Below are 57,671 nucleotides of genomic sequence, written 5' to 3'. Positions count from 1 at the left end.
CGGAACTTTTACTAGACGCTGCTGATGGTTGATGCCTTCTGGGAGAGGACACTGCACACCACATCTAGGGCTTGATCTAAATCTTCTTGCGGTATGGTCAAAGCAGGTACAAGACGAATAACGTTCGGCCCTGCCGGAATTACGAGTACACCTTGCTTATGAATTTCACTAATGATTTCACCTGCTGGTTGTGTACATTCGATCCCGATGAGGAGACCAATGCCGCGAATATTGCTGATAAGCGGATTGCCTGCAAGCTTGCTCTCCAGCTTCTTCACTGTGTATTCGCCTAATTGCGCAGCGCGCTCTGGCAGTTTATTCGTGACAATCGTGTCCACAGCCGCATATCCTGCAGCCGTAGCTATCGGCGTTCCACCAAAGGTTGACCCGTGGCTTCCAGCGCTGAATGCTTCAGCCAAGAACGCCTTGCCTAACATAGCACCGATCGGAAACCCTCCACCAAGGCCTTTGGCCAACGTGAAGATATCCGGCTCCACCCCATAATGCTCATAGGCAAAAAGCTTACCTGTACGTCCCACGCCCGTCTGGATTTCATCCACGATCAAAAGCAGATTCTCTTGCTTGCACAGCTCTGCAATTTGTTTCACGAACTCCGGATCAGCCGGCAGTACGCCGCCTTCTCCTTGCACCATCTCCAGCATGATGGCACATGTATGCTCATTGACAAGACTGCGAACAGCCTCGAAATCGTTATAAGGCGCATAGACGAAGCCGCCAGGAAGCGGATGGAAGCCTTCCTTCACTTTATCCTGCCCTGTAGCGGTCAATGTCGCCAGCGTGCGTCCGTGGAACGACATGTTGAACGTGATAATCTCGTACCGACCATTGTTCAAAACCTTTTGGTTATAGCGACGTGCCAGCTTAATCGCAGCCTCATTCGCTTCCGCACCAGTGGAACAGAAGAATACCGCGTCTGCACAGCTATTATCTGTGAGTAGAGTAGCCAGCTTCTCCTGATTCGGAATATGGAAAAGATTGCTCACATGCCATAATTGATCGAGCTGTTCAATCAACTTCTCCTTCACCGCTTGAGGCGCGTGCCCGAGGTTCGTTACCGCGATCCCGCTCATCAAATCGATGTATTCCTTACCTGTATCATCCCATAGACGGCTGCCTTCCCCCTTCACTAGCGTGATTGGATATCTTGCGTAGGTTGGAAATAGCGAGCTTTTACCTGTTTCAGTCATGTACATTCCCTCCTTAAAGTTTGTGGTTCAACCCATGAGTTCGAACTTATGCCAAGCTAGATAAAGACATATTGCGGCAGCTGCAAATAAAATGATAGCCGTTGTTCGATTCCTTCTCATTTTCATCCCGTATGCGACGAAAAAAATGGCTGCCGCTAATTTGGAGAAGCCTTGGTAAGCCGGATCATTCGAGAAGTAAGAATTGCTAAAAATGAGTGCAATTAGCAAGGTTATCGAAATAAGTATTTTAAACCATAGAGGCTCTCTTAGGAATTGTTTAAACATAAACGTAATCCGCTGCATGACCGATACCTCCGTTCAAGAACCTGTAACCTACATTAGAGCCCTATTTAAAGATGAAAAACACCGTTAAACTCGCCCCGGAGTCCTGTATTAGGATGAAAAACATCGTTATGGCGGTATTTTCAAGCTCGTATCGGTCTAAAAAACATTGGTATCTGTAACTCAAATTGGTGGATGTATTCCTAAAAGATCATTCCATTCGGTTACTCAGTGTGCTTGTTAGCGCACAATCCTCGTGCCAATACCCGTGCCTTTCAGCACTTTGCTCAGTACATTCGGCTCAGAACCGTTCACGATGACAACTTCTTGGACCCTGCCTTGTATGCAAGCAATCGCTGCGCGAACCTTCGGAATCATACCCCCGTAGATGTCACCGCTCGCGATCATCTCTTCAATCTCTGCTACGCTGACAACAGGAAGCACCCGCTTCTCGCCATCCACTGTTTTCATAATGCCGGGAACGTCCGTCACTACAACCATCTGCTCCACACCAAGGTGAGAAGCAACAGCTCCTGCCGCCGTATCCGCATTAATGTTGTAACGTTGGCCGCCATCAGCGCCAAGTCCAACGGGTGCGATCACCGGGATGTAACCCATGCTTACGATACCTTGAATCAGTTCAGAATTCACTTTCGTGACATCACCAACAAGACCAACCTCATGGCTATTCGCCACCGGCTTCGCTTCAATCAAATGTCCATCCACACCGGACAATCCAAGTGCCATTGCGCCTGTTAACTGAATTCGGCGTACGATCTCTTTGTTGATCTGGCCGGAAAGCACCATCTCCACAACGTCGAGCACATCTTCATTCGTTACCCGCAGACCATTCACGAAACCAGACTCTATCCCCAGCTTCCCGAGCGTCTCCGAAATGGCAGGACCGCCGCCATGAACGATGACAGTTACAATACCCTCATCCTGAAGCTGACGCATATCTTCAAAGAAACTAATCGGCAAAGCCGCCAGCGTGCTGCCGCCGCATTTCATCACAAAGCAATTGTTCTTCACAAGCTTTTGGTCCCCTTTGCTTCCTTATGTGCGATCCTAGTGTAAAAACTTAACCAACCCTAAGTCCGATAAGCCGCATTGATCCGCACATAATCATATGTTAAATCGCAGCCCCAGCCCGTTGCCTTGCCAGCGCCCATATGTAAATTCACATGAATTTGAATCGTATCTGTTTTCAAATAAGCAAGCGCCGCTTCCTCGTCGAACTTCACCGGCCGCGACTGCTCTAACACTGCGATATCGCCTAGGCGAATATCGACAGTGTTCACGTTCACCGGCTGTCCCGAGTAACCGACAGCCGCAATGATCCGACCCCAGTTCGCGTCCGCTCCATAAACAGCGGATTTGACCAAGCTAGAGCCAATGATCGACTTCACGATCTTGCGTGCCGCATCGTCGCTCTCTGCGCCGACCACTGTCGTCTCGATCAGCTTCGTTGCGCCCTCGCCGTCGCGCGCAATCGCCTTGGCGAGGTACTCGCCAACGTACTGGAACCCTGCCGCGAACGCTTCCCAATCCGGATGCTCCGGATTCAAAGCTTCGCCGCCGGCCAACCCACTTGCCATCGCCACGACCATGTCGTTGGTGCTAGTATCCCCGTCAACAGTGATCATGTTGAATGTAGTATCCGTGATCCTGCTCAGCAGCAGCTGCAGGTATTCGCTCTCAATCGGCGCGTCGGTTGTCATGAAACCGAGCATCGTCGCCATGTTCGGGTGAATCATCCCCGAACCCTTCGCTGCCCCGGCAATATGAACCTCCTTGCCGCCAACGACAACACGGACACACGTCATCTTCTGCGTGAGGTCCGTGGTCAGGATCGATTGGCAGAAGTCGTTTCCACCTTCTGCCTTCACTTTAAGCGGCAGCTGCTCGATGCCGCTCAGTACTTTACCCATCGGCAGTAACTCGCCGATGACGCCCGTGCTCGTCACACCGACGTGGTGCTCCGCCACGCCTAGCGCCTTCGCACTAGCAGCGCGCATCGCGTATGCGTCGTCCTCGCCTTGCTGGCCGGTACACGCATTCGCGTTGCCGCTGTTGACGATCATCGCCTGCAGCTTGCCGCCTTGGGCGATGCTCTCCTGCGTCACGCGCAGCGGTGCCGCTTGGAACGCGTTCAGCGTGTACACGCCCGCCGCTGCCGCCGGAACATCACAGACGATTGCGCCTAGATCATAGCGCTCCGTCTTCTTCAATCCACAGTGCAGACCACCTGCACGAAAGCCTTTCGGCGTCGTTACTGTGCCCTCTGGCACGACAGTAAAGCTCACTAGATCTAGCATGTTCGTCCTTCACCTGTCCTCATCTTCTCGTTATGGATACACCGGTGCGAACAACAGCCCTGTCGTTTCGTCCCAGCCTTGCATCATATTCAAATTCTGAATGGCCTGACCTGCAGCGCCTTTAACCACGTTGTCGATGACTGAAACGATGGTCACACGCCCCGTGCGCTCATCCACCGCAAAGCCGATGTCGCAGTAGTTCGAGCCGAACACTTCCTTCGTAGAAGGGAGCTTACCATTTTGGCGAATCCGTACAAATCTCCGACCTTCATAATACTGGCGGTACAATTCGATGAATTCCTCGGCAGTATGTTCACCTTGTATAGTTGCATACATGGTAGACATAATTCCGCGAGTCATAGGCACAAGATGTGTCGTGAACGTCGTAACAACTGGTTTACCTGCAACACGACTGAGCGCCTGCTCGATTTCCGGAATATGCTGATGCTTATTCACTTTATAGGCTGTTAAATTCTCATTCACTTCCGCGTAGTGCACGCCCAGATTAACGCCGCGCCCCGCGCCGGACACGCCGGATTTGGCATCAATAATAATCGTAGATGGATCGATCCAACCCGCTTTGACTGCAGGAATCAGACCAAGCAGCGTCGCTGTCGGATAGCAGCCTGGGTTAGCGATTAAATCACTGCCCTTCACTTCATCCCCGAACACCTCAGACAAACCATAAATCGATTGAGCCAATGTTTCCTCGGAAGCTGCCGGCTTTTTATACCATTTTTCATAGTCAGCACCAGATTTCAATCTTAAATCCCCAGAAATATCAATGACCTTCAGGCCAGCTGCCAGAAGCTTTGGCGAAAGTTCTGCACTCACACCAGCAGGTGTCGCCAAGAACACAACGTCTGCTTTGCCTGCAATCAAGTCAACATCAAGCACATCTAGAATATCCACAACCACTTCCTGCAAGTGTGGAAAATGCTCCGCAAGCGGCGCTCCTGCATTAGAGGTCGAGATGACCGAAGTGATCTGTACCAAAGGATGCGCCTGCAATAGACGAATCAACTCCGCACCACCATAACCCGTGGCTCCAATAATAGCCGCCCTAACTCCATGACTCATTCGAAATTCCCTCCCGATGTTCCGAAAATATATGTATTATTATACAGTCGTATACATAATAATTCAATGAATTTTTTTATGCGGATTTTGACAATTGAATTGTGCCTACGCAAGGCATTTCAAGGCTTTTTTACATTAAAATCGACAAACCTTTTAATCTTTGGCCTCCTGCCTTCCGACAAGAAGTATACATAATATGCATCAATTAAACGTAACATGTGTATAAAAACAATTCTTTCTCCTCGATACCCATCTGAGTGTCAAATCAATTATCCCAAATTATACGCCAAACAGGCAAATCCTGTATGTGATTATTTCTTATTATTTAAGAAGTGTGGGTAAGTAGTATAGTTATCCACAGATTATGCACACTTTATCCACAGCTGGCTGTTTCCACAACAAAGTTATGCACAAAAAGACGCACCTAAGTGCGCCAATCTATCTCAAAGCCATTCGCTATGCATGTCGTTTGAAACCTTCCCCTAGTACCTCATTCGTTTCACTCAAAATGACAAAAGCTTGCGGGTCCACAGACTGGACTAGCGTTTTCAATCGACTTACTTCATTTTGTTTTACAACGACCATCAAGACCGTTCGCGATTCACCTGTAAATCCTCCAGATCCATTAAGCTCCGTAAGTCCACGGTCCAAATCATATAAAATCGCCTTGCGTATCGCTTCTGTATGATCGGAAATAATGAAGGCCACTTTGGCATAGTTGAAGCCGAGTTGAACGATATCGATCGTTTTCGTGGTGACAAATAACCCAATTAAACCGTACAGCGCATTCTCTGGCGTGAAAACAAGTGCGGAGCTTAGAATGACCAGACCATCAAAAATCGCTACCGAGAAGCCTAAACTTAAGCCTGTGTATTTATGCAGCATTTGTGCGGCCAGCCCAAGTCCCCCTGTGGAACCACGTCCTCGGAAGACGATACCGAGTCCAAGTCCAACACCAATGCCTCCATAGACTGACGCGAGCAAGGGATTTTGCGTTGGCACCCCTAAATGGCTTGTTACGAGTACGCAAAGTGGAAATATAACCGACCCGACTGCCGCCTTAACCCCGAATTGTCCGCCTAGCAGCCATAGGGCTAACAAGAAAATCGGGATATTCAGGGCCCACTGCGTAATCGCCGGGTTCAGACCCGTCAAATGTTGAACAATCGTAGAAATACCTGAAACCCCACCCGTTGCAATTTGATTCGGGTTCAAAAAACAGTTAAAACTAGCCGCCATAATCAGCGAGCCGATCAGCATCAATATATACTCAAATACGGTATGCGCTGGACTTCCTATCCGTATTCGCGGTTCTTTTCTGGGCACGAACGGCCCTCCTCTCGGTACCATTCCTACAACAGAGGTGCACTCATATTTTTACCGTAAAATATTTCGTCCATTTCCCACTTTACACTTTCTGTAATGTCCTTCTGCTCCGCTTCGCTCAGCTTGTCTTTCGTATAACCGAACAAATAATTGTTTAAATCAAATTTCTTCAGCTTACATTTTGTATGAAAAATATTTTCCTGATAAACGTTCACATCGATCATGTCATACAAGCTTTTGATTTCCTCAGGAATGTAGTTCTGAATCGAACTAATATCATGATCAATAAACAGCTTATGCCCGTTTATATCCCGTGTGAAGCCTCGAACCCGATAGTCCATCGTCATAATATCCGTATCAAAGGAATGGATTAAGTAATTCAGTGCCTTTAGCGGCGAAATTTCCCCGCATGTGGATACATCAATGTCCGCCCTAAACGTGCTGATCCCTTCATCAGGGTGATATTCTGGATAGGTATGAACAGTGATATGGCTGGTGTTCAGGTGCATAAGCACCGTCTCCGGCAGGGGCCCAGGGGATTCCTCAAATGAAGCTTCAGGAGCGCCCTCCACAGGACCTTCAGAAACCAACATCGTTACACTTGCCCCTTGCGGATCATAATCCTGCTTGGCCACATTGAGTACATGAGCACCGATGATATCAGCTACCGCTTTGAGAATTTTGGTTAGCCGGGCTGCATTGTACTGTTCGTCAATATATTCTATGTAGGCTTCGCGCTCTTCTTTGGTTCTGGTGTAGCAGATATCATACATATTGAAGCTCAATGATTTCGTAAGGTTGTTAAAGCCGTGCAGCGTAATGCGCTGCTCCGTTGTAAGTGTCATGTTTCTTCTTCCTCCTTGTTGTTCATCCCTACTATTTCCTTACCCAAACCCTGAATGACATTAAACTTGAAAAAATCCTACACCTTTCAGATGTAGGATAAACGTCTATTGCTCCATATATGCGTTTGGTATTGGTTCGGTTCATCTATATCTTCCCGCACACAACTTCCTGTGCACAAGTTCTATTCCGGCTTCCGAATCTGATGACGCAAATACGCATCAATGAACGGATCGAGATCTCCGTCCATGACCGCGCCTACATTACCTGTCTCCGTCGAAGTCCTATGATCTTTGACCATGCTATAAGGATGAAAGACATAAGAGCGAATCTGACTGCCCCAGGCAATGTCAGACTGCTCGCCGCGAATCTCTGCGAGATGCTTCAGCTGCTCTTCGATCTTCCGCTCGTAGAGCTTGGAGCGCAGCATTTTCATCGCTTTCTCGCGGTTCTTAATCTGCGAGCGTTCTTGCTGACAGCTCACCACGACACCCGTTGGTATGTGCGTAATCCGCACAGCCGAATCCGTGGTGTTGATGTGTTGACCGCCAGCGCCGCTCGCGCGGTACGTATCGATTTTGAGATCCTCGGAGCGGATCTCTCCCACGTCCGTGTCGTCCTCGATCTCCGGCATGACGTCACACGACGCAAACGAGGTGTGACGACGACCGGAGGCGTCGAACGGCGAGATCCGGACGAGCCGATGCACGCCCTTCTCTGCCTTCAAATAGCCGTAGGCATTGAAGCCTGTGATCTGCAGCGTGACACTCTTCACGCCGGCTTCGTCGCCCGGCAAATAGTCGAGCACCTCGACTTTGTAGCCCCGCTTCTCCGCCCAGCGGCGATACATGCGCAGCAGCATCTCCGCCCAGTCCTGCGACTCGGTGCCGCCCGCACCGGGATGCAGCTCCAGGATCGCATTCAGCCGGTCATACGGCTGATTGAGAAGCAAGCCAAGTTCGAAGGATTCGAGCTTCTTCATTAACGCTGCGATGCCTGTTTCAATGTCCTTCGCTAGACCGGCATCGCTCTCCTCTTCCTCGAGCTCGACCATGACCTGCAGGTCGTCGAACTCGTTCGAGAAGCCTTGGAACTGATCGACGACACTTTTGATGGCGTTGAGATCCGCGATGGTCTTCTGGGCACGATCATTATCGTCCCAGAAGTCCGGCGCCCCCATTTTTTCCTCAAAATCCCCGATCGCTTCAAGCTTATGATCTAAGTCAAAGAGACCCCCGTAATTCGGTTAGTCGCTTTGCTGTCTCTCTTAAATCCTGTTTTACTTCTGGTTCCAGCATGTTGTACACCTCTTTTATTCTCTTGTGCCTAGTTTTATACGGATATAAGTAGCAAACTAAATAGCTTTAGCTGCCTTGTCCGTGGCACTGTTTGAACTTCTTCCCGCTGCCGCATGGGCATGGGTCATTGCGTCCAATACGCTGCTCATCGCCGCGCACGAGCGGTTTCTTCCCGCCAGCTTCGTTCTTCATATCCACCGCTTGACCTTCGGCTACCGCTTGACGCTCCAGGTTGCTTTGTACGTGAGCCTTCATGATGTACATCGCGACTTCTTCGCGGATATTGTCAATCATCTCTTGGAACATTTCAAAGCCTTCGAATTGATACTCACGAAGCGGATCCGTTCCGCCGTAAGCACGAAGATGAATACCTTGGCGCAGCTGATCCATCGCATCGATGTGATCCATCCATTTACTATCTACCGCACGAAGAGCAACGACCTTTTCGAATTCACGCATGAATTCTTCACCGATCTCCGCCTCACGCTCATCATAACGCTTGCTAACGAGATCTTTGATGTAGTCAATAATCTCTTCTTGTTCTTTGCCCCAAATATTTTGATCCGTAATCTGGCCTTCTTCAGTTAAGAAGTTGTTGTTCACGAAGTTAGCCACTTCCTGAAGCTCCCACTCCTCCGGAATTTGTTCCTCCGGACAGTGTGCTTTCACGATGCGTTCGATAACAGCGTTGATCATACCCTCGACAACTTCACGAATATTTTCGGATTCCAGCAGCTCACGGCGCTGTTTATATATAATTTCCCGTTGTTGATTCATTACATCGTCATACTGAAGAACGACTTTACGAACGTCGAAGTTGTTACCCTCAACGCGTTTTTGGGCCGATTCCACTGCACGCGAGATCAATTTGCTTTCGATTGGTTGATCTTCTTCCATTCCGAGACGGTCCATCATCGCCATGATATTGTCAGCGCCGAAACGTTTCATCAATTCGTCCTCAAGGGAGAGGTAGAACTGTGAAGAACCAGGGTCACCTTGACGGCCTGCGCGTCCACGCAGCTGATTATCGATCCGTCTGCTTTCATGACGTTCTGTACCTATGATATGCAGTCCGCCTGCATCATGTACGCCCTCACCGAGCACAATGTCCGTACCGCGGCCTGCCATGTTCGTTGCAATCGTTACAGAGCCTGGTTGACCTGCGCGTGCTACGATTTCAGCTTCTTCTGCATGATACTTCGCATTGAGTACTTTGTGCTGAACGCCTTTTTTCTTAAGCATTTCCGAAAGTTTCTCGGAGTTCTCAATAGATACCGTTCCTACAAGTACCGGTTGGTTCAGCTTATGACGCTCTACGATTTGCTCAACAACCGCTCTGAATTTACCCATCTCTGACTTGTAAACAACATCCGGCATATCCTTACGGATCATCGGACGGTTTGTCGGAACAATGATAACTTCAAGACCATAAATTTTCTTGAGCTCTTCCTCTTCCGTCTTCGCAGTACCTGTCATACCTGCTAGTTTGCGGTACATCCGGAAATAGTTCTGGAATGTAATGGTCGCCAGCGTCATGCTCTCATTCTGAACTTGCAGCTGCTCTTTGGCCTCAATGGCTTGGTGCAGCCCATCACTATAACGACGGCCTGTCATAATACGGCCCGTGAATTCATCGACAATCATGACTTCGTCTTCTTGTACCACATAATCCACATCGCGTTTCATAATAAAACGAGCCTTGAGCCCTTGAGTCACGTGATGGTTGATATTCACATTCTGATGATCGAATAAGTTCTCAATGCCGAATGCCCGCTCCGCTTTAGCTACCCCTTCTTCAGTAAGAGCCACGGAACGCACCTTAATATCAATCGTGTAATCCTCTTCTTCTTTCAACTTAGCCACAAAACGGTCAGCCGCATAGTACAAGTCTGTCGATTTAGCAGCTTGTCCCGAAATAATTAACGGCGTTCTCGCCTCATCGACCAAAATGGAGTCAACTTCATCGATAACCGCAAAATAAAGCGGGCGCTGAACCATCTGCTCTTTGTAAAGAACCATGTTATCACGCAAGTAGTCAAAACCGTATTCGTTATTCGTACCATACGTAATATCACAAGCGTAAGCCGCTTGCTTTTCCTCATGTGACAGGTCATGGAGATTAACCCCAACCGTCAAACCGAGGAATTCATAGATCTGACCCATTTCGGCGCTGTCACGTTGAGCCAAATAGTCATTGACCGTAACCACGTGTACGCCTCTGCCAAGCAAAGCATTCAAATAGACAGGGAGTGTTCCAACGAGCGTTTTCCCTTCCCCTGTTCTCATCTCCGCGATACGGCCTTCGTGAAGCACCATACCTCCGATAAGCTGAACGTCGTAATGACGTTTACCTAGTACACGTAAACCTGCTTCTCTAACAACAGCAAAAGCTTCCGGTAAAAGATCATCAAGTTCTTCGCCTTTTGCCAGGCGGTTTCGAAACTCAATTGTCTTGCCTTTCAATTCCTCATCGGACAGCGGCTTAATGCTAGCTTCAAGGTCGTTGATATAATCCACGGCCTTGAACATCCGTTTAATTTCCCGTTCATTGGAATCACCAAAAATTTTCTTCACTAGTCCTAGCATCGGTGAACCCCTTTCCCTTGCATTCGTATCCTTAAATTGTACCACTTTTGACGGTCTTGCCGCAACAAATGACCATTCTTATATCTGTATAAACCATCCACAACATGTGAAAAGAGCACGTTTTTACTTATTTCTATAGTATTGAATCGATGTCTCGATAGCATGCATGAGAAAAAGCTTAATTCGACAGAATCGAATCAAGCTCATTTTTTTGTTATAGGGATGTCTCGAGTTGCTCCGCTTTCTTAATTAAACAGCCGGCTCGATCAGACCATACTTGCCGTCATCACGTTTGTAAACTACATTGACTTGATCCGTATCCATGTTCGAAAAAACGAAGAAATTATGGCCTACCATGTTCATTTGTAGAATCGCTTCTTCCACATCCATCGGCTTCAAATCGAAGCGTTTGTTGCGTACCAGTTCAAAGTCATCTTCCTCGTCCAAATAAGTGACAGGCGATGTTTCAACCTTAAATAAATCTCGTTTGCCGCCCTCTTGGCGAATTTTTCGGTTTGTTCTCGTCTTATGCTTGCGGATCTGGCGTTCCAATTTGTCTACGACCAAATCGATCGAAGCGTACATATCATTGTTGCGTTCTTCAGCTCTCAGCAGCACGCCTGTTAGGGGAATACCTACCTCAATCGCTTGTAAACCTTTAACCACACTTAGTTTTACTTGTACATCAGATGTAAGGGGAGCTTCAAAATACCTCTCTAGTCTGTTCAATTTCTTGTCGACATAGTCCCTGAGGGCTTCAGTTACTTCAAGGTGTTCTCCGCGAATGCTAATCATCATAGTTAAACATCTCCCTTCCTTCTTACATTATACTACATTCAACCCCCATCTTCATAATTCCTTTAAATTCCGATCATACTATTTACGCAAAAAAACACCCCAGAGTCATGCCCCAGGGTGCTAGTTAGTTCATAGATGTATTCAAGCGGCACAAATGTGCCGGAAGCTTATATTCTGCTTACATTAGCGGCTTGCGGTCCACGTGCACCTTCTACGATGTCAAACTCTACAGCCTGACCTTCATCTAACGTTTTGAAGCCTTCTGATTGAATCGCTGAGAAATGCACGAATACATCCCCACCATCTTCACGCTCAATGAAGCCATAACCTTTTTCTGCATTAAACCATTTTACTTTACCTTGCATAACGTACACATTCCTTTCGTTATAAAAAATATTAAAATGTAAGCCCTTACTTTTCGACTATATCACCAGCCCGCTTGACCTGTCAATTTCTAACTTACCATTTGATGAAATATTTTGAAAATTCGGGTATATACAAGCCGTGGATAAGTGCAGAATTTGTAAAAACTTGTCGTATCGGGCTTCTTTACATTTTATCAACAAAGTTATGCACAGAGTTGTGCACATTATCCACAGGTTCAAGCTACAATTATGTTTTGTAATGACCTCAAGCAACTCTATAAGTAGGAAACAACTGGTATTAGACTTCAGCTATTATGTTGACTAATTTGATTGCCGATAATAAATAAATACCTGTATATTTGAACTATCAATAATACGTAAGAGAGAACAACATACTTAAGGAGAATACTATGACAGATTGGGTTTCCTTTTTTAAAGAGGCTGAAAGTTTACTAAGAACTAGGGATGAGCAAGCATTGACATTATATCTTGAAATTATCGATAACAATCAGCAACTCTCTGCCATATCTTGCTATCGGATAGGAGAGATATATAACCGACTTCGGGACCCTATCTCTTCCTTTCAATACTTCCGAACAGCTTTTGAAAAAAATCCTCGGCTAAGTCAAATACTTGTAAAAGAAGATCATCCTGCATACACATACAATTACACGGAACCACAGGAAATTCATAATGAAAATTGTCCTCTGTGTGGAGAAAAAGGCCATCCATACGCCTCTTACAATAATATGACTTCAATTGATTTCATTCCAGGTTTTCACCCTATCCGCCTCTGGATGTGCTGTGATTCATGTCATCACCTTTTCGCATTTAACTATCCAGTAAACCTAGGCGAACTTTTAACCAATAGTGCTTTTGAATTCAACTTAAGTCCAAAAACAACTTTCTTCCCAACCATTAGTCGAATGATGGGGCAGCTCACCTTTATAGCTCCAGGAGACCGTTTACTTGAGGTTGGTGTAGGTGCAGGTGAATTGTCAGCGGTCGCAAAAGAATTCTTGTTTAACGTTACAGGAATAGATATACGCCCTCCCTATGCAGAAGCTGTTTCCAATATGCTTGATATTCCCGTCTACACGGTAGATTTTCTTGAATTCGAAACCTCGGAAAGATTCGACGTGTTGATTATGGGCGATGTTATAGAGCACATGTTTGATCCTATTCAAGCTTTACGTAAAGCACATTCGCTTCTTAATGACAAAGGTGTCCTTTGGATTTCCACACCCAATTTCGAAAGTGCGTTTTCCATGGTAAAAAAAGATACTGACCCTATGTGGAGAATTGTTGAACATTTAAATTACTTTTCCTTCCGTTCTCTCAAAAAATGGTTGGATATTTTGGGCTTTGAGGTAGTGGATTACAATGTTTCAGGCCACTATAACGGGTCTATGGAGGTAACCGCTATTAAAAAATAAAAGCAATCAGTTCAGTATTCATAATTACACTGATTTAGAACTGATATTTACTTTGAAATACCTGACTATTTTTCAACACCTTGGAGGAAATCAATGAAACCCCTTCTTTCTCTCTGCATGATCGTTAAAAATGAAGAAAAAGTACTTGAACGATGCCTTCTTAGCGTCAAAACCCTTGTCGATGAGATTATTGTTGTCGATACGGGGTCAACAGATCAAACTAAAGCTATTGCAGTCCGCCATACGGACAAAGTTTATGATTTTTCATGGACGAACGATTTCTCGGCTGCACGTAACGAATCGATTCGCCATGCCGCGGGACGTTGGATATTAATTCTCGATGCAGATGAGTATGTTCAGCCCACTGATCATGATAAACTTAGAAAATATTTGCTGGAATATAAGAGCAATAGGCCTTGTGGTTTTGTGCTGAACATCATGAATTTTGGTGGCAGCGGAAATGACGAATCAAATGTAACGGAATCGACGGGAGCGCGCTTGTTCCTCAACGGCAAATCCATTCGATATATCGAACCTATTCACGAACAATTAACGTCCGACTTCGGTACACCTTCTTTCACACCTTATCCGTTCGTGATTTTCCACACTGGCTACACAGTACAGGTTGTTCAGGAAAAAAACAAATCGGAGCGCAATTTGTCGATCTTGGAGAAAATGAATGCGGGCGAAAAGCGGAACAACCCTTACTTCTGCTTCGTGCTCGGCAATGAGTATACAAGCACCGGACGCGAGGATGAGGCTCTGGAGGTTTACCGGCGTTCCTTGGAACGAAGCAGCCCATCGGATACGTGGTATTTTTATCTGCTCGAAAGTCTTGCCTTACTTGAAATGAAGAAGGGTAATTATTCGAAAGCGCATGTAAATATTCGAAATGGTATTAAACTACTACCTGACCGGACTGATTTCCTATGTATGGAAGGTATTCTATTGGAAACTCTCGGGCTCTGGAACGCCGCTGAGAATGTATTTCATCAATGTATTCAAACTGCAGAGGAAGCTGAAAAGAAGGGTTCGCCTTATTGGATTATAAAGCCATCATATGGAAAAATTGTCCCCCATCAATCCATTGCTGAGATAAAGCGTAGAAAAGGCGATATTACGGGCGCGATTCATCACTGGGTGAAAACACTACAAGTTCAACCCAAAAATTACATTGTACTTCAGTTACTAATGGATGCTCTTCTTCAATCTGAATCGTATGATCAAGTAGCATGCATTATTGAAAAACTCTATCCTATTGATCAACCTATGAACAAAGTGTTATTACATAAAATCGCATTGAAAATCGGGAGTAATGAACTTGTTTCCAAGTATGCTTCTGATGTTATTAAGCTTGGCTTCCAGCTTGACGAAGCCGATATTGTTCAGCAAAATCTGCTGCTTCGCAATTGGTCTGCATCGACCACTTCTTCTCTTCGGCCGAATTCGTTGGAAGATTCGCTTGCTATTGCCGCTGCCATAGTTCATCAAGAAGTCTCAATTGCTGATGCTGCCATGGGAGACACCGCTGCTTGCACCGCCATCGTGCAGGAAGCCTTGTTAGCGATCAATAATAAAACTTGGAACAACGAAGTCCTAACGAACCAAGAGGATAGGTTTACCCAAACATTGCAACTGCTTTGGCGTTACGGATATACAGAGGTCTATTTGTCCCTTATGCAAATTATGGCAAGTGGAACCGTCCTGAATAATATGGCTGATTGGTTTTACACTCTTGGACTTCACGAACAGGCACTTGATCTGTACAGTGTTCTCCTTGAAAACAACTTGCTTCATGCGAATGGTCTTAAGAATGTCGGGGTCTGGTATATCAACTGCGCAAATACTGTAGAAGCATTGCCATTTCTTGAAGCTTCATTCAAAACGGAAGCTTCCTATAACATCATAGGGCTTTTTAAGGAGCATGCTAGCCCAGAAGCTTATCGAAACTTCAAGTCTATTTACATGAAGAAATTTCCTGTTGTTTCACAGTGTATCTTTTTGTAAAAGCAAAGGGACTGTCCATTTGGACAGCCCCTTTGTTTTTTTTAATTAATCGTAAATGAGAAAGCATTACTTGTTTGCCCGTCAGCGTTGACAACAGTGACGTTAACGACACCGGAACCGCTTGGTACATTAACCTTTAAACTCTTCGAGTTCATATATACGGTTGTAGCTTGAACTCCACCAAAATACACCTTCGAAGTACTAGCAAAGTTTAAACCATTAACATAGACAAGAGAACCGACAGGACTCGTAGTCGGCGACATACTTGTGATTTTTGGCGCCGGAAGGACCGGTCCATTATCATAAGTAAAGGTTGTCGATGCTGACTGTCCGTTCGATAAAGTGACAACAAGCGGTACATCTCCTATTGTCGAACTACTCGGTACTGTCACTTTCAAACTTGTACTATTCATAAATGTTACAGACGCGTTCACACCGTTTAACGTTACGTTCGCTCCACTTTCAAAGTTTGTGCCGTTAACGTAGATAACATCTCCACCCGCTTTGTTGCCATGGTTCGGTGACAAGCTTGTAATTGTCGGTGTAACTACCGTGTACTGGTAGCCTTGCGGTAGCGTACCGATACCGCCATCCGGATTCGTTACGGTTACGTCAACTTTGCCAGCCGCAGCTCCAGCCGGCACTGTAGCTTTTATTGTTGTGGCATTGACATAAGTACTGCTTGCAATGTTTGAGCCAAATGTTACAGTTGCACCGGACATGAAGTTCGTACCGTAGATATACACGATATCTCCGCCCGTAATTTTTCCTTGATTTGGAGAAACCGACGTTACGGTTACTGGTTTAATAGCCGGTAGCGTATACTCATAGCCTTGAGTAAGAACAGCTTCATTCGTATCGTTAATCACTTTCACATCCACTTTTCCAGGTACGTCTCCAGCCGGAACTATTACTCTCAAGCTTGTTCTGCTCATGTAGGTTGTAGAAGCAGGTTTTCCGCCAATCGTTACTTGTGAGATGCCATTTACAAAATTCGTGCCGTTTACATAGATGGTTTCACCACCTGCAACAAGTCCGGTATTTGGCACAATTGACGTAATGGTTGGTATCGGATACTGAACAGCGGTATAGGTATAAGCACCTGCCAGCGTGAAGAAGTTATTGTTCAAATCCGCTACTGCAACATCTACAGTACCCACGCTGTCACCAGCTGGAATAGTGACCAAAAATTTCGTTACAGATACATATGTAGTAGGAGCTTGTTTTCCGTCTACAAATATTGTCATACCAGTTTTAAAATTTTTCCCGTTGACATAGACCTGGTTTCCGCCTGTGATAACACCTGTGTCCGGGGTTAACGAAGTTATTTCCGGATCCAATGTCTGAGGCTCAATAAATGTATATCCTCCGGTCAATGTAACTTGTTGTCCATCTGGGTTTACGACGGTTACATCGACGCTGCCGATCGCATCACCTGCAGGCACCTGTACTGTCATTTCTACGGAAGATATGTAGCTCACAATCGGAGCATTCTTGCCTCCGATCAATACTTGCGACGTAGATACAAATCCCGTGCCGTTTACATATACAATATCTCCACCCGTTACATATCCCGAATTAGGAGCCACTGCGGTTATCGTTAGTGCTTGAATCGGTGTTGGTGCCGGTGTTGGTACCGGTGTCGGTTCTGGTGTTGGCGCCGGTGTTGGCGCTGGTGTCGGTTCTGGCGTTGGCGCCGGTGTTGGCGCTGGTGTCGGTTCTGGCGTTGGTACCGGTGTTGGTACCGGTGTTGGTGCTGGTGTCGGTTCTGGCGTTGGTGCCGGTGTTGGCGCTGGTGTCGGTTCTGGCGTTGGTGCCGGTTCTGGCGTTGGCGCTGGTGTCGGTTCTGGCGTTGGTGCCGGTGTTGGCGCTGGTGTCGGTTCTGGCGTTGGTGCCGGTTCTGGCGTTGGCGCTGGTGTCGGTTCTGGCGTTGGCGCCGGTGTTGGCGCTGGTGTTGGCGCTGGTGTCGGTTCTGGCGTTGGCGCCGGTGTTGGTGCCGGTGTCGGCGCTGGTGTCGGTTCTGGCGTTGGCGCTGGTGTCGGTTCTGGTGTTGGTTTCGGGTTCGGACAGTTCACAGTTAAGTTGGAACCAGAAATATGGAATTCTTTGGCTACCAATGACCCGAAGAAAGTACTTTTACTTCCGGTTATTTTCATTGAGCCGTAAGGTGCATAGAAAATTCCATTATACTCACTATTGCTTCCCGAAACTTCAATATCCTTTAACGAGTAGAAGGCAACGGAGTCATTGCTTGAATCATACTTTAATCCTGACCCGCTGATTTTAATGCTTCCGGTAGCGAAAACAGTCCCGATTCCACTGATCCGACTTCCGGATATTGTGACGTCACCGTCCACAAAAATTACTCCATTTATTTTTGTACTGCTTCCAGAAAAGTTTGTTTTTCCACTATACACTTTTGTTGCTTTTTGCTTGTATTCATCGGCATTTAACTGAAACATCCCCATAGGTGCAGACTTGACTTTCGAGTTAAATGTATTATTGCTACCAGATGACTTAAATGAATTTACATATTCCAATACATCAATGCTATTCTTGCTTCCGGCAACCACGACGTTCCCGTTAATGTGAGCTTTACCATTGATACTATTACCTGAGCCTGTTAAAGAGAATGTTTGATTCGGATCTCCTGCAAAAAGGGCATAATCAAAAATGTTCTTCGCTTCACCTGCCTGCACCTCGTCTGCTAAAACCGTGTTGAGGGGCATTACTGCTAAACATACTACTAAAAAAGCTCCTAGTAATCTTTTAAATTTGATCATGTTACTTCTCTCCTCTCATTTAATTAAAAAAGAAAACACAACAGCAGGATGCTGTTGTGTTTTCTAACACTTCACAACCTGGCAATCTTAATAGTATCTTAGTCCTATTGAAGACCCATGGCTTTGCGTCCCTACATTCTTAGTCCTATTGAAGACCCATGGCTTTGCGTCCCTACATTTCTATAGGTTTGCCAAATATATTTAATTAATTGTAAATGAGACAGCATTACTTGTTTGTCCATCAGCGTTGACGACAGTGACGTTAACGACACCGGAACCGCTTGGTACATTAACCTTTAAACTCTTCGAGTTCATATATACGCTTGTAGCTTGAACTCCACCAAAATACACTTTCGACGTACTAGCAAAGTTTAAACCATTAACATAGACAAGAGAACCGACAGAACCAGTAGTCAGCGACATACTTGTGATCTTTGGCGCCGGAAGGACCGGTCCATTATCATAAGTAAAGGTTGTCGATGCTGACTGTCCGTTCGATAACGTGACATTAAATGGTACGACTCCTATTGTCGGGCTGCTTGGTACTGTCACTTTCAAACTTGTACTATTCATAAAAGTTACAGACGCGTTCACACCGTTTATCGTTACGTTCGCTCCACTATCAAAGTTTGTGCCGTTAACGTAGATAACATCTCCACCTGCTTTGTTACCATGGTTTGGTGACAAGCTTGTAATTGTCGGTGTAACGATCGTGTACTGGTAACCTTGCGGTAGGGTAGCGGTACCACCATCCGGGTTCGTTACGGTTACGTCAACTTTTCCAGCTGCTGCAGCAGCTGGTGCTGTAGCTTTAATTGTCGTAGCATTTACATAGGTACTGCTAGCAATGTTTGAACCAAATGTTACAGTTGCACCGGAAATGAAGTTCGAACCGTAGATATACACGATATCTCCACCCGTAACTTTCCCTTGATTAGGAGAAACAGACGTTAAGGTTACTGGTTTAATAGCCGGGAGCGTATACTCGTAGCCTTGGGTAAGAACAGCTTCATTCGTATCGTTAGTCACTTTCACATCCACTTTTCCAGGTACATCTCCAGCCGGAACTATTACTCTCAAGCTTGTTTTGCTCATGTAGGTTGTAGAAGCAGGTTTTCCGCCAATTGTTACTTGTGAGATGCCATTTACAAAATTCGTGCCGTTTACATAGATGGTTTCACCACCTGCAACAAGTCCGGTATTTGGCACAATCGACGTAATGGTTGGTATCGGATACTGAACAGCGGTATAGGTATAGGCACCTGTCAGCGTGAATAAGTTATTGTTCAAATCCGCTACTGAAACATCTACTGCACCAACACTATCACCTACTGGAACAGTGATTAAAAATTGCGTTGCTGATACATATGTAGTAGACGCTTGTTTTCCACCTACAAATATTGTCATACCAGACTTAAAGTTTTTCCCGTTTACATAGACCTGGTTTCCGCCAGTGATAACACCTGTGTTTGGTGTAACTGACGTAATTTCCGGATCTGTCTTCGGAGGTTCATTGTACGTAAATCCTCCAGAAACAACAGCATTCGTTCCATCCGGGTTCGTAAACGTAAGGTCAACTGGACCAGGCGTTGTTGCCTTCGGGGATGTTACTTTCAAATATGTTGAATCCATATAGATTACCGATGCAGGTTTATCACCAAACAATACAGAGATTCCGCTCATAAAATAGTTCCCTGTCACATACACAAGCGTACCGCCATCCAAAGGCCCATTATTTGGATCTATGACCGCGACAATTGGATCAGCTTTATATTGGTAAGAGGCTGACGCTTGTTGACTATCCGGGTTAGTTACTGTAACACTAACAATGCCTTGCTTCCCGGTAGGAGCAGTTGCCGTCAATTGTGTATCGCTCACAAATACTACATTACTAGCCCTCATCGTTCCGAATTGAACAGTTGCCCCGTTGACAAAGTGATTCCCATTAATAACAACCGTCTCTCCGCCCTTCGGATGACCATAGGACTTATCAAGCGATGTAACTTGAGGCGCTGGAAGCTTGACATTAACGTTAACACTCGGAATGGACTTCGATCGGCTTGCACCTGCATAGTCCTTATAAGTAATAACTGAGCTCGCTGTCGAAATCGGGTATGTCCCTGTTTTTGTTTTGCTTACCGGACGAATTTTATAATTGAATGAAAGAGTGCTATTTTTCAATTCATTAAAATCCCAAGTTAGTGTATTGCCGGTAATTGTCGGTTTAGGGATATTATTGTCTGCCGAGCCAGGTACAATTTCAAAATTCGAATCGACAATATCCGTCACTGTAACATCAAAGGCGCTCGCCAAGCCAATTTCTTTAACAATGGCTGCATATATTTCAGCCAAACCGGTTGATCCAAGCACGAAGTGATGATGTGCTGCCGTTGTGGCCATTTCTTTAAGCAATATGTTTGGTCCGCTTGTATCAGGATTCTCACTCGGTTGGAGCAGTGCAACTGTATAGGTTATAATACCTGCATCCTTAGCATCCTGTGCCTTTTGTTTCGCATACCCGTAAGGGTCGTTCGAAGGTTGGTTAGCGTCTCCATCTGTCATAATGACGATGACTGGTTGCGCTTCAGGACGATGATCTGCCAGCAAGTTAATAGCTGCTTGAATAGCATCGCCAGTCGCTGTACCACCATTTGCTTGAATTCCATTTATGTAATTCTTAGCAATGTCTTTATCCGTTGTAAAGGGGATGCTACCGATCATATTGGTTGATGAAAAATCCACAACCGCCACCCTGTGCTTTGTCAAATCCATCAAATCAACGAAACCTTTAGCGGCATTCTTTGCATTCGTCATTTTATCTTCACCGTTATTGTAGCCCGGTGCCATACTTCCCGACTTGTCAATGATAAGTACAACATCATTCGGCACAACTACATTGACAGGCGGGGTGCCGGTAATATTCAAAGTCACATCCGCCGTATCCTCTGTTGTAAACGTTGTAGGAGAAACCGTTTTGGTAACACTTACATAATCATTGACTGCCGCTTCTGCAGCTCCCGAAGTTCGTAGCATCAAACCACTGAAAACCATGCTAAAGGTCAATATCACTACTAACCATTGCTTCATTCGTCTCATAAATATCCCTCCTCTATTACATCTATACACAAAAAAACAATAGCAGGTTGCTATTGTTTGTATGACCAAACAAATGGGCAACCTGGCAATCTGATCGACTAAGATAAGCGATTAGACCCATGGCTTTGCGTCACTATATCACTATAGTTTTGCCAATCTATTCTCATTTTCTATATCTTTGGAACTAATACCCATTTACTATTTTAGTATATTTTCTTATTATTTATTTCGCAAGTATTTTCCTAGTACTTTTTACAAGTATTTCCTCGTTTTTTCGGCAATATATTTGCTTTACCGATTTTTATCGATAAAAAAGCCAACACTCTGCTCTTCTTCATATTGATATAGCTCTCGTGAAACTTTACCAGAGTTGATACGCTGAAGTTTTCCAACCAAAGATTGTTGGATCGTTTTAAGTTTCTCGAGATTGTTTTGTTCCAACATAAAACATTCTTTGATGTATGGCTTTTCATGTTCATTGAAAGAGCGTCCCTCTTCCAATAATATTTCTTCGATTTGATGCCGCAACTCAACCTGATTATTCTGTAAAGAAAGAAGCAAACTTTCATTTACTTCTTCATCTAAATCTAATCGAGAGATTTGACTTGTTGTTTCTATCAAGTTACCTAACAAGCGTTCCATTGGAGTTGATAGGGTCATACTTGCTGTACCTTCTCCCCATTCTTCAAACTTTTCAACGCCTCATTCCACGTATCTCGCAATTCTGCAAACATCGTGACACAATACTGGGCAGATTCGATATCAAGCTTAACATTGGCTTCGAATAGCTTACTTTGAAGAAACGTATATAAACTGCTTAAATTATGGGAGATTTCATATTCCATATTTAAAGTAGATTGCAGCTCTTCAATAATGTTCTGCGCTTTTGAAAAGTTTGTATGTTTCCCTGCAAAATCTTTTTTCTCCATACAAGCAATCCCTTGTTTAATAAAAAGAATACAACCATTAAAAAGCATCAAAGTAAGTTCTCCAGGGGAAGATGTCTGGACACGGGCGTTTAAATACTGATTCTGTGCGTGAAGCATAGATTCTTCTTCACCTCTTCTCGTCGATGATTGCACCCACTGACAGCTCCTGAAGTTTCTCCACCAATTCGATAAATTTCTCGGATGGAACTTCATGAATGATTTCTTGGGTATTTTTATTTAAAATTTGCACAATTACATCACCAGTTGATTGGTGTATTTTATACTTAAATTCATGTGGGGTACCTTGAACGGCTATATTAGCCTTATTAATTGAATCAAGTAACGCTTTCTCCCCAACCGTTAGTATTTGTGACTTGCTCTTTTCTTTAATTTCAGCATACTCTCCTGTTGCCTTAATCGGCTCAGACACATCCTTTGTTACTGACGTCATTTGAACTTTGGGAAGTTTGGATTGAATGTCCAATAGGTTTCCTCCTTTCCATTGAGCATATTTCCAAAAATTACTGCTACAATGTAATTAACCCATTTGACTTTGCAGCCAGCTCATTTGTGAATTCCCTTTTTCAATTGCTGTCTCCATCGTGCTGAACATTCTATAGATGTGGTCCTCTTTCTTGTTGAGCTTTTCTGTCATATCTGCAATTTTTTGAGCAAGATCGTTATCCTTCTTGCCAAGAGACGTATAAGTGCTAGTATACGATCCGTTTGTCGAACCAGCCTTTTTCGAAATCTCCGACATCGTATTGCCGGCATCCTCATAGATCCGTTGTGCAATACCACGATCTGTACCGGTACCATGTGTCGTGAATAAATTAATGACGGCTTGCGGATCTGCAGCAATAGCAGCTTTTAATTTAGTTGAATCAACTAATAATTTACCGGCTATTGAAGGGTCGAACTTGTTATAAGCACCCGTAGTGACACCAATATCAGCAAGTGATTTATAGGTCGACGCAATTCCAGTCACTCCAGTTGTCAAGTCGGAACGAAATTCCGAATATGCCTTTGACACAATTGTGTCTCCGCGAAGAAGACCTTGTTTGGCCTTAATTTCCCAATTCTTTATATCATCATCACTCATTGCCTTCTTTTGATCGCTAGTAAGTGGTTGATAGCTTCGCTCTACCGTTTCATCCAACTTGGATTTCATAGCAACACTTGTATCGTTATAAGCCGATACAAAACTGTTTATTTTTGCGTAAATGGCATCTTGATCTGCCTGCGTGAAGACAGGATTGCCACTACCATCCGTTCCTGAAGCCGTTGGCCAGTTGTAGCTATATTGTAATTGCTTGCCCTGTTCACTTAATGGATAAATAGCCGTGTTTATTGCGCGGTATGAATCCTGCAGCCACTCGTTCTTCGTTTTCTGCTTATTGAGATTATCGATGGGTAACTGTTCCGCTTTCATTAACTTGCTGACCATACCATCAATATCCATGCCGGAGGACAAACCCGTAATTCGCATAACCATCCTATTCATCTCCTTAGTTATTTGTTCTCTACTATATTTATCGTACAATGAGGTGTCATTAATTAGCTTTTTTCGAAGATATTCGAAAATTTCTTACAAAAAAGAAAGGCCTTCGATTTCGAAGACCTTTCTTTTTATATACTAGTTGTTGATTAGCGAAGCAGTTGCAGTACGCCTTGCGGTGCTTGGTTGGCTTGTGCCAGCATCGCAGTGGAAGCTTGCTGCAGGATGTTGAATTTCGTGTAATTCATCATTTCAGAAGCCATGTCGGTGTCACGAATACGGGATTCCGCAGCTTGCAGGTTTTCCGCGTTCACGCCAACGTTGTTGTATACGTGTTCGAGTTGGTTTTGGTATGCACCGAGAGCGGAACGAGCACCGTTAACCGTTGTGATAGCTGCATCGACAGTAACACTTTCAGCTGTAGCCAATGCCTGCGTACTAACACCACCAAACGCCAAAGCACTAATATCTGCTTTCGTCATGTCCATGACTACTTGATCGTTAGCACCGCCGCCTGTTTGAATCGTGAAGTTAGCGGTACCACTGCCATCCAGAAGGTTGATGCCGTTGAATTGCGTGTTTGTAGCAATGTCGCTGATCGCTGTTTTCAATTGCGTGTATTCAGCGTCCATTGCAGTACGGTCGTTCGCGTTGTACGTATTGTTTTGCGCTTGAACAGTAAGTTCTTTCATGCGAGTCAGCATGTCGGAAACCTCATTCATTGCACCCTCAGCCGTTTGTGCAAGGGAAATACCGTCTTGCGCGTTGCGCATTCCTTGGTTCATCCCTTTGATTTGCGAACGCATTTGCTCGGAGATCGATAGGCCTGCTGCGTCGTCTGCCGCACGGTTGATACGGTAGCCGGAAGACAATTTTTCGCTGGACTTGCCTTGTTGAGCGTTGTTGAACACGAGATTGCGGTGAGAGTTCATTGCGTTAAGATTGTGATTGATAATCATTTGTAATTCCTCCTTGAATTTGTATTCCACATCCATGTGGATTATATAGGTCTTTGACCTTACATATATTATTTCGGCTTATACGATCAGAAAGTTTATAGCAATTTAGTACTTTATCACTAATTTTTTTAATTTTTTTGTCGTTTCAAGATTTGCTTTTGAATTATTTACCTAAACATCCTCTAAATTCAGCATTTTTCTCATATTTTCGATATTCGGAAGCTCTGTAATCGCTTCTCTATTACTCTGCTGAATGGCCTCAAAAACTTCCTTACGATATATTCTGGTATCATTAGGAGCATTGATGCCTATTTTTACTTGATCGCCCTCTATCGATGTGATAAAAACTTCAATATTCTCGCCTATGAGAATAGACTGACCATTTTTTCTTGTCAGAATTAACATGTTACACCCTCAATTCCTTTCTCGTTGAATTTTGGGAATAAAGGTGTTTGGGTACTAAAGTCTCTCGAAGGTGCATGCACAATTTGGCTACCTGATAGATGGTTAATATTAATAACAAGCGGAGCTGCCAAGTTCATCGTTGATTTCTCAAATGGTGTCTTTAAAGTTATGATCCCTAGTGCAAGAACCTCTTCGTGTGTATTTATTTGCAGCCATGTCTTATCTTTCTCATCCAACTCAAAACTATAGTTCTGGAAAAAAGTAAATGGGTTAGCTACAACAAAACCGATACTTTTTTCTTCTATGCTCTTTAAATAAGCAAATGGTCCCTTTTCATCAATTGTCTCAAATTCAAATAAATCTAAATCCTTAAAACCAAGAATTGAACCTTTAAAGCTAATTGTTTTCCCATTTATATAATTAAACATTCTATATCCTCCTTTTCAATAATTTAAGGCAATAGCATTAGCTATTGCCTTAAATTATTGCTGATAACCTACTTATACCAATCATAAGAGCTTACATTTATTTCTATTGAATTCTTTTGCTTTACATAAATGTCTATATTCGCCGGAGTATAGCTAACCTGAGGTTTCTGAGGTGTATATTGAATCTCGGCTTTATGTGGCGTAATATTTATTTCCGGCTTTCTCATTTCATAATTTAGCTTTACATTGAGATTAGAAGCCTCACCTACATACTGCACAGGGTTTAGTTCATTCATTTGGTTTGCGGCAATCTCGGCAAATGGGTTACTAGGATTTGTGATCATGGCCATTCGGTTACCATCTTCAACAATCTTACCGATAGCTTGCAGTGCTACTGATTGCAGCTGGCTATAAATTTGATTCATCCATTCCAAATGATCGCCTTTCCCTAGTGCGCTCCACGCTGCAGATGAGTCCACGCTTAATTCTCCCTTGGGACTAGTAATTTCCACAGATGCTGCTTCTTGCTTAACTTCTAATTGCCCACGTGGGGATTCAATAGAAAGTTGAGCTTTCTGCGTATCTAAACCAATCTGAGCAAAAGTTTGGTGGATAGATAATCGAGGTATGTTCAAGTTTGAACCTCCTTATTATCTCAAGAAATCAATCAAGCTTGGTTGGATAATTTTTGCTCCTGTTGATAACGATGCTTGGTACACATTTTCATCTGTCTTTAATTTCGTTATCGTCTCAGCCATATCCGCATCTTCTGTTTTACTACTCAATTCCGTTAAGTTCACGTCCAAATCTTTGATCCTGTTATCCATGAGATCTATACGGTTAGCCCGCGCACCTACTTCAGATCGTACTGTCAGGAATTTATCAAAACGATTGGTCAAATCCGATAGAAGGTTTTTAGCAACAGCTAGATTAGCCGTTGCAGGAGGCGTCGGAGAAAAAGCATTTTGCAGGCCCTTCAAAATCTTAAATAGGTTGTCATTGTTAGGATTAGCAACCGTGTCAGGGGCTCCAAAAACTTCATTTCCTGTTTGATTAATTGGAATGCTTATACCAGCAGATACCTGAAAGTTTATCTTTTGATCATCAGTTTGATCGGATGATGCTGTCGCAACATTATAAGGCTGTTTATCTGTAAATTGCCCATTAAATGTATACTTTCCATTTAATTGATCGTTTCCAAGGCCTACTGCAGTTTCATATAACTGTCCCATTTCGATACCAATCGCATCAAGCGCCGATTGCGGATTAGTTCCGTTTAGTCCTTGGACCGTTAATTCTTTAGCCTTTTGCATGACGTCATTTATTTGTGATAGGACGGTGTCTGTATGATCAACAGCAGATTTAGCAGCATCAATGTTTCTTTGATATTGATCGTTAATGGAAATCTCACTTCGATAACGAAGTGCATAAGTAATTCCAACTGGATCGTCCGAAGGTTTATTGATCTTTCTTCCTGTCGCAAGTTGGTTTTGGCTTACACTCATTCGTTTCACATTGTTACTTATATTGCTAAGTAACTGCGATTGAATCATTCCTTGAGTCACTCTTAAGACCACTTATAATACCTCCTCTACGTACGATTATCTACCTACTATCCCCATACCGTTAATCACTTTATCTAGCATTTCATCGAAAGTGGTCATAACCCTTGCTGCAGCTGAGTAAGAATGTTGAAACTTAATCATATCGGACATTTCTTCATCTAATGAAACTCCACTTACGGACAGTCTGCGGCTGTCTACTTGGTCTACGAGCGCTTTTTGGTTATCTAATTGGCGGGAGGCTTCTTGAGCCTGAACGCCTAGTTGGCCTACAATGGATCGGAAGAAGTCATCCACTGTTCCTGAATTTAAAATTGCCCCGGAATTGGTTGGATCAAAATTAAATTTAGTGTCCTTCAGCTGGCTCATCAATAGAGCTAAAGTATTATTTCCTTTTGTAACTGTTTCAGCTGCACCTATTCCATCAGTTCTAAGTGATGTTGCAATTTTTGAAGTGTCTTTATCGATTACGGGGTTTAATTGAAAGCTCTCAGCTGTAATATTTGAGAAACCTGCTTTAGCAGTAAAGAAATCCTGTGCGGCTTGAACCGGATTGTCTAATGTATATCCTAATTTATGAAGACCGTTTAATCCCTTTACAGTAACTGTTAGATCGCTAGCAAGTTTTCTTGCTGCGCCAGTATAAGTTATGTTGTTCAATACTGTATTATCAGGCAAGACTGATCCCGCAGGTATAGTAATCGTAATGTCGCCGTTAGCAATCGAATTTGCTAAAGTGTCCAATTGTGTTTGATAGTCAGCCACAAATTTATCTCTAGAGGTTATCATGCCTTGTACTTCACCGCTATTCAGATTACCTGAAGAGTAATCGGACATTAATGAGGCTGAAGTGGTCGCATTGACAGTATCACCAGTTACTAAATTTGTATTACCCATATTGATGGTATACCCATCAGGTGTATCAAGAACCTGTATGTTTACAATCTTCGACAAATTATCGGTTAATAAGTCCCTCTGGTCTCTTAAATCATTAGCATCATCGCCCAAGCTTTCGATCTTTTTGATTTCGAGATTTAAATTAGCAATCGAAGAAGAAACTGAGTTGATTTCTTTTGATTTTAATTCAATATTATTGGTCAAGTCTGATTGTAAATCTTTTAATTTATCGCTTGTAAAATGAAATGCATCTGCCAATGCTACTGCATTTTCTCGAACGATCTTGCGACCTGCTACATTTTCAGGATCTTTACTCAGGTCTGACCATGATTTCCAAAAATTATCTAAAACTGTTCGGAGTCCCGTATCCGAAGGTTCATTCACTATCGTTTCTAGCTTTTCAAGTGTATCAGACTGGATATTCCAACTTCCAAATGCCTTATTTTCATTCCGATATTGATCATCCAGAAATTTTTCGCGAATTCGAGTAATCGAAGTTACTTCAACCCCTGTTCCAAGTTGGCCAGGCGCATTGGAGCGGTTAATGCCAAAGGCTTCAATAGGGATACTTTCGGTCGTATTGGCAACTTGCCTAGAGAAACCAGGCGTGTTAGCGTTAGCAATATTATGTCCCGTCGTGTTAAGCGCTGCTTGTTGCGTGAATAAGCTGCGTTTAGCCGTTTCCAGCAAATGAAATGTGGATCTCATAATGGCACTCCTTTACGCTTTTGTATCGAACCAACCGGTTCTTGCAGACGTTTGAAATTGCTGATGAGGATTACCGTATACGGCATCTTGTTCGGGAGTATTCATCAACAAATTTATTGAATAATCAACAAATGATAACGAATGCTCAATTAGATTTTGATTTAACTCATTGATCTGTTTTAATTCCTTAATTTTATTAGATAATCTCTCATGTATATCTGTAAGGCTCTTCTTCTCTTCAGCCTTAAAAATTACTTTGATTAAATCACTGACTTTAACTCGTGGGTCAGGCCTATATCCTCTTGACAGCAAATATTCCCCAATCAATTGAATTCGAAGTTGATTGATTTCCTCTATCCGCTTAATCAATTTGCTCTCTTTAAGGACAATTTGATTTAATCGATCTACCCGATTATCCACGAGAACCGGTGTTTTTTCCTTGGAAGTCTCCAATAGGGCATCATGAAGGACAATTAGCTCCTCTATCGTTTCCACAATGGCTGAAATAGACACTCATAACCACCTATTCCTCTGCAAGATATACTACTTGTTATCACGTAAATAAGGGTACAATTTATCTGCAATTTTGCGGGCTTCTACATGATACGTTCCCGCAGACACGGATTCCTTGAGTTCTTGAATACGTTGGTTTTGTTCGTTACTGCGAACTGCTGATGTATTTTCCAGTAATTCTTTTGCCTCCGCAGAGATTTGCACTTCATCTTTTCTTTTTTTCTTTTCCGTTCCGTTTACAGATCTACTTTCATTGTTTTGTATATATTTGTTGATATTTCCAATTCGTTGATTTTCATTGATTTTCATAGTTTACACCTCATCATCCCTTTAATGAACAAAAACCGATAATCGTTAATACTATTATCGGCATCCGGCATATGAAACTTTATATCTTTCCAATTATGATTATAAGTGTCTGTCCTTCAATCGATCTTTAATATTAAAAGCACCCCTGCTATCTTGTGTGTTTAACTCTTTCCTCCGCAGCTCGTCCTCAGTATTGTTCCTCACATCTTTGGCTAACTTACTTCGGCAAGATTCGCATATCGTTTTATCCCTAATCAATGTTCCGCATACTTCGCAAGGGTAGGACATGTTTGGCGCATTCATAATAGAAATTCGTCCTTCACGGATGAATTTAGTTATTTGTTTGATCGAAACTTCTGTTGCTTCGCTCAAGTCGTTAATGTTTGCCCCTCTATTTTCACGTACGTACTTCACACATCGCTCATATTGCTGATCTATTTCTTTAACGCAATTCGAACATACGTCATTAAAGCCTTTAACAAATACTTTCCCACAGCGTGGACAATTAGCTACATTCATGCCCATTGTATGGCCCCCTTTTATTATTCCCAATAACCCATTAATAATTCCAGTTTACCGCAATTCGACAGCGGTTGCATATTAATATTTTTGACAGATGGGGTGGTTATTCCTGCTACCTCGCCCACGTTAGTCCGAATATTTCAGCAGAAAAATACTCCCGGAGAACCTTGGCACACTGATTCATCGTGCTCCCCGTCGTATAAACATCATCTACGATATATATAACGAATGAACTTGCTGGGGAACCGTACATATCATCATGAACCGCCTCACTCAATTCAAAAACATGCTCTAAATCGTCCAGCCGTTCACTCCTTTTCTTAAAGCTTTGTTTATCTGTATGCTTGGAACGGGTAAGCAGCGGTACAACAGGGAGCCCCATTCTTTTACCTAGTTCGACAGCCATCTGCTCCGCTTGATTAAAACCTCTTTCCAGCATTCTACGCTCGCTAACGGGAACGAAGGTGATAAGCTCCTGCACAGAATCAGACTTCACATGCAACATAAGCCTGTCCATCTGTAATAAGTGATAAGAATGAACAATCATTTGCCCTAGCACGACTTTCAAGTGCTCATCTCCACGATACTTATATCGCGCCAATAATTCCTTCATCGTTTCATCATATCTGACAGCGCTGCGGCTTCTTATAAAATAGGAATGCGGCCTCCGTTGACAGTCTGAGCAAAACTCCCCTCGTCCACAAGTTGGACAAAGCGCTTCTCGAATCCAAGGAATTCGTGTGTAACACGAATGACAAAGTCCTAATTCATCAACATGGAGAGTGCTATTCTGCTTGCAAAGTAAACAAGCTTTTCTAAGCGGACTAAGCAGCGAAGCCACCGAGCCCATTACTTTTTTAATCAAAATTCTTAGATCCAATTGCTGATAGCTCATTCATTTCCCCCTTAATAAATAGCCCTGTTTACGCGCGATGCGATTCATCTGCTTAATTTGTCGAATGGCCTCCTTTTGAGATTGCGTGATTTCTTTTGCTGCAAAATAGACCTTCCCTGCCGGATCTTCCTTTGATCTACCTGCACGCCCAGCCATCTGAACGAGCGCTGCTTCATCAAATAGTTGCGAATCTGCATCCATAATGAATACATCAGACTTTGGCACCGTGACTCCTCGTTCCAAAATCGTTGTTGTGACCAGCACACGGATCTCTCTGTTTCGAAAAAGTTGGACCTTTTCAGTTCGAGCAAGATCCTTTGATGAAGTTCCCTCGACGCATACGATGGCTTCGCTTTTTTCATGGCTTAATTTAACTCTTAGAAGATTAACCATTGGCTCGACCAACTGAATGTTGGGGACAAAAACAAACACCTGCGCACCTCGTTCCACCGAGGCTGCCAACTGAGTAAACAATGGCTTCGGCATTGTTTGTGACTGAACCACTCTTCTCAGAGGCGGGGCCGAAACCAACTGAGGAACGGGCAATGGGTGCCTATGAAATCGTACCGGAACCCGGACATGCGGTAATCGTCCCCGCTTTGCAGCTTGCCTTACAGCTCTCGGCGGTGTGGCCGAAAGCAAAATATTCGTTCCACTTGGCTTACAGACTTTTGCCGCCGCATAAGCAAGCATGGGATTGTTATGGTAGGGAAATGCATCAATCTCATCGATAATGACAAGATCAAAGGCCTCATGAAAGCGCAGCAGCTGATGCGTTGTCGCGATCGTGATCTGCCCTTGCTCCCAGCGCTGCTCGCTTCCACCATACAGCGTCACCACGCTGTAATCGGCAAATGCGCGACCTATTCGTGGTTGCAGCTCCAGCACCACATCTTTGCGCGGTGTCGCTATCAGTACACGACCTCCTCTCGCAACGGTGTGATGGATAAACGGAAAGATCATCTCCGTCTTTCCCGCGCCGGTAACTGCCCAGATCAGGAACCTTCGAGGGAACTGATGGTTCGTTTCTACTACTGCTCTCGCACTGGTCCTCCTTGCCCTATTCCCTGGCCACCATGCTCCGCCAAAACTATTCCGTTTCTTCAGCCCAGTTCCAACCCCACTTATATAACGCAGCCCCTCCAGCGAAGCCCGAGCCTGGGCTGCGCTGAGCCCCCATGGCTCGATATAAGCGCGAAGCTTCTCTTGCTGCTCTTCCCCCTCTTGAACCTCCAAGCCATTCTGCCCTAACAGAGACCTCGCTGTGTTCTCCCCGGATGGTGCCACCTCCCTCGAGCGCCCAATAACAAGCAAAGAACAAAACCGAGCCCTCCCCATGGTCAGGCACTCCTCACAATAAGGACACGCTTGTCCGCAATGTAAACAATCCGACCAAAACATACGCTCCGCACCACTTCCACACCGCTTACAGGTGTAACTCGTCATCTTTCTAAACCCCCGACGCCAATCTCGGCGCTCGATCACTTCCAGTCCATTCCTCACCTCAACATCACCGTTGAGATGAGCAAGCTGCAGATAGGATAGCCACGCATCTCCTGTCCCTAAATCTACCCCAATCGACACCAATAGTTGTTGAAATTCCTCTACAAGCAGCGACCGACCGCTGCACACTTCCACAATAATGGCATATACATGCGCATCCAACGTGTTACTTGGATACTTCCCTTGCTTCCACACCTCATATTTCATCTTTTGCATACGAAGGTCTTCACCAATAGGCATATTGTATTCATGCATAAGTTGCCGAAGCCGCTCCAGCACTCTCTCGTCATGCGATACAAACGCCAACCGCTCATCTGCATTCAGCTTCCGAAGCATCCGCACACCCTGCCCTAACGAAATAAAAGGTTCGAACAGTACGAGGCCGGCGTCGGCTGCGTAATGCTCGAACCAATATTGGATGTCCGTCTGCGAGTGAATTGTTAATCGCCACTCCCATTCTTTCCCCAAACTTACTGCGTAAAGTTGAACCTTCATTCCTCACCGTACTCTCTTTGTAAACTAAGTACTTGAAACCGTTTGCCTTCAACCGACGTGGATCTTCACAAGATCCTCCCTGCTGCTTAGATGAACGACAGTCACGGGTTCATTATCGTGTTGACGTAAATAGTGGTCAACCGCATCATAATCCGTCTGATATCGCAGCTCAAGCAAATGGCTATGGGATAAGCGCTCAATGATTTTCCTCGTATCGTCGGACGATCCTTCATCGAATATCGTTGCCTTCACTTCGTTGCCCTTAAATCGCGAGAAGAAAAACAAGGAGCGAATATACCATTCAATTTGGTTTTGATTATTTTTGGTGACGAGCAGCACATTAGCCGGTTTCTTGCTTCCACCCCTGCGGGTTCCGAGCAATAAATGGAGCACAGCAATGCTGATTCCGTAGCAACCTAAGATCCAAAGCAATCCAATCCACATAGCGGGTCCCTCCCTTACCTGCAGTGTATGCTGCAAAGTTAAGGGGGGTTCCTTCTCGTAAAATGGAGATTACAACGTTACCCAACCATTTTTAATTGCTATAATAACCGCTTGTGTACGGTCATCAACTTCCATTTTTTGGAGAATGCTGCTGACGTGGTTTTTCACCGTTTTTTCACTGATATAGAGGAACTCTCCGATCAGCTTATTGCTTTTACCTTCCGCCATAAGACGAAGAACTTCTGCTTCTCGCTTGGTTAGCGGACTATTTGCATTATGTATGTATTTAAGACCTGAATCTTTGACACCTTGGCCGGAACCAACTATACCCACGTCATCCAAATAGGTCATACGTCTGAGCTGATTAATCAGCTTGCCAGTAACCTTCGGGTGAATGTAAGCATGCCCAGCCACTACGGAACGAATGGCATTAATGAGCGACTCCGCTTCCATATCCTTCAGCAAATAACCTGAAGCCCCTTTGCGAAGAGTTTCGAAGACATAGCTCTCATCATCATGAATGGATAAAATGATTACTTTGATGTCAGGAAAAATAAGCTTAAGCCGTTCAGTCGCCACAACGCCGTTCTCGAGCGGCATATTAATATCCATGAGAACAATATCCGGCGTGATTTGATTGCAAAGCTCGATAACCTGGATACCATCACCGCACTCACCGATGACTTCCATATCATCTTCCATATTAATAATCCGTTTAACACCTTCGCGAAACAGCTGATGATCGTCCGCAATGACAATATGCACATTGCGTTTATGACTCGCCGTGTTGTCCATTCTGTTTTTCCTCCTTGTTCTCTCCAACGCCGCCGATAGGGATTAGCATCGTAATTTTTGTACCTGAATCTTTTTCGGACTCTAGAACCATCGTGCCTTCCAGCAGCTCAACACGCTCTCGCATGCCCAGCAAGCCGAAATTATTCCCCTTGGCTATTTTTTGCTCTGTCTGCGGCACGTCAAAACCGATCCCGTTATCTACCACGTAGATTTGTACTTGATCAGGCTCCAGTGTGAGCTCAACAGATAGGAAAGTAGCTTTCGCATGCTTGTTTACATTAGATAAAGCTTCCTGCACAAGTCGGAAAATAGCAATTTCAAGTCCAGACGGAATGCGAGTCTCCTTGCCTACGAGATTAAACTGTGTGCGAATTTTATACTTTTCTTCGAAATCCTGTACATATTTACGCAGTGTCGGAACGATTCCTAGATCGTCGAGCGCCATTGGACGGAGATTGAAGATGATCTTACGAACTTCTTCAAGCCCCCCTCTGACTTGACCCTTCAGATCTACTAATTCTTCCTTCACCGCGGGAATATCCTCTTTTACAAGCATACGCTGGGCAATTTCGGTTCGAAGCACAACATTCGCCAAGGTTTGAGCCATACCATCGTGAATTTCACGCGCAATTCGCTTCCGCTCTTCCTCTTGGGCCAAAATAATCTTCAAACCGAGTAATTGCCTGTTCTTCGCGGATTCGAGTATACGAGTCACCTGATTGAGGTCGCCCGATAAATATTCCAGTACCACATTCATTTGCGATACGATTGTTTCTGCTCGCTCTACCTGCTTGTCCACATTCTTTGTGCGTACCTGCAGATCATTGCGCCGAGTCTTTAGATTATTTTCTTTTTCCCTAGCAATTGTCAGCTGTAATTGAAAAGCAATCGCGGCTTCATAAGCAATCTTGATATCTTCCTCACGGTACTTGTTGAAATCACGACTGACCTCCGTAAGTCGAATACGAGATCGCTTGTAATCCTTCTCCAAATTGTCAACCAACTCGATGGTATCACTCGTTTCATATTTAATCTCTTCGAGCTCGCGAGTGAGTGACTCTTTTTCAAAACGAGAAGCTTCAGCGATTTCAAACATTTGATACTTGCTGCTCTCCATGACGTTAATTGCGTTTTTAATGACACGATCTATAGCGTCTGGCTGCAAATGAAACGAGCTCCTTTTATAAAACAATATTAGAAATTAGTCTACCCCATATTGTATCATAGTTCTACCCGTTTGCCGTGTACTTCTAGCACTATTTATTCGATCGTAATCCCATAATTTTTGGGTTCCCAGCCTACTTTAAAGCCTAATTTCTCTGAAATGAGTCGCAAAGGCACCATCGTCACGTTATTCATAATTTTAGGAGACACTTCAGCCGTCACACGATCCCCGTTTACAAGCAGATCAGCGTTATCAATCCATAGATCAATGAGCTTATCGCCTCGTACAACAGTTACCTTCCGCTCTTTGTCATCCCACTTCACATTGCCACCTAATGCTTCTGTTACGAAACGAATCGGAACCAACGTATTATCATTTACAATCGTCGGAGCCTGCTCCAATGTATAGGATTTATCATTCAATGTCGCTTGTTTCTTATACACATTCAGTTTCACCGTATTTTTCGGCAGAGCGGCTAGCTGTCCTTCGTAAATGAAAGAGATATCATCGATATTAATTTTCCCTTTGAGAGCTCTTTCATCCTGCCCATTTGCGGGATTAGCGACATATACACTCTTGATCTTGATCGGGAATTTGAGGTCGGACACATCAGCCGTTACCTTACGCCAGCCTGTCCAGTTCATATTTTCAGTGAAACTCACGTAATTCAGCTTACCATCTGCATCAATGATTTCTGCACGTACCCAGTTAAAGCTTCCGTCACCTAGCACTTTGGCTGTAATAAATTCCGGTTCTCCTGCAATCTGAACACCATTCATGCCATCGAATCTAGCATAAGCTGCTTTAGTACCTGTTCCTTTTGTAAAATCATACGAAATTTCTAGACTATTATTGCCGCTATTTGGCACAATATTAACAGCTGAAACAACCTCTGCCGGGTACTTATCGCCTGTAGTCATAACCGCAAACTTATCTAGATCGTACCAAACCTTCTCCTGACCAACAGGCAATGTAACCATCGTGCTATAACCATCATACCTCGCAATAACTTGAACAGCCTGAGAGCCCGAAGCGCTATCCACATGAAGAGTACCGTCTTTCAGAGTCCCTTTAATCCCGCTTAGCTCCCAAGTCGCTGATGCCGCAGGCAATTCACGTGTTGCACCACTCCTTGTCGTTACGGATATCGGCAGCTTGAAATCCCCGCCTTCTGTAATTGAAAAGGATCCTGAGTTAAATTTCATGGAAGTAATCTGATCTCTTCCAACAACCTCGACGTCCATAGATGCTGAACCTTTGCCTGACTTGGCAATGATTTGAGTCTTACCTGGCAATGTCGGTGTAAACACATTATCTTTGAACGTTCCATTCGTCGTGGAACTACTCCACTGTGGAACAATACCGTTTACGGAAATCGGATTATAATAATCATCATACGCTTTAAATTGATAAGTGCTGGATTCATTCATGAATAAAATATTTTGACCTTTTAAAATAAGTCCCTTCAAATCGCCCTTCGGTGCCGTCGAATACACACCCACACCATTTACAACGGAACGTTGATTGCCATTCTCTGTTTTATTAACTAGCTTCGGATCAAAATCCCCGAGTGGTCTTGAAACCATCTGCGTCGATCCCCCGCCATCCAGGACCATCCCTCTCCAAACACCAGCACTAATCATAAACTGCTGAAGCTCCGGAAGCGTCATCCCTGCACTGCCTGCACTACGATCCGAAGTAATGATATAAGCCGTTTTCATATCTTTGGAGTAGCCTATTGCCGTTCGGGAACGTGGGCTATAACCGCTGAAATCTCCAATATTACGTGTAAAATAACTCGGCTTCGCCTCATCCACCAGCAGTGTGCTGCCGCCAATGAGCATTTTGAAATTCTTCCAATCATACGTCTTTGACGCATCATGCGGGACCATATCATATTTGGTAGTGATCTTATCTCCGACTTTGAGGTGATTTACGATAAACTCCCTGGCTAGTCCTGAGCCTCTGAGGATATAGCCATCAGCTGGAGCAACCATTTTAATATTCGTATCTACGGCAATTTCTTTAACTACGTCATTCTGTATAAGTGCTTCTGTTGGAACATGCGTTCCATCAACTGCACGCTGCGTTAAAGCCCAAGCATTCGTATAGAGGAAAAGACCGTCTGCGATCATCGCGACATCGTTGTCGTCCCAATAATACGTTTTGTTCACACCGCCAAGGTCAAAAGAAGTCCCGTCCTTCGCCGTCACTTTACCTTGAAAATCAAAAATATCAATAATCGGTTGATTACTCTTCGTTATCGCAAAAGAATAAAGTCCAGATATTTTCGCCGGGGTCGCCATCACCTGACCATTCGTGATTTGCGCGCCTTCCGGAACACCTTCCGCTTGAGTATTGAAGAAATCCCCATTCACACCTGCCACGGCACCGGTATCCTTTACCATTCCCAGAACACTTTGGTTCTTCGTAAACTGATTCTTAGTCCCAGCCATTGCGTCTATCTTCACGTTCGGATTCGTCAAATCGACCTCTACCACATTGGCGTTCACCGAAACGTCCTTATTGCTCCTAGTTGTCGTCCAAATGTAATTCTTCATAATTGCACCAGATGTAATAGTCTCCTGCGAACTAAGCGTCAACGTCGGCCCTGCCGCGTTTACCGTAGTCCCCGCCACCAATTGCCATACCAATGCGCAAGCCAGCGCACCCATTCCTACTTGCTTCTGTAACGTCATGTTGCTTTTCCACTCTCCTCTTTCAGTCTAAGACTAGTATCTATCTTTTCGGATATCTATTAGACTCTTAAACTATAGAAAAAGTTACGATCTGAGAGAAGTTGTATTTATACGTCAAAAATATGACCAAGAACCAGCAAAATAAAAGAGAGCACGACCCTACTCGGATCTGCTCTCTGCTTGAGATACTTGATATTTTATTTAGACCATTTAAGCTTAGCTTCTTGCTCAATTGACCTAGCGGATAATAGTTCAATAATCGTATGCTGCTGCTCTTGAATAAGTTCCATCCTTTTCACCGTTTCATTGGTTTCCAATACAGCTTGCTTAATTTGAGCTTGTTCCAATTCCAATCTGTCTAATCTCTCTATCACTGGTGATAATTCAGCCCTAAGTAACGTGGTTAGTGCCTCTTTCAAGTCATTATCCAACATTATCACTCCCGATCCATTTACTTAATTCTGTCTTACGAGTATACCATAATAATTGGCACCGGCTACATATATATTATACCATAATACATAAAACAAAACAAACATATGTTCCCGTTTTGTTTTGATTTCTAGCTATCATAAAATGCAAAAAAGTCGCCCAATAAGGGCGACTTTCATTAATTTTAAACCAATGCTTGTGCTTGTGTTTTCAAAGACTCAGCCTTATCTGTACGCTCCCAAGGAACATCCAGATCGTTACGGCCAAAGTGACCATATGCAGCTGTTTGACGGTAGATTGGACGACGCAGATCAAGCTCTTTAATGATGCCCGCAGGACGTAGGTCAAAGTTATTGTGAATCAGCTCTACGAGTTTCTCTTCACTAACTTTACCTGTTCCAAAGGTATCCACAGCAATGGACACTGGACGAGCTACACCAATTGCATAAGCTAATTGAACTTCACATTTTTCAGCAAGTCCAGCTGCTACGATGTTTTTCGCAACATAACGCGCTGCATATGCACCGGAACGGTCAACTTTTGTTGGATCCTTACCAGAGAACGCGCCGCCGCCGTGACGAGCGTAACCACCATAAGTATCAACGATGATTTTACGACCAGTCAAACCAGCATCCCCTTGAGGTCCGCCAATAACGAAACGGCCAGTCGGGTTAATGAAATAGTTTGTATTCGCGTCCAACAAGTGAGCTGGAACGATTGGGTTAATAACATGTTCTTTAATATCTTTTTGGATTTGCTCCAACGTAACTTCTTCACCATGCTGTGTAGATACAACAATTGCATCAACGCGAACTGGTTTATCATCGACATACTCAACCGTTACTTGTGTTTTACCGTCAGGACGCAGGTATGGAAGAGTTCCATTTTTACGAACTTCCGTCAAACGACGAGCCAACTGGTGAGAAATCGAGATTGGAAGAGGCATAAGTTCAGGCGTTTCGTTAACCGCGAATCCGAACATCAGACCTTGGTCACCAGCACCAATTGCTTCAATTTCCTCATCAGACATCGAGCCTTCTCTTGCTTCAAGAGCTCTGTTAACACCTTGTGCAATGTCAGGGGATTGTTCATTCAAAGAAACGAGAACCGCACAAGTTTGGGAGTCAAAACCATACTTCGCACGCGTGTAACCAATTTCCTTAATTGTTTGTCTAGCGATCGCTTGAATATCAACATATTCAGAGCTTGAAGTAATCTCACCAATTACCAAAACCAAACCAGTTGCTACAGATACCTCACATGCTACACGAGCATTCGGATCATTGGCAAGAAATGCATCCAATACCGAGTCAGAAATTTGGTCACAAATTTTATCCGGATGACCTTCTGTTACGGATTCGGATGTAAATAAACGACGTCCACGTACTTGCGCCATATCATTCATCCTCCTAATATCATTTAGTATGTTTGAAAAGCTTCTACACGATGCCTCTATATGAAAAAAAAGTGGGCCCGGCTTTAGCGGCAGCTTTTCACGCCAAACGGAATCCCTCTTTTGCGCTCAAGCGCTAACAAGATCCTTGAATTCCGCAATGGTAAAAATAAGAATCAAACGTAAACCATGAATAAAGACAACAAAAAAATGAACCTTTCCCGATTGGAAAAGGTTAAATTAAATATTGACCTTCAATTAGTTATCTTACGTCATTTATCTCCTAGTGTCAATGCAGCAAACCGTGAAGAAATTATGAATAATTCCTCAAATTTATAAAGAAAATAGCGCTTCTTCAGCCTTCTGAATCAATCTTTTAGTAATCGTTCCTCCAACTGCACCTGCATCTCTCGATGAGATATGTCCCCAGTAGTCTTCTTTCAATGAAGAAGAAGGAATTGAACCCAATTCCGTTGCAAACTCTGTATCCGCATGAAGCGACATTTGCTTACCAACAGGCAATCCTAACTCAGCAGCAATCTCATACTTTAAAATATCCAAAGCCTTTTTAGATTCAGGAACCACTTTATTATTGTTTCTAGCCATAACAAACGCCTCCTTAGAGTTTTTGTTGTGATTACGACACTCCATAAGCAATTAACCGATGATGTGAGTACATCACTAGTATGGCTAGATTCCTGAAGTCGAACCGCATAAGAACTTGTCAGATTGGGTAAAATTATGGAGAAGACTTTTAATGTAGTTTAACCAAAAAAAAACGACATCTCAGTTCTAAAATTCGCAAAAATCTTTATTGAGCAGTCTTACCACCGTCAGCATTCAATAATAAATAGCTTCCTCGTACCATGACAAAGATGTCCGCCGTATTCTTCGGCGATGGCTTAATACCGCGGCCTTCGGCCGGGAAGATCAAAAGATGATTCAACGCGACTTCGGCCCCCGCTGGAAGATCCTTGCCTCCCGTTACATCCGGGATGCCATTTTCATCGTTGCTCACGGCGAGTAGCTTGCCTGTTCGCACGATAAACTCGGCGCCAGCACCGGCGTAAAGCGTTTGTCCATTTTGCAATTGGACAACCTTCATTGTCGCTGGCATGGAAGAGCTCGTGCCTCCGTTGCTCCCGCTAGGCTGGCTTCCGCCAGCATTGGCCGCGATCGCGGAGGCGATCATATCCTTCACCTTTGCTTCGCTTAAGGTGTTCTGGTCAAAATAGCTCTTTGTGATCACCGGGTCGGTGGACGAGCCTGGGGCCGGGGCTTCTGCTTGGGATGTTCCAATAGAAGTTGCTAGAACTAGGATTGCCAAAGCAAGAAGGAAAATTGTAGTTTTCCTCATCACAATCATCCTTTCTTAGGTCTAATTAGTCTGCAAGATCTAGTCAAGAAAAAAAGACCCCGAAGGGTCTTTTTCCTCATCATACGTTCAATTAGTTAGTAACTAGAGTACTTGCAGTTGCGCCTGATGGAGCAATTGCTTTAATTACGAACTCAGTTACACCAGAACTTACTACTACTTGACCAGAAGCATTAAGTGAAACTGTACCAGTACCAGCAACTGCTTGCTTAACGTCAGAGATTACGTATTGAACACCAAGCAATGCTTTGTATCTGTCAACATAATCAATTGCTGCAACTGCTGGAGCTGTTGCAGTAGCTGCAACTGCTGCACTGTATTTGTACTCAACACCGTAGTTATCAACAACTTTAATTCCACTCATTACTTGACCAACATCATAAGTTCCTGCAGTAATACCAGTTTTGTTAGCATCTGCAGAGATAGTCGCTACAGTGACTGCATCGGCTTTAATATTGATTGGCAATGTAACGTCTTGTAGGTTGCCGTCCTCTTTCTTGAAGACAACAGTTACATTAGTTGTACCAGCTTTGTTACCGATAATCCAAGCATCATTTGAGTTGTAAACAGCTTTAGCAACTGTTCCGTTAGCTGTAGAAGCACTAACTACACGAGAACCTGGAATAACAACTGCATCGCCAGATTTATCTTTAGCAGTTACTTCAATTTTACGAGCAAGTTTGCTGTGAATAGCCCAGTAATCATCAGATGTAGCTGGTGCTGTAATTACAGCTGCTAGTTGTTTATCGTCAGCATTTACTAATGCACTATCAAGTGCAGCAAAGGAATCTTTCAATGCATTTACGCTGTAAGTCAAGTCTTTAGCTTCAATTACTTCTAAAGAAGATTTAACTTCGCTAATTACAGGAGCGCCTGATTTTGTGTTGTCAATCAACTGTGCTTTAAGCTCAGTTTTTCCACCAAATGCTAGACCTGTCAAGTTAAGCTCTTTTTTATTGATGTCAGCAAATGTAGTAGCGCTGAAATCATAAGTAAGAGGAGTAGCAGTAGTATGACTACCTGCGATTGTATTAGTAAATGTTGCATAAGTAGCATTGGACACAGTAAGTCTTAGTGTAAAGTTACCAGCAGCATACTTAGCACCAGTTACAGTGGAGATAGAGTCAAGAGCCTCACCATGTTGGTCTTTAACGTACCATTTGATAGTCGCTTTACCGCCAATAATTCCTTTAGCAGCAGGAGCTGAACCATCAATTGCAATTGATTCTGGTTTACGAGCATCTTGAACAGTAAGACTTGTTTGTACATTTTGTTGAATGTTAGCGTTGAAAATTCCAAAGTTAACGAATACAACACCTTTGCTTCCGGAAGTAATTGCATTCAGCAAAATTTGTCCTTTGTGCTCTCCGGATTGAACGATTGCATTGTTTCCATTATTTCCAGCGTTGTAGCTCGCACCAGAGATGGAAACTGAGAATCTGCCGTCTTTTGCATTGTCAGCGATGTCTTGTGCAGACAATTTGTTACCTTGCGCATCATAAGCAACTACTGGAATGTACTTGTTAGTGTCGCCTTCAGCAAGAACTCCAGTGAATGTACCGAATTCTACTTTAGTTGCAACAGTGGAAGATTGAGTTTTAAGTGCAACAGTTGCGCTAGCAGAACCAACGTATACTGTTGAAGTGTAATCTGCGTCTTTATCAACATTCTTAGCAAGTTTAAATTTCAACTTGTCATAAGTTGAATTTGCTTTGTCAAGAACTAACGAATCAAATGTGTAAGGAGTAATTACAGCATCTGCAGCTAAGCGGTTTTTGAAGTCTGCTGTATACGCACTATTGTCAGCAATTACATCGCCATATTGGTCATAACGAGTAAGGGATACTTCTGCAACATCGCCCTCTTTAGTAAGAGCTGTTTTTGTAGCAGGGTATTTAGCAGTGCCAAGTTCAATTTTAGTTACGTAAGGCTCAGTACCAATTTTAAAAGTTTTTTGTACAGATACAGAAGAGTTAGTCAGGAAGATATTAACCGGAATAACGTCGATCTCAGATTGATAATCTGCAGCAGGTGAAGTTCCTGGTTTATTCTTAGTATCAAGAGTTAACTCAAGAAGACCTGTTTCGTCATTTCTCTTAACGTTTGCATTTGCACCTGCAACATATGCAGTATAGTTACCACCAGTTAAAGAAGCATTTTCACCATATTGGTTTTCTGCTTTTACTTTAACGATTACACTGATGGATTTTGCAATTTTTTCACTTGCGTTAACAAAACTAAGTTTAGTAACTTTTTCGTTTTCAGCTGTGAAAGTCGCAGTTGTTTTGTCAACACCTGCTGCATCTAGACCGGAAAGAGTTGCAGTGTAAGTACCTTCGCTGATTTTAACATCAGTCAAAGACAATACTGCGGACTTCTTGTCATCGGACCATTTTGCAGTAGTTGCAATGGATTGTGTACCTTTAGTCAAAGCTACAACTGCTTTAGTTGTATCAACTGGTTTGTTAAAGGAAACTGTTACTGTTTTAACGCCAGTTGCTTTAGCTTCGGAAAGGGATACTTTACCTGGAGATACGTATTGAAGTGAAGTTTCATAAGCACCAGTCAGAAGAAGGTCACGAGTTGCGTTGGATTTACCACCGAACTTGCCGTCAGCTCCGTTAGTAAGAAGTTTCAATTCAAGTGCCAATGCTACATAACCTTGTGCCCAGTCAGAAACAGTTGTATCTGTACCTGTTTTTGCTTTTGCGGCAGCATCTTTACCTAGTACGCGAACCAAGAAAGTAGCCAATTGTTCTTTTGTAACTTTACCAGCTGGGTTGTATTGACCTTCAGCATAGCCGTCAGTGATACCAGCAGTTTTCAAAGCTTCGATGAAAGGAAGTGCGTAGCCGTTAGCTGCGTCATCAACTTTAACATCAGAGAAGCTAGAAGTTTTAAGATCTTTGTTGTATTCGATACCAGTGATCAATGCTGCAACTTTCGCGAATTGAGCACGGTTCATTTCTTCTTTAAGACCAAATGTTGTTTCAGTTGTACCCTCGAAAATACCTTTGCTGATCAATGCATCAAACTTTGCTTTAGTAGCTGCGTCAAGATCTTTAAGATCTGTGAAGTCAGCAGATGTTTTACCGAATGCTACGGAAGAAAACATGGATAATGCCATTGCTGTAGAAAGAATTACGGATAAACTTTTTTTCATAACCTTTTTTTCTCCTCCTTGAATATCTTTGGTTTTATTTTTTAGGTTGAATCTAACAATATTTGAGCTCGATTTACTCATTGTTTGGTTCACCCCCTTTCCAGAGTTAGAGCATAATATAACTAAGTTCGCGTGCAGCTCTAGTGGCTGCATTGGAAACTAGTAAACTTAAATTAGGGAAATAGACAATCACACCAATTTACATTATACATTGGTCGAATAGCGTCGTAAAGAATTATTTTAGAAACTTTAGCATTTACTTGTAACTAAAGAACAAACTTCTTATTCATTTGTTTTCAAAGTATTAAACGCACAATAAAATAAAAAGTTGCGGTATTCGCAAAAAAGTTTATAAAAAGTATTTGCTAATAAAAAAAGAGACCCCTAGGGATCTCTTTTTATTTGAAACATATTAGTCTTAGTCTTGAACAACAACTAGTGTCGTTACTGTTTTACCGCCGGAGATTGTTTTCAGAACGAATTCTGTTACATCCCCACCAATTGCAAATGTTCCATTTGCATTCACTACTACTGTGTTTGCTGCTCCATCTGCTTGGATATCAGAAACTACATATTGTGCACCCAAGAAGGCATTGTACTTGTTAATCTCAGCTGCTGTTGTGTACTCAACACCGTAGTTATCTGTAATTTCTACATTAGCTAGGTTGATTACATCAAGAATTGCTGTGTCAGCCGAACGATCGTACGTGATGTTTGCATCTGCTACCACTGATGCAGCAGTTACTAGATCGCTTTTTGATGTTACTTCTAGTGTTGCATATTTGTTCATACCATCAAATGTGTTGTAAACAACGGTTACTGTTGCTTTACCTGCTTTATTACCAATTACTTTTGCTGTGTTGCCTTCTTGAATAACATTCACAATGTTATTGTCGGAGGAGCTTACGCTAGAAATACGATCTGCAGGAATTGCTACTTTTTCACCGGATTTGTTTGTAGCAGTAATTTTGATCTCTTTAGCAAGTTTGCTATCAAATGCATTGTTAGTTGTGCCTGTCAATATTTTGTCTGCATCTGGAGTCAAACCATTGTCACGTGCTGCAAACACACTATCAATCGCTGTTACCGCGTAAGTTAGATCTGTATCTGCTGTCACTTCAAGCTCATTCTCAACTTTTTTCAAGCTTGCCGTTCCTTTTACAAGTTCAGCTGTTACTTTCGCTTTACCTGCATCTGTTGCTACGAATTTCAATTCTTTTTCGTTAAAGCCTGTTAGGTCCGTTGCATTAAACTCGTACGTAGCGCCGTCTGCTGTTGGTGTTCCGCCCGTTAGGCCAGAGAATGTTGCATAAACAGATCCTGTAACAGTCACTTTTACTTTGTAATCCGCTGCGTTCGTTGCTGCAGAATCATCAAGTTTTGCACCGTATTGATCTTGTACGTACCATTTAACTGTTGTTTCGCCATCAACTAAAGCTTTGTTAGCTGATACCGCTGTTTTTACTGCAATCGTCTCAGGTACACGTACATCTTGTACCGTATAGCTCTTTTGCACGCTATTTTGTACATTAGCACTAAAGATACCAAAGTTTACAAATACAACGCTTTTTGCACCAGCGGTTACTTCGTTGATTTTGATTTGTCCTTTGTGCTCGCCGCTTGTTACGATAGCTGCATTGCCGTTTCTAGCTGTGTTGTAATCTGCTCCTGAAATCGAGATCGAGAATCTGTCTGCATTTGCATTATCTACGATCTCTTGTGCAGTCAATGCCTTTCCATCTGCATCATAAGCCACGATTGGAAGGTAAGTTGCGCCGTCCCCTTGTGCAATAACGCCATTAAATGTACCGAATTCAACTTTGTTTGCAACTTTCGCTGATTTAACGGCTACTGTTGCTGTTGCAGAAGAGGATCCAACGTATACAGTTACTGTATAGTCTCCACCTTTATCTGTGTTTTTAGCCAGTTCAAGTTTCACTTTATCGTAAGATTGAACAGTTTCAGCTTTCAATTTCAGTGTATCATTGCTGAATGGCGTGATGATCGCATCAAACTTCGTACGATCTGTTGTAAGAGCTCCCTCAGCGATTACGTCACCATATTGGTCATAACGTGTAATACCAAACTCAGCAACATCACCTTGTTCTGTCAGAGATGTTTTGTTAGCTGGGTATTTAACTGTTCCTAATTCAATCTTACTTACATAAGATTCAACGCCGATTTTAAACGTTTTTTGTACAGAGACAGATGAGTTCGTTAGGAAGATGTTAACCGGAAGAACGTCAATCTCGGATTGCGTTTGATCGCCACTTACACCATTTTTGTAAATTGTGTTCAGTGTTAATTCAAGCAAGCCTGTATCTTCGTTTCTTTTCAACGATTCATTTCTTCCACTTACGTATGCTGTATATTCGCTACCGTTTAGGCTAGCATTTTCACCGTATTGGTTTTCTGCTTTAACTTTTACAGTTACTTTAGCAGACTTCGCGATTTTTTCGCTTGCATTTACAAAGCTAAGTTTGGAAACTTTTTCGTTTTCTGCTGTGAATGTAGCAGTTGTTTTATCAACGCCAGCTGCATCTAAACCAGAAAGTGTTGCTGTGTAGCTGCCTTCGCTTACTTTCACATCAGTTAAAGTTAGTACAGCGGATTTTTTATCATCTGCAAATTTGACAGTAGTTGCGATGTTAGCCGTACCTTTTGTTAGAGCAAGTGTTGCTTTATCTGTATCAACCGGCTTGTTGAAGCTTACTGTTACTTGTTGAACGCCAGTTGCTTTCGCGCCAGTTACAGATACTTTACCAGCTGGTACATATTGTTGTTTCGCTTCGTATGCACCGCTCACTAGAAGATCGCGAGTTGCGTTACTCATACCACCGAATTTACCGTCAGTGCCGTTGGAAAGAAGTTTAAGTTCAAGTGCCAAAGCCACATAACCTTGTGCCCAACCAGAAACCGTTGTGTCTGTACCTGTTTTGCCTTTAGCTGCTTCATCTTGACCAAGAACACGTACCAAGAAAGTAGCCAGTTGTTCTTTGGTTACTTTACCAGCCGGGTTGTACTGACCTTCAGCATAGCCATCAGTCACGCCAGCTGTTTTCAAAGCTTCGATGTAAGGAAGTGCATAACCATTTGCTGCATCGGTTACACTAACGTCAGTAAATGTCGATGTTTTCAAGTCTTTGTTTACTTCAAGACCCATGATCAATGCCGCTACTTTCGCGAATTGTGCACGGTTCATTTCGTCTTTTAGACCGAAAGTTGTTTCTGTCACGCCGTCAAAAATACCAGCAGTGATCATCGCATCGAATTTCACTTTTGTTGCTGCATCCAGGTCTTTCAAGTCTGTGAAGTCTGCAGATGTTTTACCAAATGCAACGGACGAGAACATGGAAAGAGCCATAGCGGATGTAAGAACTACGGATAATGTTTTCTTCATAAAGGTTTGTTTCCTCCTAATATTATGAAAGTTTTTTGTTATAAAAACTTATAACCAACGGGGCGACAGTTGAATCATTGCATGATTCTATGTAGCTTCGCGTCTATCACCTTGGCTACATGACTTAGTATACGTGACTGTATGCATAATTTCATTGATAAGTATTTTCCAATAACAACAGATAATTATTTCTATATATACGAATTCTCCGATTTACAAAAATAAAACTTCACACAATAGCCTAAGCAATTGTGTGAAGTCAATTATTGAAGCTTATTAAGGTTGAACTACAACCAATGTTGTTGCTGTTTTACCGCCGGAGATTGTTTTCAGTACAAATTCAGTCACGTTAGCACCAACTGTAAGAGTACCATCAGCGTTTACTACCACTGTATTTGCTGCTCCGCTTGCTTGGATATCAGATACAATATATTGTGCACCTAAGAATCCATTGTATTTGTTGATCTCAGCTGCTGTTTCGTACGCTACACCATAGTTGTCTGTAATTACTACATTGGCAAGGTCAATTACATCAGCAGTTGGAGTAGAAAGATCATACGTTGCGTTCGTATCTGCTGCTATTTTCGCAGTAACTACAAGATCTGCTTTTGAAGTTACTTCTAGTGTTGCATATTTGTTCATGCCATCAAATGTGTTGTAAACAACGGTTACTGTTGCTTTACCTGCTTTATTACCGATTACTTTTGCTGCATTGCCTTCTTGAATCACGTTTACGATGTTGTTATCAGAAGAGCTAACGCTTGAGATACGGTTGCTAGGGATGGCAACAATTTCACCGGATTTATTTGTAGCTGTAATTTTGATCTCTTTAGCAAGTTTGCTATCAAAAGCATTGTTAGTTGTCCCTGTCAATACTTTGTCTGCACCTGGAGTCAGATCATTGTCACGTGCTGCAAATACACTATCAATCGCTGTTACCGCGTAAGTTAGATCTGTGTCTGCTGTCACTTCAAGCTCATTCTCAACCTTTTTAAGTGTTGCTGTTCCTTTTACTAGTTCAGCTGTTACTTTCGCTTTACCTGCACCTGTTGCTACGAACTTCAATTCTTTTTCGTTAAAGCCAGTTAGGTCATTGCCATCAAACGTTGTTACATCGCCAACTGTTGTTCCGCCTGTTAAACCAGAGAATGTTGCGTAAGCGGATCCTGTAACTGTTACTTTCAATTTGTAATCCGCTGCATTTGCTGCTGCAGAATCATCTAACTTAGCGCCGTATTGGTCTTGTACATACCATTTCACAGTTGTTTCGCCATCAACTAAAGCTTTGCTTGCAGATACCGCTGTTTTTACTGCAATCGTTTCAGGTACACGCACATCTTGTACTGTGAAGCTTTTTTGTACGCTATTTTGAACATTTGCACTAAAGATACCAAAGTTTACAAATACAACGCTTTTTGCACCAGCTGTTACTTCATTGATTTTGATTTGGCCTTTGTGCTCGCCGCTTGTTACGATAGCTGCATTACCGTTTCTAGCTGTGTCGTAATCCGCTCCTGAGATGGAGATCGAGAATCTATCTGCATTTGCATTGTCTACGATCTCTTGTGCAGTCAAAGCTTTTCCATCTGCATCATAAGCTACGATTGGAAGGTAAGTCGCGCCGTCACCTTGTGCAATAACGCCATTAAACGTACCAAATTCAACTTTGTTTGCAACTTTCGCTGATTTAACGGCTACTGTTGCTGTTGCGGAAGAGGATCCAACGTATACAGTTACTGTATAGTCTCCACCTTTATCTGTGTTTTTAGCCAGTTCAAGTTTCACTTTGTCGTAAGATTGAACAGTTTCAGCTTTCAACTTCAGTGTATCATTGCTGAATGGCGTGATGATCGCATCAAACTTCGTACGATCTGTTGTAAGAGCTCCCTCAGCGATTACGTCACCGTATTGGTCATAACGCGTGATACCAAACTCAGCAACATCACCTTGTTCTGTCAGGGATGTTTTGTTAGCTGGGTATGTTACTGTTCCAAGTTCAATCTTACTTACATAAGATTCTACACCAATTTTAAATGTTTTTTGAACAGATACAGATGAGTTCGTTAGGAAGATGTTAACCGGAAGAACGTCAATCTCGGATTGTGTTTGATCACCACTTACACCATTTTTGTAAATTGTGTTCAGTGTTAATTCAAGCAGGCCTGTGTCTTCGTTTCTTTTCAACGATTCATTTCTACCACTTACATAGGCTGTGTATTCGCTAGCGTTTAGGCTAGCATTTTCACCGTATTGGTTTTCAGCTTTAACTTTCACAGTTACTTTAGCAGACTTCGCGATTTTTTCGCTTGCATTTACAAAGCTAAGTTTTGTAACTTTTTCATTTTCAGCTGTAAAAGTTGCTGTTGTTTTATCAACGCCAGCTGCATCTAAACCAGAAAGTGTTGCTGTGTAGCTGCCTTCGCTTACTTTCACATCAGTTAATGTCAGTACAGCGGATTTTTTATCATCAGCGAATTTGACAGTAGTTGCGATGTTAGCCGTTCCTTTTGTCAAAGCAACTGCAGCTTTAGCTGTATCTACGGGTTTATTGAAGCTTACAGTTACTTGTTGTACACCAGTTGCTTTCGCGCCAGTTACAGATACTTTACCAGCCGGTACGTATTGTTGTTTCGCTTCGTATGCGCCACTCACGAGAAGATCGCGAGTTGCGTTAGCCATACCGCCGAATTTACCGTCAGTGCCGTTGGAGAGAAGTTTCAATTCAAGCGCAAGTGCTACATAGCCTTGTGCCCAACCGGAAACCGTTATGTCTGTACCTGTTTTACCTTTAGCTGCTTCATCTTGACCAAGAACACGCACCAAGAAAGTAGCCAGTTGTTCTTTAGTTACTTTACCAGCCGGGTTGTACTGACCTTCAGCATAGCCATCAGTCACGCCAGCTGTTTTCAAAGCTTCGATGTAAGGAAGTGCATAGCCATTTGCTGCATCGGTTACACTAACGTCAGTGAATGTCGATGTTTTCAAGTCTTTGTTTACTTCAAGACCCATGATCAATGCCGCTACTTTCGCGAATTGTGCACGGTTCATTTCGTCTTTCAAACCGAAAGTTGTGTCAGTCACGCCGTCAAAAATACCAGCAGTGATCATCGCATCGAACTTCGCTTTTGTTGCTGCATCCAGATCTTTCAAGTCTGTAAAGTCAGCAGATGTTTTACCAAATGCGACGGACGAGAACATGGAAAGAGCCATAGCGGATGTAAGAACTACGGATAGTGTTTTCTTCATAAAGGTTTGTTTCCTCCTAATATTATGAAAGTTTTTTTGTTATAAAAACTTATAACCAACGGGACGACTGATGAATCATGACATGACTCTATGTAGCTTCGCGTCTATCACCTTGGCTACATAAATTAGTATACGTGACTGTATGCATAATTTCATTGATAAGTATTTTCCAATTAAATTGATTTAATAGTAAAAACCTATCACCTCTTGTACACATTTTGCCTACTTGATAAACTTACATTTTTATTGTGAAGTAAATAAGTAGAGAAGCTGAACTGTAGCTAAAAATTAGCTTAAAATAGACTGAACGGTTTTTTACTTAATTCCCATCGCCATAGTAAAAACAAAAGACTGCATCCGATGAATCGGATACAGTCTTTATTTTTGTTTTCCTTTTATTTAGGAAGTTTCTTTTGTTGCTTCATTACACGAATGGCAACCTCTGATGCCTCAGCACGAGTAAAGTTTTCGGTTGGGTCGAAACGTTGAGTTAATTTCTTCTGGCCTTGCAGAAGTACATTATCTATACCTTCAATTAAACCAGCCTTATTAACAGCCTCTACAGATGGAACGGCGTAAACATCAACAGCATTTGCATCTGTGAAAATCTTTTGAAGTGCAGTTAATGATTTTCCTTGATCAGAAGTTAATTTAAGCTCCGCTGCCCTTGCAATAATTACGGCTGCATCTTGTCGCGTAATTGGGCTTCTAGGCAAGAACGTTCCATTGGCGTTACCACGTATGATGCCCGCTCTAGCTGCCGCTTCTATAGATAAGAAGTTAGTAAGACCCGTTGGGTCTGTATAACCTCTTTGAACGTCCATAAAGGTAGCTGAAGTGTTATTATAAGCACTTTGTTGTGTATCTTGGTTCAAAAGTGGTATGTCGAAAATTTTAACCAACATCGTGACAAACTCACCACGACTAATGGCATCGTTTGGCATAAATTGATATGGCGTCTTAGGAGACATAATTCCTTTTGAATACAAGGTATCCAAATCATCTCTCGCCCACGGGTGATTCGTGACATCATTGAAGCTGTCGTCCATATACATGACCTGGAAATATCCAAAAGAATCAATTGGAACGGTAATCGTATTGTTCTTGGCATCAACCACTCCGCCAATATTTTTCCAGCTTGGTAATGCAGGACCCTGACCAGTTGGATTATCGAAATATCCAAATTGAAATACAGAAACATACTTTCCAGCATCACTTCTGATATTTGCGTCATAACTGAGCGTTAGTGTACCTCTTTTGGTTGGTACCACGATATCATTATAATTACGTACATAGAAAGCTACCTGATTAGGATCTGTTGTATTAGGCAGAATTCCGCTACCCAAGTATGCATCTTGTAGCCCAGGAGTTGTAGTGTTGGATGTTGGAGGAATGATTCCGGCGTCAATCCAATATTTCTTGCTTGCTGTTCTGAAATGGGATGGCGTCGTTAAATAATTAACCCCTAATAGTGATTCATTAGGCTTATCAATTCTGCCATCATCATTATTCGCAATTCCAAATAATACTTGACGGTCTGTAGTTATATATTGCGTTGTACTTGTTCTATCATTACGCATTAATTTGGTGTCTTTAGGAAAATTCAGTTGAATTTGACCATTGAATACTTTCGTGTTACTAGAAGCAAGTGGCGTCTTGTATTGCTCGCCTTCGATATCTGTGCTGGTATTAAACAAGATAATGCTTGCATTGGTTTTCGCTGTACCGCGATTCACAGTAAATTTAATTGTGTTAGCTCCAGCTTTAAGATTCTTCACTTCATACATGTACTTTTTATTAATCTTGTCGTAGATTGCCTCATCTTTACCGAAAGTGATAGAATCCGCATTATCAGCTTGAAGTTGAATCATATAGAAGTTCTGATTAATGTTAGCTTGGTCAACATCTTTATTATTCTTAATAATTTGGTTTGGTTGCGGGCTGATAAAAGCGTATGGCACAGGTTCGCGTATGATCGTGACTAGTTTGTTAGCAGTTGAACCAGAAGAAGCGTTCGCCGATACTAATTCAAATACATAAGTACCATATTCAGACAATGAAATTGCTGAAGGATTTGGAACAGTTGGCGTACTTGCGGGTGTGTTAAAATCCTGCAAAGGTACATTTGTCAATGTTGAATTTAAAACGATTTGACCACCAACAGGTATGGTTGTATTCGAGTAAGCCGCAGGCGCTTTGCGTAAGTAAAGTGCTGTGCCTGGCGTTACACCAACTGCAGAGTTTACAATTTCCCCTTGAAATTGAACAGTAGTTGCCCTTGTGGCATAAGTATCTGGTTGCGAAGTCGCAGTGAATTGCGGATTCAATGGGTCAGCTTCAACTGGCTTCAAATAGTTGATTACTGGTACGTTACTAGATAGTACAAAGATATCAACGCTAGATGTTGTAATCAGTTGCCCGTTAATTTTCAGCTGAACTTTGAACGTATACTTGCCATCCCCTTTGAAAATAGGGTTTAGTTCCGTACTCGTCAAGGTAAATGAGCCGTTATTTCCAGCTGCAGGTGTATTAGCAGCTATTGGTTTAACAACTGTGCCATTCACTGTGTAAATTTCCGTTCCGTAATCCGCAGTTGGTACGTTTACTAGGCGTCCTGTGATGCATGGACCAGTAATAGCACCGCATGTAAGTTTGCTTGCGCTATCGACGACCATTCCTGTAAATAGATTATTAATAATGACATATGGCGCGCCAGAAATATTCAAACTATATTGTTTGGTTCCAGCAGCGGATGGAACTCCACCAATATAAGGAATAACCTGAAAAACAACTGGTCCATCCGGAATACCTTGTAAATTAATAGAGTAATCCTTCATTTGAACACCATTGACATCATATATGGCATTTCCGTTAGCATCAACAGCAGCCGTACTTGTTGTAAAACCTGGAATTGGACTTACTGGATAAGGTGCTCCATTTAAATTAATTTGAACCCCAGTCGTATTATTGCTCGTGTAAACCTCTAATTTTGCAGGAAACTCCGATATTTGTGTTGTACCAGATGGGCTAACAGCTGCTTCGTACGAAGTCCCACCTGAAGCTGAAGACCTCTTTACGTTAACATGGTCTACATAAGGCTGATTAGGATTGACGTACGAGTACGTATACTGTGAAGTAGTTTTAAGCCCATTACTATCTGTAAATTCAAAGTTTACTTGCTGTATGGTACTGCTTGTATTCACAGGCAACTGCCCATTAAAATCGTACACCATATAATCTGATGTAGTAAGGGTTGCGTTTTTCGTTAAACTGGCAGATGGTACACCTCCTGTATTCAATTGGGAAGGAGCTGTAGGCGGTGTATAGAGAGGTGTGTTCAACGTATTCGTAAAATCAAAATGCAACTTTGTGCTAGCCATACCAGTCGTGTATACATCTACATAAACAAACCTTGTGACGGTAGCATTAGTGCTGATTAAAGGATTCTTGATGTTAGCCTTCAATGCAACGTCTTGAATTGGTGTTGCTGCATCTTTAATGATTGGGTTATCCACCAGCTTTTTTGATGGAGCCGTACCGTTAAGATCAATTAAAGCATTATAAGCAAATGCTTTACCATTATCATAAATAAAAGATCTATTCGAAGTATAATAGTTAGTTAAGTTATTAGCTGCGAAGATAATTTTGTTGTCGCCAGGGTTGAACGCAATGTCTGTTGCTCGGCCTGTGTTAGTCACATAAGTAAAATTGCCGTTTTGGAAAGCTGCAGGCTGGTAGACGGTTCCACCATAATTAGCCTCAATGGCGTTTGCATTCGATGATGTACCCGTAATAGAAATCCCTGTATATGGAGGCCCCTTTGGATAAATACCTCCATCCAAGAAATCTACACCGTTGAATTGAAGGTTAGATATATTAGTCACCGGCGTATAGTAAGCATACGCAGGCTGGGATGCAATGTTGCCTGTAGTACCGAACTTTACGGTAATAATATTCTTACCTGGCGAGAGCTGAACATTTTGGAATGCTACCTCGCTGCTGTTGGACGCACTCTTAACTGCTTTGTTTGTTTTCACCGTAGTGGTTTGATTGGTATTGGCATTAAATATCTCGTAATACATATCTGTAATTTGATCATCTGCAATCCCATTAATTAAAGCATCTACTTCAATTGGATTGACCGTAAATTTATTTACTAAAGAATCATCATACGGTGTTAATTTATTGTTTGGATTTGGTGAATACAGATTCGAGATACTGATTGTTGCTGCCGCGCTAGCACTAAGTGGCGGTAATAAGGCTAGCAACATAGCGACCATAAGGCTTATGCTAAGCCATTTCTTTCTCCTAAGCTTCGTTTTCAAAACAAGTTCCTCCTTATGTAATATAAATGTTAGTTTCGCCATAGTATTTCTTCGTATTTCTTTATCTTACTTGCTAGATTTCGACAATCCCTCCCATATTCTTCTATCATTCCACATGATTAGACGCGGCAAATAGCCAAAAGTTCTTGTACTCTACTTATCGGTCGAAACAAAGGAAATGTTTAGAGGAAGAAAAAAAATCATAAAATGCAAAAAAAATCCAACCCGAAGGTTGGATTCTAATTTTATCTCTTATTTGCCTATACGGTCGCTCTGAACTTGCTTACCTACAAGCCTTTGTAGAAAGTTCAGCACCGGTTTACGGCTCTTACTGATGATACCAATAGCTTCAGCTCCAACTAGCATAACTAGGAAGAGAGCCACGATGATCATGATAAGACCCCAAGTGGAATCTTGGGAGATAAAGACTGAGCAAATCACCGCGCTGCCACTGAAGATGGAGGCAATTCCGTAGATGATCAGTACGCTTGTACGATGACTGAATCCGAGCTGCAGCAAACAGTGGTGCAGGTGGCTTTTATCCGGTGCAGAGATCGGCAATTTATTGACGTAGCGACGCATGATCGCAAAGAAGGTATCGGATAAGGGCACGCCTAGAATCATAATAGGAATTAGAAGTGAAACAACGGCCGCTTGCTTAAAGCCGAGAATGGATAGCGTTGCTAGGGCAAAGCCTAGGAACAAGGCGCCGGAGTCGCCCATGAAGATTTTGGCTGGATGGAAGTTATAGAACATGAAGCCTATGATACTACCTAGTAAAATGACGCAAAGTAAGATAACGGTAACATTGCCCATCATCAGAGCAAGAACTAGAATCGTAGTGGTAGCAATACCCGATACGCCTGCTGACAAACCATCAAGACCGTCAATCAAGTTAATGGCATTCGATACGCCGACAATCCATAATATTGTAATCGGAATACTTAACCAGCCAATGGGCAGGTTGGTCGTTCCGAAAGGAATGTTAACAAGTTCGATTTTAAGACCAAAGGAGACAACGATGCAAGCGGCAATAAGTTGCCCGAGCAGCTTCCATTTGGGAGATAGTTGAAAACGATCATCCAAGGCACCCGTGACGACAATCACAAAGCCTCCGATTAGCAACCCAAATGCGGCATTTGAGTTAACGGCATCAAGTGCTGGAGAGACAACAAAATAAGCTCCGACGAATGCAAGGAATATCGCTAATCCTCCGAGACGCGGCATTATTCGGGTATGTACCTTACGATGGTTAGGGGCATCAACGGCTCCAACCCAGAAGGCAAATTTTTTGACTAGGGGTGTCAGCAGCAGCGCCATTAAGCACGCAGCGATAAACCCAATCGCATATAATCCATACATGTCTTCTTCACAGCTCCTCTTATCTTGGGTGGCAGGTAATCCGCCGAAATGAATTATACTCCCATTTGCCCACAAATACCACTGCTAAATTCATCAGAAATGACCGTTTTCAGCCAGTTTTCGTAAATATTCTCATGGTTTGGTGACTTTTTCTTTGTCACGCATCACTTTCAATGCGAATTTCGGGAGTAGAAGCATTCGTTTGTAACGCCAAGGCTCCTGCATCAGGCGGTAAAACCACTCAAGACGTAGTTTTTGAAATAAAACGGGTGCTCGTTTTAGCTTGCCCGAAAGAACATCAAAACTTCCCCCAACACCCATCATGACGGGGACACCGATTTGTTGTTTGTATTTCCCAATCCAAGGCTCTTGATTAGCAGCAGATCTTCCTACGAAAAGAAGGTCCGGAGCCGCATCCACGATATCTTGAATTACTTCAGCATCCTGCTCGTCTTTAAAATACCCATCACATACGCCAACCAGCTTGATCCCGGGATAGGCAGTACGAAGCTTCTCAGCTGCAGCTTGTATAACCTCATTGGAAGCTCCAAGTAAGTATACTCTCCAGCTTTTAGACTCTCCAGCTTTCATCAGCTCATGGATCAAATCATAGCCGGGAACCCGTTCTACAACAGGATCTCCTACATATTTTGCTGCCCAGACGACACCCGTTCCATCAGGAACGATGAGTTCAGCGCGCTGCATCATGTTCAGATAAGCAGGATCATCTTGCGCGGCCATGACCATAATGGGATTGGCGGTAATGACTTGATGGGGTTGTCTTTGTTCAATAGCGTTCGTAAGGTAAGCTACGGTTTGGTCC

Annotated in this window: 44 protein-coding genes and 2 riboswitches (1 of these 46 only partly in view); of the genes, 2 read left to right on the top strand and 42 right to left on the bottom strand. The window is 43.0% G+C overall.

All coding sequences use genetic code 11. The annotated features are described in order from the left end of the window. Positions 1 to 11: 11 nt before the first annotated feature. The 11 genes from QFZ81_RS34860 to QFZ81_RS34810 form a co-directional block, all read right to left on the bottom strand. On the bottom strand, positions 12 to 1,208 hold the full coding sequence (locus QFZ81_RS34860; RefSeq protein WP_307436496.1) for an acetylornithine transaminase: 1,197 nt from the start codon (positions 1,206 to 1,208) through the stop codon (positions 12 to 14). A gap of 27 nt (positions 1,209 to 1,235) precedes the next feature. Continuing rightward, positions 1,236 to 1,511, bottom strand: coding sequence for a hypothetical protein (locus QFZ81_RS34855; protein WP_307606409.1), 276 nt, complete (start codon positions 1,509 to 1,511; stop codon positions 1,236 to 1,238). A gap of 219 nt (positions 1,512 to 1,730) precedes the next feature. Further along, entirely contained in the window at positions 1,731 to 2,501 is a 771-nt protein-coding gene (gene argB, locus QFZ81_RS34850) for an acetylglutamate kinase (RefSeq protein WP_307449236.1), read from the bottom strand. 80 nt (positions 2,502 to 2,581) lie between these two features. After that, positions 2,582 to 3,808 (bottom strand): bifunctional glutamate N-acetyltransferase/amino-acid acetyltransferase ArgJ, encoded by a 1,227-nt coding sequence (argJ, locus tag QFZ81_RS34845; protein WP_307606407.1) that lies wholly within the window; start codon positions 3,806 to 3,808, stop codon positions 2,582 to 2,584. Positions 3,809 to 3,838: 30 nt separating this feature from the next. Next, entirely contained in the window at positions 3,839 to 4,888 is a 1,050-nt protein-coding gene (gene argC / locus QFZ81_RS34840) for an N-acetyl-gamma-glutamyl-phosphate reductase (RefSeq protein WP_307436503.1), read from the bottom strand. Positions 4,889 to 5,344: 456 nt separating this feature from the next. Next, a complete protein-coding gene (locus QFZ81_RS34835) occupies positions 5,345 to 6,238 on the bottom strand; it encodes a YitT family protein (protein ID WP_047682130.1) in 894 nt (297 codons plus the stop codon). Between the two features lie 2 nt (positions 6,239 to 6,240). Then, entirely contained in the window at positions 6,241 to 7,059 is an 819-nt protein-coding gene (gene speD / locus QFZ81_RS34830; RefSeq protein ID WP_307436509.1) for an adenosylmethionine decarboxylase, read from the bottom strand. Between the two features lie 182 nt (positions 7,060 to 7,241). Then, positions 7,242 to 8,355 (bottom strand): peptide chain release factor 2 gene (gene prfB / locus QFZ81_RS34825; protein ID WP_307606405.1). Its coding sequence is split into 2 segments (ribosomal slippage): positions 7,242 to 8,282 and positions 8,284 to 8,355, totalling 1,113 coding nucleotides; the frame shifts between segments, so codons are not numbered across the junction. A 66-nt stretch (positions 8,356 to 8,421) separates the two neighbouring features. After that, entirely contained in the window at positions 8,422 to 10,941 is a 2,520-nt protein-coding gene (gene secA / locus QFZ81_RS34820) for a preprotein translocase subunit SecA (protein ID WP_307606403.1), read from the bottom strand. Between the two features lie 249 nt (positions 10,942 to 11,190). Beyond that, positions 11,191 to 11,739, bottom strand: a complete 549-nt coding sequence (gene hpf, locus QFZ81_RS34815; RefSeq protein WP_307436517.1) for a ribosome hibernation-promoting factor, HPF/YfiA family — start codon at positions 11,737 to 11,739, stop codon at positions 11,191 to 11,193. 167 nt (positions 11,740 to 11,906) lie between these two features. After that, positions 11,907 to 12,104, bottom strand: a complete 198-nt coding sequence (locus tag QFZ81_RS34810) for a cold shock domain-containing protein (protein ID WP_047682118.1) — start codon at positions 12,102 to 12,104, stop codon at positions 11,907 to 11,909. 410 nt (positions 12,105 to 12,514) lie between these two features. Between QFZ81_RS34810 and QFZ81_RS34805 the strand changes: the two genes are divergently transcribed. Both QFZ81_RS34805 and QFZ81_RS34800 read left to right on the top strand, forming a co-directional pair. Further along, positions 12,515 to 13,540: a class I SAM-dependent methyltransferase gene (locus tag QFZ81_RS34805; protein ID WP_307606401.1), complete on the top strand. Its 1,026-nt coding sequence runs from the start codon at positions 12,515 to 12,517 to the stop codon at positions 13,538 to 13,540. 93 nt (positions 13,541 to 13,633) lie between these two features. Continuing rightward, positions 13,634 to 15,547, top strand: coding sequence for a tetratricopeptide repeat-containing glycosyltransferase family 2 protein (locus QFZ81_RS34800; RefSeq protein ID WP_307606399.1), 1,914 nt, complete (start codon positions 13,634 to 13,636; stop codon positions 15,545 to 15,547). 41 nt (positions 15,548 to 15,588) lie between these two features. Here QFZ81_RS34800 and QFZ81_RS34795 read toward each other — a convergent pair whose 3' ends face one another. The 31 genes from QFZ81_RS34795 to QFZ81_RS34645 form a co-directional block, all read right to left on the bottom strand. After that, positions 15,589 to 18,330, bottom strand: coding sequence for an IPT/TIG domain-containing protein (locus QFZ81_RS34795; protein ID WP_307606397.1), 2,742 nt, complete (start codon positions 18,328 to 18,330; stop codon positions 15,589 to 15,591). Positions 18,331 to 18,399: 69 nt separating this feature from the next. Beyond that, positions 18,400 to 18,533, bottom strand: a riboswitch (cyclic di-GMP riboswitch). Beyond that, positions 18,532 to 21,426 (bottom strand): IPT/TIG domain-containing protein, encoded by a 2,895-nt coding sequence (locus QFZ81_RS34790; RefSeq protein WP_307606395.1) that lies wholly within the window; start codon positions 21,424 to 21,426, stop codon positions 18,532 to 18,534. It overlaps the preceding riboswitch by 2 nt. 73 nt (positions 21,427 to 21,499) lie before the next feature. Beyond that, a riboswitch (cyclic di-GMP riboswitch) is annotated at positions 21,500 to 21,590 on the bottom strand. 127 nt (positions 21,591 to 21,717) lie between these two features. Next, positions 21,718 to 22,086 (bottom strand): hypothetical protein, encoded by a 369-nt coding sequence (locus tag QFZ81_RS34785; protein WP_307606393.1) that lies wholly within the window; start codon positions 22,084 to 22,086, stop codon positions 21,718 to 21,720. Beyond that, positions 22,083 to 22,508, bottom strand: a complete 426-nt coding sequence (gene fliS, locus QFZ81_RS34780; protein ID WP_307606391.1) for a flagellar export chaperone FliS — start codon at positions 22,506 to 22,508, stop codon at positions 22,083 to 22,085. The genes QFZ81_RS34785 and fliS overlap by 4 nt, the downstream gene beginning before the upstream one ends. Then, a complete protein-coding gene (locus tag QFZ81_RS34775) occupies positions 22,483 to 22,839 on the bottom strand; it encodes a flagellar protein FlaG (RefSeq protein ID WP_307606388.1) in 357 nt (118 codons plus the stop codon). The genes fliS and QFZ81_RS34775 overlap by 26 nt, the downstream gene beginning before the upstream one ends. A gap of 54 nt (positions 22,840 to 22,893) precedes the next feature. Then, positions 22,894 to 23,850 carry a flagellar filament capping protein FliD gene (gene fliD / locus QFZ81_RS34770; RefSeq protein ID WP_307606386.1) on the bottom strand — a complete coding sequence of 319 codons (957 nt, stop codon included), beginning with the start codon at positions 23,848 to 23,850 and terminating at the stop codon, positions 22,894 to 22,896. Between the two features lie 152 nt (positions 23,851 to 24,002). Further along, positions 24,003 to 24,812: a flagellin N-terminal helical domain-containing protein gene (locus QFZ81_RS34765; RefSeq protein ID WP_307606384.1), complete on the bottom strand. Its 810-nt coding sequence runs from the start codon at positions 24,810 to 24,812 to the stop codon at positions 24,003 to 24,005. 171 nt (positions 24,813 to 24,983) lie between these two features. After that, a complete protein-coding gene (gene csrA / locus QFZ81_RS34760; protein ID WP_090824968.1) occupies positions 24,984 to 25,217 on the bottom strand; it encodes a carbon storage regulator CsrA in 234 nt (77 codons plus the stop codon). Next, positions 25,211 to 25,645 (bottom strand): flagellar assembly protein FliW, encoded by a 435-nt coding sequence (gene fliW / locus QFZ81_RS34755; protein WP_307606381.1) that lies wholly within the window; start codon positions 25,643 to 25,645, stop codon positions 25,211 to 25,213. The genes csrA and fliW overlap by 7 nt, the downstream gene beginning before the upstream one ends. 68 nt (positions 25,646 to 25,713) lie before the next feature. After that, positions 25,714 to 26,280, bottom strand: a complete 567-nt coding sequence (locus QFZ81_RS34750) for a DUF6470 family protein (protein ID WP_307606379.1) — start codon at positions 26,278 to 26,280, stop codon at positions 25,714 to 25,716. A 15-nt stretch (positions 26,281 to 26,295) separates the two neighbouring features. Further along, positions 26,296 to 27,222, bottom strand: coding sequence for a flagellar hook-associated protein FlgL (gene flgL, locus QFZ81_RS34745; protein WP_307606377.1), 927 nt, complete (start codon positions 27,220 to 27,222; stop codon positions 26,296 to 26,298). A gap of 24 nt (positions 27,223 to 27,246) precedes the next feature. Next, the gene (flgK, locus tag QFZ81_RS34740) at positions 27,247 to 28,812 is read right to left on the bottom strand and encodes a flagellar hook-associated protein FlgK (protein WP_307606375.1); all 1,566 of its coding nucleotides are present in this window, start codon (positions 28,810 to 28,812) and stop codon (positions 27,247 to 27,249) included. A gap of 12 nt (positions 28,813 to 28,824) precedes the next feature. Then, positions 28,825 to 29,325: a flagellar protein FlgN gene (locus QFZ81_RS34735; RefSeq protein ID WP_307606373.1), complete on the bottom strand. Its 501-nt coding sequence runs from the start codon at positions 29,323 to 29,325 to the stop codon at positions 28,825 to 28,827. Positions 29,326 to 29,355: 30 nt separating this feature from the next. After that, positions 29,356 to 29,634: a flagellar biosynthesis anti-sigma factor FlgM gene (gene flgM, locus QFZ81_RS34730; RefSeq protein WP_307606371.1), complete on the bottom strand. Its 279-nt coding sequence runs from the start codon at positions 29,632 to 29,634 to the stop codon at positions 29,356 to 29,358. A gap of 99 nt (positions 29,635 to 29,733) precedes the next feature. Continuing rightward, positions 29,734 to 30,153: a TIGR03826 family flagellar region protein gene (locus QFZ81_RS34725; RefSeq protein WP_307607122.1), complete on the bottom strand. Its 420-nt coding sequence runs from the start codon at positions 30,151 to 30,153 to the stop codon at positions 29,734 to 29,736. 115 nt (positions 30,154 to 30,268) lie between these two features. Further along, on the bottom strand, positions 30,269 to 31,051 hold the full coding sequence (locus QFZ81_RS34720; RefSeq protein WP_307606369.1) for a ComFC family protein: 783 nt from the start codon (positions 31,049 to 31,051) through the stop codon (positions 30,269 to 30,271). Beyond that, positions 31,052 to 33,049 (bottom strand): ATP-dependent helicase ComFA, encoded by a 1,998-nt coding sequence (locus QFZ81_RS34715; protein ID WP_307606367.1) that lies wholly within the window; start codon positions 33,047 to 33,049, stop codon positions 31,052 to 31,054. A gap of 48 nt (positions 33,050 to 33,097) precedes the next feature. Beyond that, entirely contained in the window at positions 33,098 to 33,493 is a 396-nt protein-coding gene (locus tag QFZ81_RS34710) for a hypothetical protein (RefSeq protein WP_307436597.1), read from the bottom strand. A 69-nt stretch (positions 33,494 to 33,562) separates the two neighbouring features. Continuing rightward, complete coding sequence (locus QFZ81_RS34705) at positions 33,563 to 34,288, bottom strand: response regulator (RefSeq protein WP_307436599.1); 726 nt, start codon at positions 34,286 to 34,288, stop codon at positions 33,563 to 33,565. Further along, complete coding sequence (locus QFZ81_RS34700) at positions 34,266 to 35,453, bottom strand: sensor histidine kinase (RefSeq protein ID WP_307606365.1); 1,188 nt, start codon at positions 35,451 to 35,453, stop codon at positions 34,266 to 34,268. The genes QFZ81_RS34705 and QFZ81_RS34700 overlap by 23 nt, the downstream gene beginning before the upstream one ends. Before the next feature lie 95 nt (positions 35,454 to 35,548). Continuing rightward, positions 35,549 to 38,152, bottom strand: coding sequence for a stalk domain-containing protein (locus tag QFZ81_RS34695; protein WP_307606363.1), 2,604 nt, complete (start codon positions 38,150 to 38,152; stop codon positions 35,549 to 35,551). A 197-nt stretch (positions 38,153 to 38,349) separates the two neighbouring features. Next, entirely contained in the window at positions 38,350 to 38,586 is a 237-nt protein-coding gene (locus tag QFZ81_RS34690) for a hypothetical protein (protein ID WP_307606361.1), read from the bottom strand. A 182-nt stretch (positions 38,587 to 38,768) separates the two neighbouring features. Next, complete coding sequence (gene metK / locus QFZ81_RS34685; protein WP_307606359.1) at positions 38,769 to 39,980, bottom strand: methionine adenosyltransferase; 1,212 nt, start codon at positions 39,978 to 39,980, stop codon at positions 38,769 to 38,771. Positions 39,981 to 40,310: 330 nt separating this feature from the next. Beyond that, the gene (locus QFZ81_RS34680; protein ID WP_307606357.1) at positions 40,311 to 40,583 is read right to left on the bottom strand and encodes an alpha/beta-type small acid-soluble spore protein; all 273 of its coding nucleotides are present in this window, start codon (positions 40,581 to 40,583) and stop codon (positions 40,311 to 40,313) included. 205 nt (positions 40,584 to 40,788) lie between these two features. Next, positions 40,789 to 41,334: a hypothetical protein gene (locus tag QFZ81_RS34675; protein WP_307606355.1), complete on the bottom strand. Its 546-nt coding sequence runs from the start codon at positions 41,332 to 41,334 to the stop codon at positions 40,789 to 40,791. Between the two features lie 91 nt (positions 41,335 to 41,425). After that, positions 41,426 to 44,596: an S-layer homology domain-containing protein gene (locus tag QFZ81_RS34670; RefSeq protein ID WP_307606353.1), complete on the bottom strand. Its 3,171-nt coding sequence runs from the start codon at positions 44,594 to 44,596 to the stop codon at positions 41,426 to 41,428. A gap of 337 nt (positions 44,597 to 44,933) precedes the next feature. Further along, on the bottom strand, positions 44,934 to 47,915 hold the full coding sequence (locus QFZ81_RS34665) for an S-layer homology domain-containing protein (RefSeq protein WP_307606351.1): 2,982 nt from the start codon (positions 47,913 to 47,915) through the stop codon (positions 44,934 to 44,936). Between the two features lie 276 nt (positions 47,916 to 48,191). Beyond that, positions 48,192 to 51,161 (bottom strand): S-layer homology domain-containing protein, encoded by a 2,970-nt coding sequence (locus QFZ81_RS34660; RefSeq protein WP_307606349.1) that lies wholly within the window; start codon positions 51,159 to 51,161, stop codon positions 48,192 to 48,194. Positions 51,162 to 51,556: 395 nt separating this feature from the next. Further along, positions 51,557 to 55,486, bottom strand: coding sequence for an S-layer homology domain-containing protein (locus QFZ81_RS34655; protein ID WP_307606347.1), 3,930 nt, complete (start codon positions 55,484 to 55,486; stop codon positions 51,557 to 51,559). A gap of 252 nt (positions 55,487 to 55,738) precedes the next feature. Further along, positions 55,739 to 56,848 (bottom strand): glycosyltransferase family 4 protein, encoded by a 1,110-nt coding sequence (locus QFZ81_RS34650; protein ID WP_307436629.1) that lies wholly within the window; start codon positions 56,846 to 56,848, stop codon positions 55,739 to 55,741. Positions 56,849 to 56,980: 132 nt separating this feature from the next. Next, positions 56,981 to 57,671 carry the 3' portion of a WecB/TagA/CpsF family glycosyltransferase gene (locus QFZ81_RS34645; RefSeq protein WP_307606344.1) on the bottom strand. Its footprint extends 98 nt past the window's final position, so 691 of the gene's 789 nt are visible here — the last part of the coding sequence; the start codon falls outside the window, past its right edge — the gene reads right to left on this strand; the stop codon is at positions 56,981 to 56,983.

The organism is Paenibacillus sp. V4I9 (assembly GCF_030817295.1).
GTDB lineage: Bacteria > Bacillota > Bacilli > Paenibacillales > NBRC-103111 > Paenibacillus_E.
Note: the sequence above shows the minus strand (reverse complement) of the source record. Positions and strands in the feature narration are given on the sequence as shown.

Coding starts and splice junctions, on each gene's coding strand:
- QFZ81_RS34860 (WP_307436496.1), bottom strand. CDS start 1,208: ATGACTGAAACAGGTAAAAGCTCGCTATTTCCAACCTACGCAAGATAT.
- QFZ81_RS34855 (WP_307606409.1), bottom strand. CDS start 1,511: ATGCAGCGGATTACGTTTATGTTTAAACAATTCCTAAGAGAGCCTCTA.
- argB (WP_307449236.1), bottom strand. CDS start 2,501: ATGAAATGCGGCGGCAGCACGCTGGCGGCTTTGCCGATTAGTTTCTTT.
- argJ (WP_307606407.1), bottom strand. CDS start 3,808: ATGCTAGATCTAGTGAGCTTTACTGTCGTGCCAGAGGGCACAGTAACG.
- argC (WP_307436503.1), bottom strand. CDS start 4,888: ATGAGTCATGGAGTTAGGGCGGCTATTATTGGAGCCACGGGTTATGGT.
- QFZ81_RS34835 (WP_047682130.1), bottom strand. CDS start 6,238: ATGGTACCGAGAGGAGGGCCGTTCGTGCCCAGAAAAGAACCGCGAATA.
- speD (WP_307436509.1), bottom strand. CDS start 7,059: ATGACACTTACAACGGAGCAGCGCATTACGCTGCACGGCTTTAACAAC.
- secA (WP_307606403.1), bottom strand. CDS start 10,941: ATGCTAGGACTAGTGAAGAAAATTTTTGGTGATTCCAATGAACGGGAA.
- hpf (WP_307436517.1), bottom strand. CDS start 11,739: ATGATGATTAGCATTCGCGGAGAACACCTTGAAGTAACTGAAGCCCTC.
- QFZ81_RS34810 (WP_047682118.1), bottom strand. CDS start 12,104: ATGCAAGGTAAAGTAAAATGGTTTAATGCAGAAAAAGGTTATGGCTTC.
- QFZ81_RS34805 (WP_307606401.1), top strand. CDS start 12,515: ATGACAGATTGGGTTTCCTTTTTTAAAGAGGCTGAAAGTTTACTAAGA.
- QFZ81_RS34800 (WP_307606399.1), top strand. CDS start 13,634: ATGAAACCCCTTCTTTCTCTCTGCATGATCGTTAAAAATGAAGAAAAA.
- QFZ81_RS34795 (WP_307606397.1), bottom strand. CDS start 18,330: ATGATCAAATTTAAAAGATTACTAGGAGCTTTTTTAGTAGTATGTTTA.
- QFZ81_RS34790 (WP_307606395.1), bottom strand. CDS start 21,426: ATGAGACGAATGAAGCAATGGTTAGTAGTGATATTGACCTTTAGCATG.
- QFZ81_RS34785 (WP_307606393.1), bottom strand. CDS start 22,086: ATGACCCTATCAACTCCAATGGAACGCTTGTTAGGTAACTTGATAGAA.
- fliD (WP_307606386.1), bottom strand. CDS start 23,850: ATGGTTATGCGAATTACGGGTTTGTCCTCCGGCATGGATATTGATGGT.
- QFZ81_RS34765 (WP_307606384.1), bottom strand. CDS start 24,812: ATGATTATCAATCACAATCTTAACGCAATGAACTCTCACCGCAATCTC.
- csrA (WP_090824968.1), bottom strand. CDS start 25,217: ATGTTAATTCTGACAAGAAAAAATGGTCAGTCTATTCTCATAGGCGAG.
- fliW (WP_307606381.1), bottom strand. CDS start 25,645: ATGTTTAATTATATAAATGGGAAAACAATTAGCTTTAAAGGTTCAATT.
- flgK (WP_307606375.1), bottom strand. CDS start 28,812: ATGAGATCCACATTTCATTTGCTGGAAACGGCTAAACGCAGCTTATTC.
- flgM (WP_307606371.1), bottom strand. CDS start 29,634: ATGAAAATCAATGAAAATCAACGAATTGGAAATATCAACAAATATATA.
- QFZ81_RS34725 (WP_307607122.1), bottom strand. CDS start 30,153: ATGAATGTAGCTAATTGTCCACGCTGTGGGAAAGTATTTGTTAAAGGC.
- QFZ81_RS34720 (WP_307606369.1), bottom strand. CDS start 31,051: ATGAGCTATCAGCAATTGGATCTAAGAATTTTGATTAAAAAAGTAATG.
- QFZ81_RS34715 (WP_307606367.1), bottom strand. CDS start 33,049: ATGAAGGTTCAACTTTACGCAGTAAGTTTGGGGAAAGAATGGGAGTGG.
- QFZ81_RS34710 (WP_307436597.1), bottom strand. CDS start 33,493: ATGTGGATTGGATTGCTTTGGATCTTAGGTTGCTACGGAATCAGCATT.
- QFZ81_RS34705 (WP_307436599.1), bottom strand. CDS start 34,288: ATGGACAACACGGCGAGTCATAAACGCAATGTGCATATTGTCATTGCG.
- QFZ81_RS34695 (WP_307606363.1), bottom strand. CDS start 38,152: ATGACGTTACAGAAGCAAGTAGGAATGGGTGCGCTGGCTTGCGCATTG.
- QFZ81_RS34690 (WP_307606361.1), bottom strand. CDS start 38,586: ATGTTGGATAATGACTTGAAAGAGGCACTAACCACGTTACTTAGGGCT.
- metK (WP_307606359.1), bottom strand. CDS start 39,980: ATGGCGCAAGTACGTGGACGTCGTTTATTTACATCCGAATCCGTAACA.
- QFZ81_RS34680 (WP_307606357.1), bottom strand. CDS start 40,583: ATGGCTAGAAACAATAATAAAGTGGTTCCTGAATCTAAAAAGGCTTTG.
- QFZ81_RS34675 (WP_307606355.1), bottom strand. CDS start 41,334: ATGAGGAAAACTACAATTTTCCTTCTTGCTTTGGCAATCCTAGTTCTA.
- QFZ81_RS34670 (WP_307606353.1), bottom strand. CDS start 44,596: ATGAGTAAATCGAGCTCAAATATTGTTAGATTCAACCTAAAAAATAAA.
- QFZ81_RS34665 (WP_307606351.1), bottom strand. CDS start 47,915: ATGAAGAAAACATTATCCGTAGTTCTTACATCCGCTATGGCTCTTTCC.
- QFZ81_RS34660 (WP_307606349.1), bottom strand. CDS start 51,161: ATGAAGAAAACACTATCCGTAGTTCTTACATCCGCTATGGCTCTTTCC.
- QFZ81_RS34650 (WP_307436629.1), bottom strand. CDS start 56,848: ATGTATGGATTATATGCGATTGGGTTTATCGCTGCGTGCTTAATGGCG.